We start from the raw sequence: 57,671 nt of genomic DNA, 5'->3' as shown, positions 1-57,671 counted from the left end.
AAAACAGTATGAGGATGTGAAGGGAAAAGGACTGAAGCTGGATATGTCCAGGGGTAAACCGGCAGCAGCACAGCTGGATTTGGCTATGGGTATGATGGATGTACTGAACAGCTCTGCAGATCTGAAGTGCGAGGCAGGGATTGACTGCAGAAACTATGGTGTTCTGGATGGAATTCCTGAGGCGAAAAGGCTTTTAGGTGCAATGTCTGAGGTAGATCCTGACAGCATTATTATCTATGGAAATTCCAGTTTGAATGTGATGTTTGATACAGTAGCCAGATCCATGACCCACGGAGTGTGCGGGAGTACTCCATGGTGTAAACTGGATAAAGTAAAGTTCCTATGTCCTGTACCCGGATATGACAGACATTTTGCTGTTACAGAATATTTTGGCATTGAGATGATCAATGTTCCGATGCTTTCCACAGGCCCTGATATGGATCTGGTAGAAAAACTGGTAAGTGAGGATGCGTCCATCAAGGGAATCTGGTGTGTGCCGAAATATTCCAATCCCCAGGGAATCACCTATTCCGATGAGACGGTCAGAAGATTTGCCAGATTAAAACCTGCGGCAAAGGACTTTAGAATCTACTGGGACAATGCGTACAGTATTCATCACCTCTATGAAGACGATCAGGATTTTCTTATAGAAATTCTGGGAGAGTGTGCCAAGGCCGGCAATCCCGATCTTGTATATAAATTTACCTCAACCTCCAAAGTGAGCTTTCCCGGTTCGGGGATCGCGGCAGTTGCTGCATCACCTGCCAACCTGGAGGACTTTAAGAGACATATGCAGTTCCAGACAATCGGCCATGACAAATTAAATGAACTCCGCCATGTGAGATTCTTCAAAGACTTAGACGGTCTGACCGCACACATGAAAAAGCATGCGGACATAATGAGACCAAAGTTTGAGGCAGTGATCAATGTCCTGGAAAAAGAACTTCAGGGCACCGGGATTGGAAGCTGGATCGCGCCTAAAGGGGGGTACTTTATTTCCTTTGATGCGATGGAGGGCTGCGCAAAAGCTATTGTAGCCAAGGCAAAGGAGGCAGGACTGGTGATGACTGGAGCAGGGGCAACCTTCCCCTACGGGAAAGATCCGAAGGACAGCAACATCCGTATCGCTCCCTCCTACCCCACACCAGAGGAACTTGCAGTAGCGGCCGATATCTTTGTTCTCAGCGTGAAGCTGGTAAGTATTGATAAAATATTGGAAAGCAAGTAAACAGATGAGCCTTCCCCCGGGGAGGGCTCATTTTCTGCAGGCGGGAAGTGTCGCTTTTGGTCGGCTGGAAATCCTTAAAATTCTGTGAAAAGGCTTTACCAAACAAATGGGTAATGTTACAATAGGACGGGAGTAGAAATAAGCAGAAAAACAGGGGAATTTATTATGAAAACTAAGAGAAAAGGAAAGAAAAAAGCTAAGGCCAGGAAGATTGTCCTGGGTATTCTTATCGCGTATGTAGCGGTGATTGCCGTCATTTATCTGGGGGCATCCTTCTATTATTCAAAGCATTTTTATTCCGGATCCAAGATTAATGGAATTAACTGTACCGGAAAAACTGTGGAGGAAGTAGAGGAGATTATTGCCGATGAAATTGGATCCTATACCTTAAAGGTCAGGGAGCGGGAAGATAAGACAGAGAATATAACCGCAACCCAGATTGACATGAAATATGTCAGCGACGGCAAGATCAAGGAATTGAAAGAGGAACAGAACCCATTTTTGTGGCCTATGTCTTTTACTAACCATAAAGCTTATACGATGTCAGCCACAACCACCTACGACGAAGAAAAGCTGGCGGCCGCCATTGACGGGCTGGATTGCTTTAAGGAAGAGAACATCACCCAGCCGCAGGATGCCAAGCTGGTGGAAGGGGAATCCGGCTATGAAATCAGTCCTGAGGTTCAGGGAAATGCGCTGGATCAGGACAAGGCTAAGCAGCTTTTGAAGGAAGCGATAGCCGGGGGAGAGACGGAGGTTTCTTTTGAAGATGCAGACTGCTATCTGAAGCCTTCCGTACTGAGCGATAACGAAGACCTGATCAAACAGAGGGATCAGATTAATACATATCTGCAGGTAACCATCACCTATGACTTTTCAGACCGTCAGGAGGTGGTTGACAAGGACGTAATTAAAACCTTTCTCACCACAGACGAGGAAGGGAATGTGGGGCTGGATTCGGAGAAAGTAAAACAGTATGTAAAGGAACTGGGATATGAGTACGATACGTTCGGCCTGAGCCGCGATTTTAAAACCTCTCTGGGGACTACGGTTCACCTGAAGGGAGGAGACTACGGATGGGTCATCAATAAAGACAAAGAGACAGCGGCGCTGATAGAGGCAATAGAGGCAGGGGAATCCCAGACCAGAGAGCCTATCTATCTCTATTCCGGAAAATGCAGGGACACCAACGACATCGGCGGTACTTACGTGGAGGTCAGCATACAGGATCAGCGGATGTGGTGTTACAAGGATGGCCAGCAGATTGTAGATACGCCTATTGTAACAGGAAGCGTTGCCAAGGGGTATGATACCCCCGCGGGGGGAGTATGGGCTATTGATGCCAAGAAACGGGATACATTCCTGAAGGGGCAGGGATATTCTTCCCCGGTAAGCTACTGGATGCCTTTTAACGGCGGCGTGGGAATCCATGATGCCAGCTGGAGAAGTGATTTCGGAGGAGAGATTTATAAATCCAGTGGTTCACACGGATGTGTAAATACACCTTTTGAGAATGCAAAGACCATATATAACAACGTTGAAATCGGGACACCGGTGGTTGTATATTAAATGCGAAGGGGCTTGCAGAGCGTCAGTATCTGGCGCTTTGGAAGCTCTTTTTTTGTTGGTTCGCCTATTTCGGAGAGGATGAAAGGGAAAATGCTCTCCTTCTTGCATATGGTGCTAAATCCCTTCATTTCATTGACAAAACGGGCATTATTGATTAGTATAATGAATAAGTAAAACGTCGTATTTATGTGAGGAGTGACTATTATGAACATTGTCGTACTGGCAGGGGGAATCAGCACCGAGCGGGAGATTTCCATTATATCCGGAACGAAGGTCTGCGAGGCCTTGAGAGAAAAAAAACACCGTGCAATATTAGTAGATGTCTCTTTCGGCAAAAAGGAAATGCCGTCTGATTTATTTCCTACAGAGTATGATCTGGACAGAGAGGTTGCTTATATCAATAGCTTCAACGGACAGGAAGAGAAAAGGAAAAAAGACAGAGAATTTTTCGGATCCCATGTATTGGAGATGTGCCGGCAGGCAGACATCGTATTTCTGGCTCTTCACGGGGAAAACGGCGAGAACGGAAAGGTGCAGGCCTGTTTTGACCTGATGGGAATTAAATATACAGGAACAGGCCCTCTGGGCAGCGGTATGGCCATGGACAAAGGAATTACTAAAAGTATCTTCCGATCGGCGGGAGTACCCACGCCCGGAGGTGTACTTCTGAAAAAGGACAATTACAGCAGGGATCCTGCGGATTACCAGATGGAGCTGCCTGTGGTGGTGAAGCCGTGCTGCGGTGGATCAAGCGTAGGGGTATGCATTGCCAAAAGCCGGGAAGAATACGAGAAAGCCCTGGAGGAGTCCTTTTCCTATGAGGAGGAAACTATTGTGGAGCAGTATATTCAGGGCAGAGAGTTCTCCGTAGGCGTTGTGGACGGGGAGGCCTATCCTATTATTGAGATAGCCCCAATTACAGGCTTCTATGACTATAAGAACAAATATCAGGCAGGTGCCGCCATTGAGACTTGTCCGGCTGAGATCCCGGCCGAGACAGCGGAGAAGATGCAGGAGGCAGCGGTGAAAGGCTACCAGGCCCTGTCTCTGGAAAGCTATGCCCGTCTTGATTTTATGATGAATGAGAAGGGCGAGTTCTTCTGCCTGGAGGCCAATACGCTGCCGGGAATGACACCTACCAGCCTGCTTCCTCAGGAAGCTGGAGCTTTGGGCATGGATTTTCCTGCTCTGTGCGAGAGGCTCATCCAGGTATCCCTGAAGAAATATGAATAGATGGAGAAACATATGAAAAATCTGACATTAGAACATATTGCCGCGGCCTGCCATGGAACTTACAGGGGACCGGAGGAGAAAAAGGCAGTGTGCGTGACCAGCATTATTACGGACAGCCGGAAAGCAGAGGAGGGCTGTCTGTTTGTCCCCATCAAAGGGGCAAGGGTAGATGCCCATGAATTTATTGAAAGGGTGATGGAGGCCGGTGCTTTGTGCACCCTTTCAGAACAGGATTTGGGAGAAAAGGGATATCCCTGGATTCAGGTAGATTCCTCCCTTCAGGCAGTGAAGGACATTGCCGCGTATTACCTGAGACAGCTTAAGATTCCGGTGGTGGGAATTACCGGCAGTGTGGGGAAGACCAGCACCAAAGAAATGATAGCTGCAGTTCTCGCTCAAAAATATAAGGTTTTGAAGACACAGGGGAATTTTAATAATGAGCTGGGACTGCCTCTGACGATTTTCCGCCTAAGGGAAGAACATGAGATTGCCGTTCTTGAGATGGGAATCAGTGATTTTGGTGAGATGCACCGTCTGGCAGGGATTGCCAGGCCAGAGACTTGTGTGATTACCAACATTGGATATTGTCATCTGGAATTTCTGAAGTCCAGGGATGGGGTATTAAAGGCTAAAACTGAGATTTTTGATTATCTGGAGGAGACTGGGCATATTATCCTGAATGGAGATGACGACAAGCTTTCCTCTGTGGGTGAAGTGAAAGGGGTGCAGCCTGAATTCTTCGGAATACAAAACCAATGGGGGCTTTTTGCGGATGAGATAGAAAGTCGGGGATTACAAGGCGTATCCTGCCGTATTCATATGGATGGTTCTTCTTTTCAGGTATTGATCCCGCTTCCGGGGCAGCATATGGTGTACAATGCACTGGCCGGCGCTGCAGTGGGGCGTGTATACGGCCTGACTGCGGAACAGATAAAAGCGGGGATCGAAAGTCTGCAGCCTCTCAGCGGAAGGTTCCATATAATAGATAAAAACGGTATCACGGTAATAGACGACTGTTACAATGCCAATCCAGTATCTATGAAAGCGTCCCTGGAGCTCCTCACCGATGCTTTGGGACGTAAAGTAGCTATCTTGGGCGATATGGGTGAACTTGGAGAGCAGGAAGCCAGGATGCACAGGGAAGTGGGGGCTTTTGCGGCCACGCTGGACCTTGATGTATGTGTATGTGTGGGAGCGCTTTCCAGAGGCATGGCAGAAGCGGCAAAATTGGGAGGCACTCATACGAAAGTGATCCATATGGAATCACTGGAGGAGCTTCTGGAAGGGTTGGACAAAATCATCCGGAAAGGGGATACGATACTTGTGAAGGCCTCTCACTTTATGAAGTTTGAAAGGGTGGTTGAAGCCCTTACCCGGGACAGATAGAGGCATTCTTACCGTGCGGCAGGAGTGCAGCCGCAAAGTACTTATAAATGGGAAGCGGTCATTGCAGTCTCAATAAATAATTTCATGGCTTCCGGGATATATTTATCCTTATGGTACACAATATGATTTACGTTCTGTAGGGAGAGCTCACCTGTTTCCAGGGGAATGAGCTCTCCTTTTTTTATCTCTTCTTTAACCAGAATATCCGGAAGAACAGTGATCCCAAGAGAGGCTTTGGCTGCCTGTATGAGCGCCTGAGAATTGACACTGGTCCAGGCTGGGGTGAGTGACAGACCGGCCAGTGTGAAGGCGCTGTCCAGGGTATCCCGGATGGCACTCCCCTTTTCCCGTACCAGCAGCCTTTCCCTCTGAAGAGCCTCCAGTGTGAGCATGGACCTGAGGGCGCAGGGGTGCCCGGGAGAACATAAAAACAACAGAGAATAGGAGGAAAAGGGCAGGCTTACCAGCTGGGAGTAGGGAATGGGCCCCTCGATCAGAGCCAGATCCAGCTCATTGTTCAGCAGCTTTTGGGTGACAGCCCCGGCCTGCTCTATGATAATCTGTTCCTGTATATGCTCTGCTGAGCTGCAAAAAGCGGCCATGATAGAGGGAAGCCAGAAGTTTCCTATAGTAATTGTAGAACCAATCCGAAGCGGCAGCGGCTGCTCAGCAGTGAGCGCATTCGATTTAAGCTCCTCGTACAATTCCAGCAGCCGGTTAACCTTTGACAGCATAATGTTGCCGGATGCATTCAGATAGATGCGCCTGGAAAGGCGATCGAAGAGAGGGGAACCAATCTCTGCTTCCAGTTCAAGAATAGCGTGGGAGACCGCCGGCTGGGTCATATACAGGCGGCGGGCCGCCCTGGTAAAGCTTCCTTCCTCGCAGACAATTTTGAATATGTATAAATGTCGAATGGTCATACTGTCTCCAATCCATTACTAATTATTTATGATATATAGAAAATTATATAATTTTACTAATGGATTGGCAAGAGATATAATAGGAATAAACGTGAGGTGCTGCCTCACTTCAGAAAGGGGAAACCAGATGATATATCAGGTACGGCGCTGTTTATGGCTGTTTTTTATACATATGTTTATCAGCGCATTTACATTTGGCGGGGGATATGTTGTGATTCCAATGATAAGAAAGTATTTTGTAGAGAAACATGCGTTATTTCAGGAGGAAGATCTGCTGGAGATGTCCGCAGTTGCACAGTCGGCCCCAGGGGCAATCGCCGTGAATCTGTCGGCACTGACCGGATACCGTGTGGCCGGCAGGATAGGGGCACTCATGAGCTGTGTGGGCTCTGTGGTACCTCCTTTGCTTATTCTGTCTCTGGTATCCATGGGATATGAGGCGGTGGCCGGCAACCGGATTCTGAGAGGGATCCTTGGAGGTATGGAAACAGGAGTGGCCGCATTAATCGTAGATCTGCTCATTGATATGTGGAGGGCTCTCTGGAGGGAAAAATACATGCTTCTTCCGATCCTGGCAGTGGGGACCTTTTTGGGGAGTTATGTGCTGCATCTGCCGGTGCTCCTTCTGCTGGGGCTTTCCAGTTTTCTCTGCGCGGCAAAGATGTGGGGACGGAGAGGGGGAGAGGTGTGTTAAAGACATTATTCACTGTATTTTTAGAGATTGGGGTGTGCAGCTATGGGGGAGGATATGCTGTAATTCCTCTGATCCAATCCCAGGTGGTAGAGGAGAGGCATTGGCTGACCGTAAGAGAGTTCACGGATATTATTACCATATCTCAGATGACTCCCGGCCCTTTGGCAGTCAATACATCTACCTTTGTGGGACTGCAGACGGGAGGAATCCCCGGAGCTGTACTGGCCACCGCAGGCTGTATTCTGGCAGGAGTTATCATCTCTCTTCTGCTCTATAGGTTTCTGGAGAAGAACCGGCAGTCTGTCTATATCAGAGAGGCGTTTCGGGGACTGAGGGCATCTTCCCTGGGTTTGATCCTATCAGCAGCGGTAACTATACTGGGCCTGGCGCTGTTTCAAAAAGGGAAGCCCGGCGGCGGACTTCCCTCTATGCTCCTGTTTGCAGGGTCTCTGCTGCTTCTGCGGCGGTTTCGGATCCATCCGATCCTGTTAATGCTGGGTGCCGGGGCCGCGGGGCTTTTATTTTTTTAAAATCAGACACCGTACTGCTTTTTGTTTTTCTCAAGCATCTCAGCAATGAGCTTTCTGCAGTATTCCCCGAGAAATTTCTTGTCTTCTTTGCTGAGCTGGCTGGGATAAATGGGATCTCCATATTCAATCACTACTTTTCTGGCCTTAATCCGGGGAAACTGATCCTCGAAGATTGCGGAGGTATTGTTCAGGGCAATGGGAATGATTGGACATCCTGATTTGGTTGCAATCTTAAAGCTCCCTTCATGAAAGGGGAGAAGCTCCAATTCGTCCTTACCCTTGTTTCTGGTCCCCTCCGGGAAGATGCAGACAGAGATCCCCTTTTTAACTTCGTCCACCCCTGCCAGGATAGTCTTTAGACCTTCTTTGATATTATCCCTGTCCAGGAAGAGACAGTGCAGGTACTTCATCCAGTTGCTGAGCAGAGGAATCTTGAGCATCTCTTTTTTGGCTACATATCCTGTGCGTCCAGGGCACTGAACATACGTAAGCAGAATATCGAAAAAGCTTCTGTGGTTCCCAATGTACAGCACCGGCTGGTCAGTGGGAACTTTTTCGTGGCCGATTACCGTAGCGTCAATACCGGCCACACGGATACACAGCCGGAAGACTCCCTGGACCAGTCTGAGGGAAGTCATATCCTTAACCCTGGGAAAGGCCAGACCGATAAGCCATTCAATAAAAAGAATGGGAATGGATAAAATCAGGAAACCTACAACAACTATACATACCACTAAAAAACGAATCATAATTTCCTCCAACTGGCGCCTGAGAGCGCCCAAAGCATTTCTATACCAAATGGTACATATCCATTATACGGAAAAAACAAAAACCTTGCAATGAGAAAAGAGAAGAATAAATTTGAACATTCCACATAAAATATTGGTAAGAATGGGAAAAAGGGCATCATTATGAAAAAATGGACAATAGGACTCCTGCTGGTCAGTATGATGGCAGTCTTTCTCGGAGGATGCAGTCTGACCAAGGTAAAAGCTGATGATGTAGTGAAACCAGAATATACGGTGATGAAAACAGATGACTTCCCGGAAGAGGTAGCAGACTTAATTGAAGAAAATAAAGAAAAGGAATTCCAGATGACATATCAGGACGGAGAATATCTCTACCTGCTGAAGGGATATGGAAAACAGGAAACAGGAGGATACAGCATTCAGATCGCGGATTTGTCTCTGTGGGATAACGCGATTCATCTGCAGACCACTCTGATCGGGCCTGACAGAGATCAGGAGATCAAGGAAGAGCCGTCGTATCCCACCATTGTGATCAAGATGGAATACCGGGAAGAGCCGGTGATATTCGAATAAATTATAGAAAAGAGGGCATATTTTGGAATTATTAACGAAACAGATGCAGATGCTGACAGTAAAATGCCAGGCAATCAGCCAGGTGACATTTGACGAGGATTTAAATGTTCCGGATGTAAAACCAGATGTGGGGCGGATGATCCAGAAAAAAGGGGAAGTACTGATTGAGGATGTTCAGATTTCTGAGGGAGCTGCCTATATTAAAGGAGAGCTGGTAATTTCCCTGCTCTATGTGGGGGACAGTGAAGAGAGAAGGATACATAGTCTCCAGGGCAGACTGCCTATCGGTGAGACGCTTCATCTGAACGGACTGGAAAACGGAGATAAGGTGCGCCTGAAGTGGGAGATCGAGGATCTGAGCCTGCAGCTCATCAATTCCAGAAAATTAAGTGTCAAGGCACTGGTAACATTTATGGCCGGTGTGGATGAGACGGGAGAGGTACGTCTTCCCATAGGGCTTGTGGAGGAGGATATCTCACAGAAAAAGCAGCCCATCAGTGTCATGGGTCTGGCGGTACATAAAAAGGATACCATGCGGATCAAAGAGGAAATTGCCCTGGCATCCAACAAGCCTAATATTTATGAACTTCTCTGGGACACAATCGAGGTGAGAGGCCTGGATATCCGTACAGAGGATGACAAGGTGACTGTAAAAGGGGAGCTCTTTTTATTTGCTCTGTACAGCGGCAATGATGACAATAATTCCCTGCAGTGGCTGGAGCACTCGGTTCCCTTTGCGCAGGAAGTGGAGTGTCTGGGCTGTGCCATGGATATGATCCCCAATATTGAGGTGAACGTCAGCCAGAGCGACCTGAAGGTGAAGCTGGACGGGGACGGGGAAGAGCGGATGATCGGGGTAGATGTGGTTCTTGAGCTTGAGATTAAGGTGTACGAGGAGGAAGAACTCTCTCTTCTTCTGGATGTCTATACACCTCTGAAAGAGTGCATTCCCATTCGGGAGACACAGACCCTGGAAAGTCTCCTTGTAAAGAACTTCTCAAAATGTAAGGTCAATGATCGGGTGAAGGTAGAAGAAGACCAGGGAAAAATTCTTCAGATCTGCCATAGCGACGGCATGGTAAAAGTGGATGATACCAGAATCGTAGAAAACGGCATACAGGTGGACGGGGTTGTACAGGTAAGAATTCTCTATATTGTAGGGGATGATGATATGCCGTTCTATTCTATGAATGCTATGATACCCTTCAGTCATGTGGTAGAGGCAAAAGGAATTGACCAAAACTGTGTCTATCATCTGCGGGCGGATCTGGAGCAGCTGTCCACAACCATGATTGACAGTGATGAGATAGAGGTCAAAATTGTAATGAATCTCAATGCACTTGTGGTGAGACAGAACCCCCAGGGTCTGATCTCAGGGATTGAGGAACAGGAACTGGATAAGGAAAAGCTTCACAATATGCCGGGCATTACGGGATACCTGGTGCAGCCCCAGGACACTCTCTGGGATATTGCCAAGGCGTTCTATACTACGATTGATACCATTATGGAATTGAATGAACTGGAGTCAGAAGAGATTAAGCCCTATGATACGCTGATTTTAATGAAGAAAGTGGAAAGCTGATCCAAGAAAGGGACGCTGCCTCATAGCCTGAAAAGGCTGTGGGCGGCGTCCTTTTTAGAGCCGTCCTGCCCTTTTATCCCAGGGACAACTAAAATGTTATCTTAATAAATGGTAATTAATCACAAATAATCAAATCAATAATTGTTAAAAAGTAATATTGACAGAAAAATGTACTCCCACTATAATGAAAGTAACATCACTGGTAATACCAGTTAAATGATATTACCAATAGAACGTATCCTACATATTAAGAAAGAGAGGTAAAAGAATGGACAAGTTAATTATCACCGCAACTGTAGACTCCAGTGCATCTTATCCGGATAATCCCTACTGCCCCAGGATGGGGGATGTAAAGACAACGGCCGAAGAATATAACCGTGCAGTGGATGCAGGAGCCAGTATCTGCCATGTTCATGGGGTTCATTTTCTGGAGGATGAGATTCAGCCGGACGGAAGACAGCTTTCCGCCATAGATTTTGATGGATGGCAGGAGCTGAAGGACCGCATAAAGGAACATGCGGATCCGGTAATTCAGTACGGAATTGCCAGTGCCCGGATGCCTGCGAAGGTGAAGCTTATGGATCAGAAACCAGATATGATGTCCTACTGCTTTAATGCTCATGATGAATGCTTCCAGCCGAATCCTGACAAGCCGCCCAAGTGCACCTATGCAGTACATCCTATCCAGGAGCTGCGGGAATTCCTCAATGCATGCAATGAAAAGGGAGTAAAGCCAGAGATTGAGTCTTTTACCACAGGAGCTTTTTACAACATCGAAGCATTGAGAAAGGAAGGTTTGTTTAAAGAAGATGAACCAATCTGGACTACGTTATTTATCGCATGGCCCGGCGGCGCGTGGACACCGCCTACCCCTAAATCTCTCATTAACTTTGTAGATCATCTGCCTGCCAATGCCAATTTTAACGTGAGTGTTATGAGCTATGATGTAAATAAAAATTGGGAGATGCTGACCCAGGCAATTCTCCTTGGCGGCCATGTGCGAGTGGGCTGGGAGGATAATCCTTATATTGCTCCCGGAGAATATGCAAAAACCAATGCCCAGCTGGTAGAGAAAATCGCTGCAATCTCCCGGAGCCTTGGCAGAGATGTGGCAAGTCCTGACGAAGCTAGAAAGATTATTTTTGGAAAATAAGCAGACATAAATAGGATGTCAGACATGCAGAAACTACTCGTGGTACTGTATGAAGGCATCCTATTGTGATTATAGGGAAATGCACGAAAGAGAGGAATGGCAATGAAAGCAATGGTCCTGGAAAGCATGGAAAAAGGCGCCCATCTGATCAATGTTGAGCTTCCGGAAATAACAGAAAACGATGAGGTGATTCTGCAGATAAAAGCCTGCGGGGTCTGCGCCACAGATATTAAGGTTATGAAAGGCGATATAGAAACGAATGGGGTTCCCCGCATTTTGGGACATGAGCCTATGGGGATAGTGGTAAAGAAAGGAAGTGCGGTACACAACGTAAAGATCGGAGACCGGGTAGTAACTGCCACATATGTTACCTGTAAAAGCTGTAAATACTGCCGTACCGGACGGGAGACTCTGTGCGAACATGTATCGGCAAGGATAGGGATCACTATGGACGGGGCATTTGCCGAATATATGAAGATTAAGTGTCAGAACCTGGTAAAGGTTCCGGACGGTGTACGGGACGAGGAAGCGGCAGTTATGCCCTGCGGTGCAGGGGTCCCATACCACGCGCTGGTTAAGCGGATCAAGCTGACTCCCATGGACCGGGTGATTGTTCTGGGAGTAGGGGGAGTGGGAATGCAGGCCCTTCAGCTTGCCGCCCTGTGCGGAGCAGAGACAGCAGCTGTTGATATAAACGAAGATAAGCTTGGGATGGCCAGGGATAACGGTGCGGCATATACGGTTAATTCCTCAGAGGAAGGGTATCTGGAAAAACTCCGGGCATGGGGGGAATGGAATGTGCTGTTTGATACCACCGGATATCCCCCGGCGATTACAGGCTGTGCCTCGATTCTGGTAAGCGGATCCAGGGTGGTCCTGGCGGGATATGGAAAGGACAAATCCCTGAGCATTCCGCTGGCAGATGTAGTGCTGAAGGAACTGGAGATCTATGGATCCAGAGGGGTCAGCATACAGGATATTGAAGAACTGATGTCTTTGGTGGAGAGAAAAAAACTGCAGCCTGTTACCCATATATATCCGATGCAAAAGATTGAGCAGGTATTTGAGGATCTGCAGAATAACAGGCTGACCGGACGTGCGGTGATCGTTCCGTAAAGGGCAGGGAAGGAAGGGAGAATATTGACAAACGAAAAGATACTGAAATTATACGAAATTATGGTAACCAGCCGTCTGCTGGACGAGTTCTGTGAAAACGAATTTGTGAAAAAAGGGGTCAATCTGCGCCATTACCACTCGGGGATCGGACAGGAGGCTCTGTCTGTGGCAGGGGCGTTTGTTCTGCGAAAGACAGATTACCTCTACTATACCCACCGGGGTGTGGGTTCTCTTCTGGCAAAGGGGGTATCCCTGGAGGCGGTAATGCGTGATATGTTTTTCAAGACAGGAGGAACCAATGACGGAAGCGGCAGTGTCATGCACACCTATGCGCCTGAGATAGGGGTTGTAGGGAGAAACGGGGTCTTTGGCTCCCGGTTTACCATTGCTGCCGGACTTGCCCTGGCTGCCAAGGAGAGAAAGACAAAAACAGTAGCTTTATGCTACTACGGGGAGGCGGCTGCCGCAAGAGGGATGTATTATGAGGCACTGAATATGGCGGTGCTGTGGAAGCTCCCTGTGATTTATCTGGCAGAGAACAACGGATTTTCTGTCAGCTCAAGGACAGAGGAAGTGTATGCGCCCGGGAACATGTCTGATATGTGGAGAGGTTTTGATATCCCGGTGATACGGTTTGACGGCAATGATATGTTTGCCGTGGCAGAGGCTGTGGAGAACGCTGTCAGCCGGGCGCGTGAGGGAAAAGGCCCCAGTGTACTGGAGGGAATCACCTACCGTATTTCTGAACATATACCTTTTGAGGATCACTATGCATACCGGGATGAGGCTGAGATAGAGGAATGGAAAGAAAAGGATCCCATCGGGAGGGCAAAAAAATCCTTAATCGGCATGGGGATCTGGAGCAGGGAGAAGGACGAAGCCCTGTGTGACACACTGAGGGGGCAGATCCGTGAACTCTATCAGAAGGTGGAAAAAGCACCTGTAACAGACCCCTCAGAAATATACCGGAAAGTATACTATAGGTGATCAGATAGGAGGTAAAACATGAGAGTAACACTGAGGGAAGGAATACGCAGAGTATTGTTTGAAGAAATGCAGAAAAACCAGGAAATGCTCATGATGGGAGAGGCTTTCTATTACACCGGCTCTCTGTTTTCAAAGGTAATCACGCCAAAGTTTCATCTTACCTATGGAAAGGAACGTATCCTGGAGTGCCCGGTGGCAGAGAACGGTATCATAGGCATTGCCTTTGGCGCGGCTCTGGCCGGCATGACAGTAGTTCCTGAAATCTGGGCGGCTGACTTTCTGCTGTGTGTGGGAAATGAGATTGTAAATGACATTCCTAAATGGAGATACCAGCACAGATACCGGGAACCTATCCATATGGTAATCCGGGCGCCTATGGGACTTTTTTCCGCTGGGGGAGGGGGGCCGGAGCACAGTCAATGTACGGAGGCCTGGCTTCATAATTCACCCGGGCTTACTATTGTCGCCCCCAGTACTGTGAGGGATGCCATGGGATTGCTGAGAGCTTCCTTAAAGTGCGGCGATCCGGTGATCTTCCTGGAACACAGGCAGGTATACGACGTGGAGGAAGAAGTGGAGGACACCTATTTTGAAACGGAACTAGGAAAAGGAAGGATTGTGCGGGAGGGAAAGGACCTTACCATTGTCGCCTGGGGAATGATGGCATTGCGGGCAGCCAGGGCAGCAGACATGCTGGAGACTGAGGGTATCCAGGCAGAGGTGATTGACCCCAGAACAATTAAGCCTATGGATTATCAGATGATTCTGGAGTCTGTGAAAAAGACAGGAAGACTGGTGGTAGCCGAAGAGTCTCCCAGAACCGGCAGCATTGCGGGAGAGATTATGACAAGGGTGGCAGAAGGCGGGGCAGGTACCCGGATGGCCCGTCTGACCATGCCGGATTTGCCATACCACTATATTCCCGAATATGAGGCTTCTACGGTACCCTCGGAGAACGAGATTGCTGCCAAAGCTAGGGAACTGCTGGGGATGGCGTAGGCTTCCCGGAGGAAGAAAGGAAGTGACAGTATGCCGGTTTTAGAAGTAAAAGGGTTGAAAAAGCATTTTGCTGGGGTGCAGGCTTTAAACGGTGTAGACTTCATTCTGAAAAAGGGGGAGGTCCATGCCCTGGTAGGGGAGAACGGCGCCGGAAAATCCACACTGATCAAATCTCTTACGGGAATCTACAGGCCGGACGGAGGGGAGATACTTTTGGACGGAAAGCCCTATGCCCCTCAGCATCCAAGAGAGGCCTTTGACCTGGGGATCAGTGTCATTCATCAGGAACTGAATCTGCTTCCTGAACTGGATGTGGCAGCCAATATTTTCATGGGAAATCTCCCCACAAAAAGGAATGGCCTGATCGACAAAAAGCGGATGTATGAGGAAGCAGGACATTATCTGGAACTGCTTGGGCTGGACTTTTCTCCCAGGACAAAGATAAAAAAATTAAGTATTTCTCAGGCTCAGATGGTAGAGATTGCAAAATCCCTGTCCCACAATGCAAAAATCATCTTTATGGACGAGCCCACCTCTTCCCTGAGTCCCACGGAACAGGAAAAGCTCTTTCAGGTGATCCGGGAGCTGAAGGAACGGGGAGTTTCTATCACCTATGTATCCCACCGCCTGGAGGAGATTATGGATATCTGTGACAGGGTTACCATTCTCCGGGACGGACAGCTGGTTACATCCATGGATATAAAGGACACGAATATGGATGAAATCATCACCCGCATGGTAGGAAGAGACTTGTCCAACCGCTATCCCAAGATGCAGATCACACCGGGAGAGACGCTTCTGGAGGTGAAGCATCTCTCCAAAAGCGGTGTACTTCACGACATTTCCTTTTCTGCCAGGGCCGGTGAAATTCTGGGAATATCCGGATTTGTGGGCGCAGGGAGAACGGAGCTGGTGAGGGCTGTGTTCGGCGCGGATCCGGTGGACAGCGGTGAGATATGGATTGAGGGCAAAAAAGTCCAGATCCGTAATGTCACAGATGCTGTCAACCACGGAATCGCGCTGCTGACGGAAGACCGGAAAAACCAGGGGCTGCTGCTGAATATGTCCATCAAAGACAATATCTCAGTCTCAGGACTAAACTGCATCAAAACAAAACCGAAATTTTTTAAGGGTCCGTTTGTGGATAAAAAAGCCGTTGCCGAGAACGCGAAGTATTATGTGGATGTCATCAAGATAAAGACCCCGTCTCTGAAGCAGCTTGTAAAAAATCTAAGCGGGGGGAACCAGCAGAAGGTGATATTGGGAAAATGGATGTCCGTGAATGCCAAAATTATTATATTTGATGAGCCCACCAGAGGGATTGATATCGGAGCCAAGGCAGAGATTTATATGCTGATGGAACAGCTGGCAAAGGCGGGGGCGGCCATTATTATGATATCCTCCGAACTGCCTGAGATTCTGAATATCAGTGACAGAATCCTGGTCATGAGGTATGGCCATATAACAGCCAGACTGACAGCTCGTGAGGCAACGGAGGAGCTTATCATTCATTACTGCGCAAAGGAGGTTAAAGATGAAAGCACAGCTTGAAAAAGAAAAAGCATGGGTAGGAAAGTATGTGAACAGATCCACGGTAAAGAACTTAAGTACTCTGTTTGCGCTGATTGCCATCTGGATATCCCTGAGTATTGTATCACCGTATTTTTTGACCATCAGCAATTTCAGCAATATGTTTCTCCAGTCGGCTAATATTATGATCCTGGCCATTGGAATGACACTGATTCTCATCTCCGGCCAGATCGACCTGTCTCTGGGTTCTATAGAAGCGTTTGCCGGTGCCGTCATAGCCGTATTAAGTGTCAAATACCAGCTGCCCATATTCGCGGCGCTGCTTATTGCCCTGTTGGTGGGAACCGTGTGCGGAATGGTAAATGGTTTCCTGGTATCCAGATTTAATTTTCCTGCATTTGTTGCAACCTTAAGCATGCAGGGCATTGCCAGGGGGCTTGCTCTGATTATCACAGGAGGAACCTCCGTTTATGGATTCCCCGGCCTGTTTAAATTCCTGGGCCAGGGGAAGATTGGGGCGATTCCGTTTCCGGTTATTATTTTCCTCATTCTGCTGGCCGTATTCGGAGTTGTTGTTAAATCCACAAAATTCGGCGTGAATCTGTTTGCTGTGGGAGGAAATGAGGAGGCGGCCGGCCTGTCTGGTATAAATGTGAAGAAAACAAAGATGCTGGTGTTCATAATATCAGGGACCTTAGCTGCACTGGCAGGTGTCATTGTTACCTCAAGGCTCAATTCCGGGCAGGCAACCATCGGTGAGGCAGATGTTATGGATACCATTGCCTCCGTAGTAATCGGGGGGACCTCCCTGAGCGGAGGCATAGGAAGCCTGAGAGGAACGGTTGTAGGTGTTATGATAACGATCTCCATTAGAAATGGACTGAATATCATCGGGGTATCTGCCTATTGGCAGCAGGTTTGTATCGGTCTTATCATCATTGCGGCGATTCTCATTGATCAGTTCAGCAAAAAAGAGCGTTAAAAGTTAGGAGGAGAAAGATGAAAAGAAAACAAAGGAAAGGAAACAGATGGATATCTATACTTTTGGCAGCTTTACTGGCAGTGAGTATGCTGCCCGGCTGCGCAAAGCAGAAGGCAGAGGAGACAGAGACCACAGAGACGAAGGAGGAAGGCAAGACAGCAGAGACTAAGCAGCCGGAGGATATTCGGCTGGGGATGATAGTGGGGGATCTAAGCAACCCCTTTTTTCTCACAGTCAAAGAGGCGGCTGAGAAGCGGGCCGGAGAACTGGGTGTCTCAATTACAGTCCTTGGCTCCAAAACCATTGAGGAAAATGTAAAGGCAGGGGAGGATATGATCCAGACGAAGGTGGATGTTATGGCAATCACGCCATTTGACGCCACGGGCAATATTCCTCTGGTGGAATCGGCCAATGCGGCGGGGATCCCTGTGTTTACCATTGACTCCACTGTGGACGGAGGAGAGGTTGTCTCCTATATTGGTACAGACAATGAGCTGGGAGGAGAACTGGCCGGGGAATGGATGGCAGACAAAATCAACGGAAAAGGAAAGATTGCCATTATAGAAGGGGGATCAGGCTCGTCTACTAATACTTACCGGCTGAAGGGATTCCGCAATGTCATCGATCAGTATCCGGAGATCGAGGTGGTGGCGTCTGTGGCGGCCAACTGGGCCAGGGACGAAGGGCTGAATGCCATGAGCGATATCATAGCCGGCAATCCGGACCTTGCGGCAGTAATGGCCATGAATGATGAGATGGCCCTGGGGGCCATGGAAGCGCTGAAGGCGGCCGGAAAGACGCAGGATGTTGTCCTGTGCGGGTATAATGGGGCGGCAGAGGCGATACAGAATATTTATAACGGCGATATGGCGGCAACCGTGGCCCAGTTCCCGGAGGAAATGGGGAGGATGTTTGTAGACGCTGCGTATGACATTGCAGCAAGAGGTGTATACCCGGATACGGATCACCTGAAGCCTCCTGTATATATGGTAGATACGGTGTCAGCCAACAAGGCAATGGCTGCTATCACGGATACGGACATGAAGTTAGATTATACCACGTCTGTGAAAGCAGATAAAAGATACCGTTTGGGGATGGTAGTGGGGGATTTGAGCAACCCGTTTTTCCTGTCCGTAAAGAACGGGGCCGAGGCAATGGCGGATATCATGGGGGTTGATATCACAGTTCTTGGCTCTAAGACCATTGAGGAAAATGTAAAGGCCTCGGAAGATATGATCCAGACAAAGGTAGATGCCATAGCAATCACACCCTTTGATGCATCAGGAAATATACCCGTAGTGGAGGCAGCCAATGAGGCGGGAATCCCCGTATTTACCATTGACTCTGATGTGGACGGCGGAGAGGTAGTGGCCTATATTGGAACTGACAATGTATTAGGCGGTGAGCTGGCAGGGGAATGGATGACAGAACAGATCGGCGGAAAAGGCAAAATTGCTATTATAGAGGGCGGTTCAGGGTCATCCACGAACACAGACCGGCTAAAAGGCTTCCACAGCGTAATTGATCAATATCCCGATATAGAAGTGGCGGCATCTGTGGCGGCTAATTGGGCCAGAGATGAGGGCCTGAACGCTATGAGTGATATCATAGCCGGTAATCCGGACTTGTCGGCAGTTATGGCTATGAATGACGAGATGGCCATCGGCGCCATGGAAGCGCTAAAGGCTGCCAACAAGACTGAGGATGTGCTTCTGTGCGGATACAATGGGGCGCTGGAGGCGATTCAGAACGTCTATAAGGGAGAGATGGCGGCAACTATTGTACAGTATCCGGAAGAGATGGGAAAGATGTTTGTTGAGAATGCGGTTCTGACGATACAGGGCACGCCCCCGGAAAACAGGCACATTAAGCCCCCCATACAGACAATGAGCACCGTGTATCTGGAGAAAATCTACGACTCTCTGCAGGAAAATTAGGAGGATGAATTATGGAGTATGCAAATCAGACACCGAGGATAGAAGCGGCTCAGGTGGCTCTGGGCAGGGAACCGGCGGATATGGTAATCACAGGGGGAACCCTGGTAAATGTGTATACCGGGGAATACTATCCTGCGGATATAGCCGTAAAAGGGACCCGTATCGCCTATGTGGGGGATGTGTCACATACAATTGGAGAAAATACGAAGAGAATTGACGCCGCGGGATGTTATCTGTGTCCGGGAATGATTGAGACTCACCAGCACGTGGGAGGCTCGCAGCTGACCATGACCGAGTTTGCCAAGGCGGTGCTTGCTCACGGCACTACAGGCATCATCACAGATTTTTATGAGATAGGCATTGCCAGAGGAAAGAAGGCTATACGCTTTTGTCTGGATGAGATGAAAAAGACACCCTTAAAACCCATTTATCAGGTGGCCTCGCAAATTTACGTACAGAACGGACCGTTTGGAAATTCCGGGCAGGTGTCGGCGGAAGATTTGTTTGAATTACTATCTTATCCTGAGTGCATAGGGATCAGTGAATGGCCCGTGAGCATGATGACAGAGAAGGATGAGGTGGTGCTTAAGCTTCTGGAGGAGACGCTGCGCCAGGGCAAAAGAAATCTGGGGCATGACAGTGAGACTCCTGAAAAGACGCTGCAGGCCTACTGCTGTCTTGGACATTCCTCCACTCATGAATGTGTGGAGTGCAGCGAGGCCGTAGACCGGGCCAGACTGGGGCTTGCCATTATGACCCGCCAGGGCACGGCGGCCAGGGACATTGACAATATGAGCAAAACCCTTGTGGAGAAAAAACTGGACTCCAGTAATTTTATGATCTGCACAGATGAAGAAGAGGTTGCGGAACTGTATTCCCTTGGGCACCTGGACTATAAGGTCAGAGGGATGATTGAGAGGGGCGTGGATCCCATGACTGCGGTTCAGATGGCGAGCATACGTGCAGCCAGATATGCGGGAGTTGACGATGACATGGGGGGAATCGCACCGGGCAGAATCGCTGATATTCTGATCGTTTTGGATCTCCCGCGGTTTGCCATTGGCACTGTGATTGCCAACGGAGAGATTGTGGCGGTCAACTACCGGTATACGGGAAGCATGCAGGCTCCGAAATATCCCGATTTTGCCTATCAAACGGTACAGCTTCCAAAGAAGGCTATGTGCGCCGGGGATTTTGCCGTTGACGCGCCCCGGGACGCAGGGACTGCAAAGGTGCATGTGATTGGCCAGAAAAATGGGCTGTTGGTTACGGAAGCAAGAACGGCAGTCCTTCCTGTGGAGAACGGGAAAGTTCTGACAGACAGAGCGCAGGATATCCTTAAGGTGGCGAAGGTTGACCGGTACCAGACTTCGCGGAAGTGGGGCGTGGGGTTTGTCCAGGGCTTTGGCCTTAAGGAGGGGGCAATGGGCAACACCTGGAATGGACAAAAGGAAGACATTTTTATCGTGGGTGCCTGTGAGCAGGATATGGCAGTGGTGGCCAACCGGCTCCAGGAGTTAGGCGGAGGCTTTGTGGCAGCCTGTCACGGAAAAGTGGTGGCAGAGGTAGCTCTCCCATTGTTCGGGCTGCTGTCTGAAAAACCCTTCGAGGAACTGGTAGGAGAAGTCCTCGGGTTTAACAAAGTAATCAGGGACATGGGTTGTACATTTGACGGTCCCATGACCCAGTTGGCTCTCATGGGTGTTCCTGTTGAGATTGGGACACTGAAAATGTCAGAATTCGGACTTGTGGATGTATGGGAAGGCAAACGAATTGATGTGGTTATAGAGTAAGCCAAGGAGTTCCGCTTCATCCGGGTATCCCTTGAAAGCGGGAGAATATTTCTTACCTGAAGGTGGCATACAGGAAGTGTGGGGACAGCTTGCACTTGCGGTGAAATATGGTAATATTGTCAGTGTAGCCATAATACAGCAAGCAGGAAGTCCGCTTGCATGCCGTTTTACGATAAAATAATAACAGTAGAGGAGAAAAGGAATATGGGGAGCCTGGATGGAAACCGAAAAGCAAATATTGTAGCAAACGAAATCATTGATTTAATTTTGAAATCAGATATGAAGCCGGGGGACAAGCTGCCTTCCGAGAGGGAACTGGCACAGCGGTTCGGCGTGGGGCGGCCATCTGTGAGAGAAGCGGTCAGCGCACTGGTGATTTCGGGAATTATCGACATTCACCAGGGAGACGGGCTGTACGTTTCCGATCTGGACGTTGATAAATTAATGATGCCCTTCCGTCTCTGCATGGATTTGGGAAAGTTTAATTATGAACAGCTTATGGAGATACGGGAATTATTTGAACCTGCCGCGGCTGAGATGGCGGCCCGGCTGATAACCGATGAGCAGATAGAGGAAGTGGAGGCCATTGTGCGCAATTCTAACCTGGAAAATCCGTACAGCTTTGCAGAGGATGACAGAAAATTGCACACCACAATATTCAAAGCCACGGGGAATTATTTGTTTTTACTTATTATGCAGATCGTGGACAATCTGGCGTCTCTGAGCAGAGAGGTAACGGGACGCTACTTAGAAGTGAGGAAGGTTGTCCATCAGGATCATATCAGAATCGTCCAGGCACTTAAGAAAAGGGATGAAAAAGCGGCCGGAGAGTATATGAAGCAGCACATTGAGCACATTAGAATGATTATGGATCTCAACGAGGATGTTTTTAAGTCGGAATTTTTGAAGGTAATCCAAAATATGGACAGTGTAGACTTAAAAGTGGATCCGTGAGTGTACCGAAAGCATAAGTGCCTGGCGGATTGGAAAGTCAGGTGAACACATGAAAGTTTTAGATTTTCATATTCATATATCCGAACATACACCGGTTGAGGAAGTTCTGTCCTTTCTGGACCGTCTGCAGATGGACAGAGGAGCCATACTGGCTACAGACCACGGTCCACAGGGAATCCGGCACGGGACAAACGTATCCTGGAGGAAGGCTGCGAATCTGGCAGGGGCGTCGGGCGGACGTCTGTACGCAGTGGGTTCCGTGCATCCGGACAGTGTCAAAGAGCCGGCTAAGGAGCTTGAGACAATGCTTGAATCGGGGGTGAAAGGCTGTAAGCTTTATCCCCACAGTGGGTTTTACCCGGATGACCGGCGGCTGGATGAAATGTATGCTTTGGCACAGGATAAGGAGGTTCCGGTGCTGATTCATACAGGGATAAAGGCTCATAGGTTTCAGCAGATGAAGTATAATGAACCCATCTATATTGATAACATAGCGGTACGGTTTCCCCGGCTGCACATTGTAATAATGCACGCCGGCTATCCATGGGTGGAGGAAGCGCTTCTTGTGGCAAAGATGAATGAGAATGTTATTATTGATCTCACCTTTTTAGATGTCCTGGAATATACCTTTGCCCCCGGCCTCACAGAGTCTGTAATCCGGCGCTGTATGCACAGCATAGGGGATCAGAAAATTGTCTGGGGTTCTGAGGGTGAGCGGCTCGGACTGAGCGCCTTTGAGGACAAGGGAGCTGACCGTGTGAAGGAGTATCTGAATAGAATAAAAAGCATGGACTTTATATCTGAGGGCAGCCTGGACAGGATTCTGTATGAAAATGCAGCCAGATTGCTGCATGTGTAGGAGGATAGGATATGAATTTTAGCGGAAAAGTTGTAGTAATCACAGGATCCGGAGTGGGGATTGGCAGGGCCGCGGCTGTCAGGTTTGCTGAGCTTGGAGCCAAGGTTGTGGTAAACGGGCGCACGGAGGCCCATGGCCGGGAGACCTGCGGGCGAATTATTGAGGCAGGGGGTGAGTGTACCTTTGTACAGGCAGATGTCTCTCAGGCTGGAGGGGCAGAAAAACTGATCCGCCAGGCGGTACAAATCTATGGAAGAGTGGATATACTGGTGAATAATGCCGGTGTGGTACTGCCCGGCAACGTGGAGACAGTCACAGAGAAAGATTGGGACACCTCTATGGCTGTCAATGCCAAGAGCTGTTACCTGGTGTCTAAGTATGCGGTAGATGTTATGCGGCAGAACGGAGGGGGAGTGATTGTTAACAACGCTTCCGCTGTGGCTGTAAAGGGAGTCAGAGACAGAGCCGCATATGCAGCTTCCAAGGGAGCTGTGGTAGCCCTTACCAGATCCATGGCAGCTGATTACATAAAGGAGAACATTCGCTGCAACTGCATCTGTCCGGGGACAACGGAAACCCCGTCTCTGGAGGAGCGGATCGCAGTGTTTGAGGATCCCAAGGCAGCCAGAGAGGATTTTATCGCCAGGCAGCCCATGGGCCGGTTAGGGAAAGATACGGAGATCGCAGAGGCAATCTTATTTGCCGCATGTGAGGAAGCCGCATTTGTTAATGGTGCAGTTATTATGGCAGATGGCGGAATGACAATTTAAAAAGAAATACTGAAAAAGGCCTTTGAGATACATGGCCTTTTTCTGAATTAACAATCATCCTACGTACTATGGTCAATATTGACTAATAAACGTCCCCAGGTTTAGAAAGAATGCATGAACTTTCCGGAATCCGACAAAATATGTTGTAAAACCTAATAAAATCGGGTAAGATAGATTGTATAAAAACGGATACAGTATACAAAGTACATGCGAAATACAAGGAGAGACACATGCGATTAAGAGCCTTGGCTAAGATAAATTTGGGGTTGGATGTAGTGCGACGCCGGGAGGATGGTTATCATGAAGTCCGTATGGTAATGCAGACCATTAATATGTACGATCAGCTGGACATAAAGCGGAAAAAAGCACCCGGGATTGTACTGACAACGAATCTGCCCTATATTCCCACAAATGAAAATAATCTTGTTTACAAAGCATCCAGGCTTCTTCTGGAGGAGTTCAATATTCATGACGGATTGGTGATCAATCTCAGGAAATTCATACCGGTGGCAGCAGGTATGGCCGGGGGAAGTTCAGACGCGGCAGCGGCAATGGTGGGGGTCAACCGTATATTCCGCTTGGGCTTGTCCCAGCAGGAGCTGATGGAGCGGGCAGTTGCCATAGGAGCAGACGTTCCCTACTGTATAATGAGAGGAACCGCCCTGGCGGAGGGGATTGGAGAGAGGTTATCGGTTCTGCCTCCCATGCCCAAATGCTACGTTTTAATTGGAAAGCCGGGGATCAGCGTTTCCACGAAGTTCGTATATGAAAATCTGCATGCTAACGACCTTGCCTGGCATGCGGACATAGACGGTCTGGTGAAGGGACTGCATAGGAAGGACTTAAGGAGCATTGCGGGAAAGATGGAGAATGTACTGGAGACAGTAACGATTCCAAACTATCCGGTGATTCAGGAGATTAAGAATCATATGAAGAGCCACGGCGCTCTAAACGCAATGATGAGCGGAAGCGGACCCACGGTCTTCGGACTGTTTGACAATGATAAGACAGCCAGAAATGCATGCCGGCAGCTGAAGAAGAGCAGACTGGCGAAACAGGTATTTCTGACGACCATTTTTAACAATGGAAATGGAGGAAACTACGCATGACAAATGATTTCCAGATGCATATGGACGAGTATCTGCCTTTGCGTGATGTCGTATTTAATACTCTCAGAGAGGCTATTCTCACAGGACAGCTGAAACCGGGAGAGCGTCTGATGGAGATATCCCTGGCCAACCGCCTGGGGGTCAGCAGAACCCCTATCCGGGAAGCGATCCGCAAGCTGGAACTGGAAGGACTTGTTATTATGATACCCCGGAAGGGGGCAAAAGTAGCCTCCATCACAGAGCGGGAACTCAATGATGTTCTGGAAGTACGGATGGGCCTGGAGGAGCTGGCAATCAAGCTGGCCTGCAGCCGAATGGGGAATGAGTCCATAGAAAAGCTGAAGGAAATCTCAGACAGGTTTGCCTCTCTGATGGAAACAGACGATCTGACGGCCCTTGCCCAGGCAGATGTAGAATTCCATGAGACCATATACAGCGGGACCAACAACCGCCGCCTGGTGCAGATCCTGAGTAATCTTCGGGAGCAGATGTACCGGTACCGGGTAGAGTATCTGAAGGATGCAAAGGCCAGGAGAACCCTGATTACAGAGCATGAAGCAATCTACCGGGCGGTTAAGGCCCGGGATGAGGAGGCGGCACTTATGGAGGTTAAAAAGCATATTGCGAACCAGCAGAAGGCCATTATCCGAAGTCTACATTTAAAAGAATAGAATAAAAAGGTAAATTTTGCACATGATAAGAGAGATACCCAGATACGGGTATTTCTCTTATTTTTTTACGAGGAGGCGGAAGATGTCAACAGTAAGTGATATTTCCATGCATATACAGGAAAATGAAGAATACATCCGCAGCCGGTGTGAGAACTGCGACGATATCATCATACGCCCTATGCTTCTGGGTGATGAAAAAAAGGTGCGCTGTCTGGTAGTATATATAGAAGTTGCTGTAAGCAATATGATGCTGGAAGAGTCTGTGATCGGTAAACTCATCAACCATATGTGGGAGATGCCCAGGGACCAGATTCTGGAGTTTGTAGAGGATAACGGGCTGGGAATCTCAGATGTAAAAACGTTGGATACCATGAAGGAGGCATTCGACGCTATGCTGGCCGGAAATGCCATATTTTTTCTGGACGGCTATCCCCATGCCATAAAGATTTCCAGCAAGGGCTATCCGGACAGAGGCGTCCAGGAGGCGGAAGCGGAGAAGGTACTGAGGGGATCGAACGAGGGATTCGGAGATGCGGTGAAAGCCAACTCAGCGCTGGTAAGAAAGCGTCTCAGGGACACCCGTATGAAAGTCAAGCAGACCAGTGTGGGAGTCAGATCCAATACAGTGGTGCAGCTTCTATACGTGGAGGACCTCATTGATCCCGGCCTCCTAAAGGAGATTGAACAACGCCTGGAGTCCTTTGAAATTGACGGGGTAACGGACAGCGGCATTATAGAACAGCTTACAGAAGAGGTCTGGTATTCTCCGTTTCCCCAGTTTCAGACAACAGAGCGCCCGGACAAGGCGGCTATGGAGCTGTTAAACGGACGTATACTTTTGCTGTGCGATAACTCACCTGTGGGACTGCTGCTCCCCACCACGTACAACAGTTTCCTTCAGGTAAGTGAGGACTGGTATAACCGATTTGCGCTGGTGAGCTTTCTGCGCATTCTCCGGTATCTTGCAGTGGTGCTGACCATGCTCCTCTCCGCCACGTACCTTGCCATGACAAACTTTCATACCCAGGTGCTTCCCACCAATCTGATGCTGGCATTTGCGGAGTCCAGACAGGGGGTGCCGTTTCCCAGCATGCTGGAGGTCATCCTTATGGAAGTGGCTTTTGAGATGATACGCGAGGCCGGGATACGGATGCCCGGACCACTGGGAGGTACCATAGGAATCGTCGGAGGCCTTATTATCGGACAGGCGGCTGTGGAGGCCAACCTGGTAAGCCCCATGGTAGTTGTTGTAGTGGCCATTACAGCCTTAAGTTCACTGGCCATTCCAAACGAGGAATTCTCTGCACCCTTCCGTTTGATTAAATATGGCATGATCGTCCTGGGGGGGACTCTGGGTGTCTATGGCATTGCCCTTGGACTCTATCTGGTAATCAGTCATCTGGCAGGGCTTACAACCTTTCATATTCCTTATCTTATGCCTTTTGTGGCCACTAAAAAGGAGAGATTCCGCGGGGAGAAGGACGGCATCCTGAGGGCACCTATCTGGTGGCTGCGCAGACGTCCTATTTACGCCAGACAAGAAGAAAAAATCAGACTTCGCAGAAGGGAGAACAAGTAAGATGTTCGCAGACAATCAGAAAATATCTCACCGCCAGCTTTTCAGGCAGCTGGTTATGAGCTTTTTGGGTATCTATCTTCTGTGCATTCCCGGATGGCAGTCCCTGGAGGGGCGCCGTGGAGTACTGTGTGTAGGGATCGGTCTTCTTTTCCTTTTCTTTTATATCATTTATCTGGTGCGTTTGAATCATTCCTATACCAATCTCGATAAGACATTCGGAAAGATCGGAGGGCGGATTATTGTTCTGGTATATCTCTCCTATCTGGTCTTTACCGGGATCTTTCTTCTCCGCATCATCGCAGCGGTGGTAGCGCGCTTTCTTGTGACAGGCGCCAATGCGGTGATGGTTATGGGGCTGGCAGTGGTCTTCTGCTATCTGGGCAGCGGCCAGGGCCTGGAGCGCCGGGGCCGGATGGCAGAGGCTGTCTTTCCCCTGGTGGTAGGGGCGCTGTTTCTTATGTTTTTTCTGGCCCTCAGCAAGGTAAATTTAGGATATCTGCAGCAGAGTGCTTCTGTCAGCTGGCCCCAGCTGGGCTGGGGAAGCTATGGGATCTTCTGTGCCTTTGCCCCTTTGATCCTGATTCCTTTTACTCTGGGGACGGTTCAGAAGCCGTCCAGCGCCCACGGGGTCATAATAGGAGCAGTGGGACTTTTGGGCGGAATTCTGTCCCTGACCTTTATCCTTCTGCAGGGGACCTTTGGTCTGCCCGGTCTGCTTTACAAATCCTTTCCCATGATAGATTTGATGTCAGGGGTTAATATACCCGGAGATTTTCTGGAGCGCGTGGATGTATTCTGGATCATATTTCTGATGTTCAGTGTACTATTTGCTCTGGGAAGTGTGTTTTTTTACCAGAATGAGCTCTTGTCCCGGGTACACTGGGAAAAGGGAAGGCTGTTTGCAGCGTTTCTGGTGCTGGCAGGGGGGCTTGTCTGTGCGCATATGGGCGTGTCGGCCAGATACTACGGCCAGATTCTGGAGAGGTATTACATCCCTGTGTTTCTGCTGATCAGCCTGATTGCCGGGCTGCGGCTGGGAAAGAACGAGAAAAAGGCAAAGTGGGGTAAGGCACTCATAGGGATTCTGGGACTCATCCTTTTGTTCTTTCTGAATGGATGCTGCGGTGTAGAGCCGGAAAACCGGGCTTTTCCCCTCATCGTGAGCATTGACTACACAGACGGGGAATATAAAGTAATCTACGGAATTCCGGATCTGTCTAATACCACAGGCCAGGGAAAGAAAGAGGAATCCGGCAGTCAGGAGCCGCGGGTTACTGTCTATACCGGGGCATCCATCAGGGAAATAGAAGAAGAGTTCGACAAAAGTCAGAAAAATTATCTGGACCTGGGGCACGTGAAGGCATTTATGCTGGGAGCCGGGCTGATGGAAAATAAGGAGGCATTTACGAAATGCCTTGCCTATCTGGAAAATAACCCGACAATTGCGGGCAGCATCAAAGTATTCCAAAGCAGCCAGGTGGAAGAGGCAATGTCCCTGAACGGAAATGAGATTGATTCTCTGGGGGAATACCTCATAGGAATACTGGAAAATAAGCCGAACCCAGACAGAAAGGCCCAGGTCACCATACAGAAATTCTACAATGCCTGGCATAACCAGGAGGAGTTCCCCAAGGTACCCAGAGTAAATGTGAGGGGAACCCAGGTGTACCTTGAATAGACCCAGGATAAATGGAAATACTCCTAATACAAAGTTATTAGGAGGTACATAAAATGAAAATCACGGCAAACCGTAAGAGATATATCATAGCAGCAGCCCTTACCCTGGGCGTTTTGGGAGGAATTCTGGCTGCTTCCTTTACCGCCCGGGCCCAGGAAGAAACGCCCCGTCAGATCCAGCAGGGGATTGCTAAAGAGATCATTCGGTTCCATGTCCTTGCCAACAGCGACAGTGAGGAGGATCAGGGACTGAAAATCAAGGTGAAAAACAGAGTAGTAGAGTATCTGCACGAGCTTTTAGGCGATGACACCACCCTGGAAGAGACCAGGGAAGCAATCGTTTCTCATATGGAGGAAATTCGGGACATCTCCAGGGAAGTGATCAGGAGAGAAGGGTATGCGTATCCAGTGACGGCCGGGCTTACAACGGCTTATTTCCCTGAAAAAACGTATGGGGACTGTACCTTTCCGCCGGGGGAATACGAGGCGCTTCAGATTAAAATTGGAGAGGCAGAGGGACATAACTGGTGGTGTGTTCTTTACCCCAGCCTGTGCTTTGTAGATGATACCCATGGAGTGGTCACAGAGGAGAAAAAAGAGGAATTGAAGAACGTTCTTACAGAAGAGGAATATGATACAATCACAGATACCCCGAGGATTAAAATTACATTTAAGTGGCTCCCCCACTGATAATTTCCGCTTGAATTCTCCCTTCAGTGAGAGTAGAATAGAACAATGTATAAAACCTTAGCCTGAGGCCAGGCTAATAAATGATGGAGAAAGAATATGAGCCAAAAGAACTACGCACCCATAGGAGTATTTGACTCAGGAGTAGGCGGGCTGACTGTGGCAAGGGAAATCATGCGGAATCTGCCCAATGAAAAAATTGTATATTTCGGTGATACCGCTAGAGTTCCCTATGGGAATAAATCAAGAGAAGCTGTCCTGCGCTATTCCCGCCAGATTATCCGTTTTCTGATGACCCAGGATGTAAAAGCTATTGTTGTGGCTTGCAATACAGCCAGCGCCATGGCTCTTGAGACCATAAGAGAAGAGATCGATATTCCTATAATCGGAGTGGTAAAGCCCGGGGCCAGAGTGGCGGCCCAGGTGACGCGGAACCATAAGATAGGAGTGATCGGGACCAGGGCTACGATTAACAGCTGCATCTATAAGGAGTTTATTCAACGGCAGAACCCTGAGATTGAGGTAATTGGAAAGGCCTGTCCGCTGCTGGTACCTTTGGTAGAGGAAGGATGGCTGAAGGACACCGTTACAGTGGAGGTGGCAAAGCGTTATCTGGAACCTCTTTTGATGCAGGATATCGATACCCTGATACTGGGATGTACCCACTATCCTTTGCTGCGATCTGTGATGCGGGAGCTGGTGGGAGAAAAAGTCACGCTGGTGAATCCGGCGTATGAAACTGCAAAGGACTTGCAGAGGCTACTGGAAGAGAGAGGTCTGGCAAGCCCCGGGAAGGAGGAAGCTGAATTCCCCTACCGCTTCTATGCCAGCGATTCTGTGCAGCAGTTTAAAGACTTTGCGAATTCCATACTTCCTTATGATGTGAGTATGACAAAGCAGATTACTATTGAGGAGTACTAAAGAATGACAAAGCAAGTATTGATTACAATCAAAGGGCTTCAGATGCCGGGAGGCGGGGAAGAGGATACGAATATAGAGCTGATTACAGCCGGAGATTATTATAAAAAGAACGGACATCATTTTATTATGTATAATGAGGTGACGGAAGGCTTTGAGGGCAGTACAAAGAACTATATAAAAGTGAAAGAAGATTCTGTGGAAGTAAGGAAAAAGGGAGTTGCCAATGCCCATATGGTGTTCCAGGAGAACAAGAAAAACCTTACATACTACTCTACCCCCTATGGGAGTATGGAGATGGGAATCTCCGCAACCCGGGTAAAAATTCAGGAAACCCGGGAAAATATAGATGTGAATGTAGACTACGCGCTGGAAATTAATGAACAGCATGTGGCAGACTGCAATATCTGCATTAATATTAAATCAAAAGAGGCTCAGGACTTTTCACTGAGATCATAAAAGGATTGCGGACAGAGCCGCAATCCTTTTTTTCATCCTATGGCCGGTTAGGAGCGTTTTCCAGTGGTGGCATCCATAGCCTTATTTCTCAGGCGCTGGAAGAAGCCTTTCTTTTTGGCCGGTGCTTCCAGAGGACCTCTGACACCCCGGACATCTGTAATGTAGATTCCGCTGATGGTAGCTTTGACTTCCTTTTTCAGAGGGATTACATCGAAGATCCTCTCATCGCAGACCAAAGTCATAATCTTGGGGCCCACTTTTGCCTTTACAATAGGAAGCTTGGATCTTCTCATAAGCTTGGGCGTCTGATCTATCACTGCCTGAGGGAGCCCCGAAGTTTTTAGGGGCATCCTTTTTTTATCTATAATCAGCATGGGGACGACTTGTTTCGCAGCCTCTATCTGCTCCTGCTGTGCTTCTTGCTTTTTCTGTGCTCTTTTTCCCAGGAAATATAATACGACAACGGCAACTGCAAGAATCGCCAAAATAATCAATAATACTTTCCAAAGTTCCATAATTAACCTCCTAAAGTGTATTGAATCCACTGCCCCGCAGTTTCATACGCAAATTTCATTTTAGCATTAATTCTAGAAAAAGGCAATTATTAATTTGCCAAAAAAAGGCGGAGGAAAGGGCGGGAAAGGGAGCTGTGAGGCATAAGTAGACAAAGGGTCCTAATAGATTAGAATAGTGGCAAGGAGGATATGGGAGGAATCTTTATGAAGGACCGTGGCGTTATTCTTACTGGGGTTTGTCTGCTTCTCCTATTGGCGGCAGTACACCGATACGATATCCAGGGTACTGAAGATGGCGAAAGAGAGACCGGCATAAGCCAGGCTGCTGCGCAGGCAGGCGGAAAAAAGGGGATAATGGAGGAGGCAAATCTGCTGGCAGCAGGCTATGACTACGACGGTGCGGTATCTCTGCTGAAAAAGGCCCCCGGCTATGCAGAATCAAAAGAAATGCAGGAGGCAGCTGCGAAGTACCTGGCCAGGAAAGAAGACTGCAGACCTGCGGACGTGGAGAAGATTCCTCATATTTTCTACCATTCTCTGATTGCAGATACTTCCAGGGCTTTTGACGGGGACAGCAGAGAAGGGGCCTACAATCAGGTGATGACAACTGTCAGTGAGTTTACTAAAATTATGGAACAGATGTATGAGCGGGGATACGTTTTGGTAAGGCTAAAAGACCTGGCAGGGGAAAAGACAGATGAAAATGGGAGAACCTATATGGCTTTGGAGGAGATCCTTCTCCCGGAGGGAAAGAAACCTTATGTGCTCTCTGTGGATGACCTCAGCTATTACCATTATATGGACGGGGATGGGTTTGCCAGTAAAATTGTTCTGGACGGGGACGGCCGGCCAAAGTGCCAGTATACCGCCGCAGACGGAACGGTTACCGTGGGGGATTATGATGTGGTTCCCCTGCTGGATTCTTTTTTGAGGGAGCATCCGGACGGTGCCTATAAAGGAGCCAGGGGAACCATTGCCCTTACCGGTTATAACGGCGTTTTAGGATACCGGACAGACACCGCATATGAGACAGGTGAAAATCTGGATGAGGATCAGAAGAAGTTTCTGGAGGCAAATCCGGATTTCGACTATGAAAATGAGGTTCAGAATGCGAGGGCGGTGGCAGAGGGGCTGAAGAAGGACGGCTGGGAGTTCGCCAGCCACACCTGGGGACATCTGAGAGCCTACAGCTGCAGCTATCAGCAGATGGTGGAGGATACAAGAAAGTGGAAGACAAGGGTAGCCCCTATTGTGGGGGACACGGATGTGATTATCTTCGCCTTTGGGGAGGATATCGGGGACTGGCACCCCTACACCCAGGAGAATGAAAAATACAGGTTTTTAAAAAGCCAGGGGTACCGTTATTTCTGCAATGTAGATTCCAATACCTCGTGGGTCCAGATTACCGATGAATATCTCCGGCAGGGGAGAAGGAATGTGGATGGCTACCGGATGTACTATGACATGACGGAAGGCACCAATAAGCTTTCTGACCTGTTTCAGGTGGAGGAAGTATTCGACCCGGCAAGGCCCGTTCCGGTGCCTCCTATGGGAGAATGAATGTGAAAAAATTATGAAATGGACGGGAAAGGCTTTCTTTTTAAGGCCATGTATGGTATAACACATGTGTGGCTTTAACTTGAAAAGCCTCTGTCTTGAAACAAGATAAGACTCCCCGCTTGCAGAAAGTACGCCAAGGCGTACTTGAAATTGTACAGATTTATACGATAACCGGGAGCCTAGAAAGGATGAAAATATGAAAAAAAGGGGTACATTAATCGCGCTGGCTCTGTGTACAGCGCTGGTGTTTACCGGATGCTCAGGCAGCAATTCCAAAGATGGCAAGGACAGCAAAAATACAGGAGAAAAAATTGACATATCTGATATGAAGGATTCCGACGACCTGGTAAAGGCGCTGGACCTTAAAGATTTGGGCAAATATATGACTCTGGGCCAGTACAAAGGACTGGAAGGCACTAAGATGGTGTATGAGATTACAGATGAAGATGTGGATGCCCAGGTAAACGGTACATTATCTCAAAACTCTGCTGTGGTGACAGACCGGCCGGTTCAGGACGGGGATATTGTCAATATTGACTACGTGGGAACGGTAGACGGCGTAGAGTTTGAAGGGGGAAAGGGACAGAACTATGACCTTACCATCGGATCCGGTGAATTTATCGACGGATTTGAGACAGGCCTTATAGGAGCAACCACAGGACAGGAGGTTGATGTCAATGTTACCTTCCCGGATCCTTATCAAAATAATACGGATCTGTCCGGTAAAGATGCAGTTTTTCATGTGACAGTGAATTCCATCTCAGCACCTCCGGAGCTTACGGATGAGTGGGTGGCGGCAAACACAGAATATAAAACAGTAGATGAATACAAGGCGTCTATCAGAAAAATGATTGAAGACAGCAATGACGATCAATCCATCTATTACCTTGCTACGTCTCTGTTCAGCCAGGTACAGGAGAACTCCGAGATCAAGGAATATCCGGAAGATCTGGTTAAGAAAGAAACTCAGAATTATAAAGATCAGATAGAATCTATGTATGCAGCGGCTGCTGGTATGACCATGGATGAGTTCATTGAGGCTCAGGGTTATACAGAAGAGACTTTTAACGAGCTGGCAGAGGAAAAGGGCAAAGAGCGTCTGCAGCAGAAGATGATCGTACAGGCTATTATGAATGCTGAGGATATAAGAATCACGCAGGAAGATTATGATAAGATGGTAGAAGACTATGCACAGAGATATGGATTTGAGAGCAAGGATACTATGATCCAAAGCTACGGGGAAGATATGGTAAAGGATACTATTCTCTGGAATAAGGTTGGAGATGTGCTGGTCGAGAACGGTAAGATTACGGATCAGACAGTTGATGAGGGGGAAGCAGACACCAGCGGCGCATCCCAGGGCGAAGCGGACGCCAGTGACGATGCCCAGCAGGAAGAGACAGCGGAATAAGCCAGAACACGAATCGGATCTTTAATAAACCCGGTGACAAACAGGCGTAAAGTAAGATAGCCCGTTTGTCCCGGGCTTTTTTATGAGAATATTTCCCATTTATTACCAAAACATAACATTAAATTACAATAAAGGTTCAAATTTCTTCATGAAAGGCGTTGTAAGAAAAAGAATTATCGATTATAATAAGCATGATATGCAAAATACTGGAAGTTAAGGAGTATGACAATGTCTGTTTTATTTATAGAATATCCAAAATGCAGTACCTGCCAGCGTGCAAAAAAATGGCTGGACAGTCGCGGGATTGAATATACGGATCGGCATATAAAAGAAGAAAATCCTACCAGCGGAGAGCTTGCAGAGTGGTACAGAAAAAGCGGACTGCCTTTGAAGCGCTTTTTTAACACCAGCGGAATGATTTATCGGGATATGGGACTGAAAGATAAGCTTCCTACGATGACGGAAGAGGAGCAGCTGGAGCTTTTGGGTACGGACGGTATGCTGGTAAAGCGGCCGCTGATTATAGGGGATGATTTTGTACTGACAGGTTTTAAGGAGAAGGAATGGGAAGACGCCTTGTGTAGCTGAGCAGAGGGAACAGTATGACTTATACGATTGCGGGAGTTGTTGGCTTTTTATTATTCGTATTATATGATATAAACAGTGTGCTGTGGAGAAGGAAAAGTCTCCACTGTGGCTTTTTTGCGGGGAATGTGCTTATTATAGGTGCAACCATAATGTTGATAAAAAGAGTATGGAATGAGGCGTTTGTGTCAATGGGTTCTGTCTTGTGGGGCCTGTTGGCACTGTTCTTTTTAGGGCTTCTCATTTATACTCTATTTTTTGCCCTGCCATTTGGGGATACGTATCAGACCATGGGCGGCAGACCCCAGGTCTGCAGCGCGGGGGTGTATGCCCTGTGCCGGCATCCGGGGGTTCTGTGGTTTTTCTTTTTTTATCTGTTTCTGGGTCTGTCTCTTCACTCCCTGCAGCTTATGGGAACAGGAATGGTGCTCAGCCTGTGCAACCTGGGCTACGTGATTCTGCAGGATATGTGGACGTTTCCCAGAAGTCTGGGCGGGTATGAGGAGTATAAAAAGAGCACTCCTTTTTTAATCCCTACGAAGGGGAGCATTATGGCTTGCCTTACTACATTGCGGCAAAGGGGGCGGAAGGAACATGAGGTTTGAAGAAAAGTTAAAAGAATTTCCAAAAGAAGCGATATGGAGCGAGTACTGTGGCTTTTTGGATCTTGATATCAAGGAGTATATGCAGATACAAAACCGGCTCTTATTAGAACAGATCCGTCTGTGGAGCAGATCTCCCCTGGGGCAAAGCTTTTTAAAGGGAAAATATCCGGGAACCATAGAAGAATTCCGCGCTATGGTGCCCCTTACTACATATGATGACTATGCAGATGTACTGCTGGCCAGAAGAAAGGAAATGCTGCCGGAGGAGCCGGTAATCTGGATTCAGACCACCTGGGAGGGGGGCAAACATCCCATAAAGGCAGCACCTTACACCCAGGGAATGCTGAAAACGTATCAGAACAATGTTCTGGCATGTCTGATTCTGTCCACAAGTAACCGGAAAGGGGAGTTTGACGTAAGTCCTGCGGACAATATCCTGTACGCCCTTGCCCCCCTGCCCTACCCTACCGGGCTGTTTCCGGTTGCCCTTGGGGACGAGATCGGCATTGGCTTTCTGCCTCCGGTCAAGGATGCCGTGGAGATGTCCTTTAAGGAGAGAAATGTAAAAGGGTTTCAGATGGGACTGAAGAAGGGAATTGAGTTTTTCTTCGGCATGGGAAGTGTGGCCTACTATGTAAGCCTGAGCGTTGCTGCCATGGGAAGCGGCGGCTCCTCCAAAGGACTGAAAAAACTGGCGGGGATCTCCCCGTCTATGCTTCTGCGCCTAGCTAAGGCAAAGAAAATATGCAAAGAGGAAAACCGGCAGCTGAAGCCTAAGGATTTGTTTCAGCTAAAAGGTTTTATGTGTGCAGGCACGGACAACCGGTGCTATAAAGATGACCTGGAAGACCTCTGGGGGATCCGCCCTATGGAGCTTTTTGCAGGGACAGAGCCCAGCTGCATTGGGACAGAGACCTGGACCAGGAATGGAATGTATTTTTTTCCGGACACTTGTTTCTATGAATTTATTCCGGAGGCAGAGATGGAGAAGAATATGGAAGACAGTACTTACCAGCCCCGTACGGTTCTGATGAATGAGGTACAGGAGGGCGAAAAGTATGAACTGGTACTTACCATCTTTAAGGGAGGGGCTTTTGCCAGATACCGGGTGGGAGATGTATACCGGTGTGTGGGGCTTACGAACAAAGAGGACGAGACAAAGATTCCCCGTTTTCAGTATGTGGACAGGGTATCCTCGATCATAGATATTGCGGGATTTACCAGAATCTCTGAGTATTCCATAACCCGGGCCATAGAGTTGTCCGGACTTCCGATCAAGGACTGGATCGCACAGAAAGAGTATAAAGATAACCGGAGACCTGTATTACATATGTATTTGGAGATGGAGGCCGGCTGTCTGGCCAACCACGCGGTAAGTCAGATGATCCTGAAAGAGCATCTGGGGATTTATTTTAAATATATTGACGAGGATTACCAGGATCTGAAAAAAATTCTGGGAATGGATCCTCTGGAAATTACTATATTAAAATGCGGCACGTTTGACCGCTGCAGACTGGAGACGGGGAAAAATATCCGGCATATGAGCCCTCCAGCCCGGGAAGTACAGGACCTGCTGCGGGCAGAGTATGACAAAGGAGGGATAGGACGTGTATAGCTATGCGAGTGTGCCGATTATTGCACTGTTTTGTTATTCCTTCCTTCTGGTGTCCTTCCTGGCTGCCAGAAAAAATAAGATTATTAATTCTTTTATTGGCCTCTTAGTTATTATGATTATGTGGACCGGTGGCTCCTTTTTTATGCGCATGGGGCTGTGGCCCTATGAAAAATTCTGGTTTCATGTATCTCTGATCGGGATGATGATGATGCCCGTGGGATTTTTGGGATTTATCCGGGAATTCATGGAGGTTAAAAGTAAGTACCGCAAAGGGTTCTGTTCTGTTCTTGTTCTGATCATCATGGCCGTGAATATAAAAACAGGAGTCTTTGTAGATGCACCGCAGATGAAGGAGATAGCCACGGGGCAGATAACCTATATTTATGATATTCACTGGCCGGTGGTTGTCCTCTTTCTTACAGAAGCGTTTATCCTTCTTGACTGTGCCGGGATGATTTATAAGAACGGGCGCCGCAATGCTGTGGTTAGGAAGAAACTCAATCCGATCCTGCTGGGGATTTTTATCCTTTTCCTGGGACATGTACTGCTTGTATTCCCGCTTTTTAAAGGATTTCCCATTGATCTGATGAGCGGAATTATCAATGCCTTTCTAATGTTTTATGCACTGTACAAAAAACGTTTGTTTAAGCTTACACTTTTGATTTCCAGAGGGAACTGCTATGCCCTGGCTATTGTTCTGGCTGTAGTAATCTTTTATAATCTGGTTCGGCCTTTGGAGGAACTGCTGAGCGGACTGTTTCACCTGGGAGATTCCCAGAGAGTTATGGCGATCGCTGTCCTGGTAATGCTGGTAACCATGGGCATGTATGCGATACTTAAAAAGTTTTTTGACGAACTGTTCGTGAAGGATGAACTGGTTCAGACGGAGAATCTCCGGGACTTTAGTTCGAAGGTATCCAAATCCCTGAATATCCAGGAAATTCTTACAGAATTGATTGAAATTATACAGAAAACAATTTCTGTGGAAAAGGTATATATCTGCATACAGGACGACCAGGGGGAATATAAGATGGTGCAGAGCACCAGTCCCCTCAACCGACGGGATTTTGTGCTGGCAAAGGATCATCCTGTAGTAGAATATCTGAAGAAATCAGACGGATGTCTGCTGATGAGGGAATTTAAACGGACGGTTGCCTATAAATCTATGTGGGAAGAGGAGAAGCATCAGCTGGCTGTCTGGAAAATAGAATGTTTTGTTGCCTTAAAGGATGAAGAGGATATCATTGGTATCGTCATGCTGTCCAATAAGCTGAAGCATGAGAGGTATACCTATAATGATATTAGCTTTCTTACCTCTGTAGATTCCGTAAGCTCTATTGCGGTTAAGAACTCAAGGCTCTACGAAAAGGCTTATGAGGAGGCCAGGAAGGATGAGCTCACCGGCCTGCTCAACCGGAAATGCTTTTACGAGGTTCTGGACGAGGCCTATGAAAGATTTAAAGACAGTTCCCTGGCGCTTATTATTCTGAATATAGATGATTTTAAGCTGTATAATCAGTTGTACGGGGACCAGGAGGGGGATATTGCCCTCCAGAAAGTGGCGGCCATTATACAGGCAAGCGCAGGGGAAAAAAGCTATGTGGCAAGATACAGCGGGAAGGAATTTGCCATTATTCTGCCCCAGTATGATCTCCACATGGCGAAAAAGCTGGCGGAAAACATTGCGGCACAGATCCGGGATATGAACCGGCACTCCAAAGAATATGCTCTGAAGGCTCTTACTGTAAGCTGTGGGATCTGCGGAATTCCATTTTCAGCCTCCAATCCTCACGAGCTGGTAAACAATGCGGATATGGCAGTCTATCATGTGAAGCGTTCAGGTAAAAATGCTGTTATGATTTATTCCGTGGGCCAGGATCAGAAGTTTGCTATGCAGGCGCCTGAACCGGCATATAAGAAGAGTGTGTACTCAGAATATGCATCTACCATCTATGCCCTTACAGCTGCCATTGATACCAAGGATCACTATACCTTCAGTCATTCCAAGAATGTGGCATACTATGCCAGCGAGCTGGCTAAGGCGTACGGCATGAATCAGGAATGTGTCAATATTGTGCACGAGGCGGGGCTTCTCCACGATATCGGAAAGATCGGTATTCCTGAGGATATTCTAAACAAACCGGGAAAGCTTACGGACGAGGAATACGAGGTTATGAAGGGACATGTGGAGCATTCCATCGGAATTATCCGTCACCTGCCCTCTCTGGATTACGTCATTCCCGCTGTTATCGGACATCATGAGCGATATGACGGAAGGGGATATCCCAGACGGATTGCGGGAGAGGATATACCTATTATGGCCCGGATGCTGTGTGTGGCGGATTCTTTTGACGCTATGATTTCCAAGAGAAGCTACAAGCCAAGTATGGAGGTGGACAAAGCGCTGGGTATTCTGGAGGAAGAGGCCGGTATGCAATTTGATCCGAAGCTGGTTCCTATTTTTATAGATTTGGTGAAGCGTCAGGTCATTGAAATTCAGCTGGACTGAAAAATCTTCTTTCTTCTTGACAGAAAAATAAAAATATGATACGTTATCCATTGTATGGATGATAGTTCCTGAATTAGAGCTTTCCATGCAAATATTTTTTGACCACTCGTTAAGAGTTAAGGCCATACGGACAGCCGGGTCAACTGCCGATTGGCAACTTTCGTTGCCTTATTGATTGAGTTAAAAGCTCAAATTTTATAAGTTGGTTACTCAAAACCAGTGCATAGCTGCACATCAACTTGTGAAACGGTCAATAAGAGTGGTAAAAGTAAAATGTTTGCTATATAGACTCTAATTCTCAACTGCATTTTGAATAAATAGGAACAGGGGGGCCTGCAGGCCATAGCCTCTGTTTTCAAATAAAACAAAATCAGAAAAGACGATGAAACGCAAGTGATGGGCGGTAGACTGCCTGTTGCCTGCGTTTTTTATTATATAGGAAACTTTGTTCCCTATGCAATAAAAACCCTCCGGGGGATCACACTGCGGCAGACCATCCAATTTGCGGACTCAGGACTGCATACAGGCGTCTATTGCACATAATTAGCTGAATAGAAAGGAGAGGAGGCCAATGAGTCTTTCACAGGAAAAGGCCCCTGTCTACCAGGCACTGGAGGAATTCAGGCGGATGAGAGTGGTCCCGTTCGATGTCCCCGGACACAAAAGAGGGCGGGGGAATAAAGAGTTAAGGGAATTTCTGGGAGAAAAGTGCGTCAGCCTGGATGTGAATTCCATGAAGCCTCTGGATAACCTGTGCCATCCCGTATCTGTCATCAGGGAGGCAGAGGAGCTGGCGGCAGAGGCCTTTGGAGCGTCGCACGCCTTTCTGATGGTGGGGGGCACTACCTCCGCGGTACAGAGTATGGTGCTGACTGCCTGTAAACGGGGGGATAAGATCATTCTTCCGAGAAATGTCCACAGGAGTGTGATTAATGCTTTGGTTCTCTGTGGAGCAGTGCCTGTGTATGTCAACCCCGATGTGGATCATCAGCTTGGGATTGCCCTGGGGATGAAGGTGTCCCAGGTAGAACAGGCGATTACGGAGAATCCCGATGCAGTGGCTGTTCTTGTAAATAATCCTACCTATTACGGGATCTGTTCGGATATAAAGTCCATTATTGCCCTTGCGCATGCCCATGGAATGATGGTGCTGGCGGATGAGGCCCACGGCACCCACTTTTATTTTGGGGAAAATCTGCCGGCGGCAGCTATGAAGGCCGGTGCGGATATGGCGGCGGTGAGTATGCATAAGTCTGGGGGAAGCCTTACTCAGAGTTCTCTTCTGCTTACAGGACCAGAGGTGAATCCGGGATATGTAAGCCAGATAATTAATCTGACGCAGACTACCAGCGGGTCCTATCTGCTTTTGTCCAGCCTGGATATCTCCAGAAGAAATCTGGCGCTCCACGGAAGAGAGACGTTCCGGCAGGTGGTGGAGCTGGCAGAATATGCAAGAGCGGAGATCAATGCCATAGGCGGTTATTATGCCTACTCCCGGGAGCTGGTGAATGGGGACAGCATCTATGATTTTGATGTGACAAAGCTTTCTGTCTATACCCTGGAGATCGGTTTGGCGGGGATTGAAGTCTATGATCTGCTCCGTGATGAATATGATATCCAGATAGAATTCGGGGATATCGGCAATATACTGGCCTACCTGTCTATCGGGGACCGCAGACAGGATATTGAGCGCCTGGCCAGTGCCCTGGCAGAGATTAAGCGGCTGTATCAGAAGAGCAGGAACGGTATGATGAGCCAGGAATACATAAGTCCCCAGGTGGTGGTAACGCCTCAGGACGCCTTTTATGCCAGGAAAGAATCTCTGCCGCTGAAAGAGACGGCGGGAAGAGTGTGCAGTGAATTTGTTATGTGCTATCCCCCGGGAATTCCTATTCTGGCTCCGGGAGAGAGGATTACGGATAAGATACTGGACTATATTGTGTATGCAAGAGAAAAGGGCTGCTCCATGACCGGGCCCGAGGATGAGAAGATAGAAGCACTGAATGTATTGCTATAGAGACCTGTTTTTGAGAGGACGCAAAAGGTCCGCAGGGGACGGGGATTTTAGGAAAATATAGAAGATAAGGAGAGGTGGAAAATGGAATTATGGTTTTCAGAGCGTCATACCCAGAATGTGAAGTTTTCCATTCGTGTAGAGAGACAGCTTTACAGCGGACAAAGTGAATTTCAGCGGATTGATGTATTTGACTCCAGGGAGTTTGGACGGTTTCTGACCCTGGACGGTTATCTTATGCTGACAGAGAAGGACGAATTTATATATCATGAAATGATGACCCATGTGCCTATGGCAGTGCATCCCGATCCCAGGAAGATCCTGGTAATCGGAGGAGGAGACGGGGGCGTAATCCGGGAACTGACCAGGTATGAAAAGATAGAGCGGATTGATATGGTGGAGATCGACCCTCTTGTGGTAGAGGTATCCAAAAAATATCTGCCACAGACGGCCTGCCGGCTGGACGATCCCAGGGTACATATCTATTATGAGGACGGCCTGCGTTTTATACGTTCTGTGCACGAGGAATATGACCTCATTATTGTGGACTGTTCAGATCCCGGGGGGCCTGGGGAAGGGCTGTTCACCAAGGAGTTTTACGGGAGCTGCTATAAGGCTTTGAAAGACGACGGGATTATGGTGAATCAGCATGAGAGCCCCTTCTATGAGGAGGATGCCATGACTATGCAGAGAGTACACAAGCGCATTGTGGAGAGCTTTCCCATCAGCCGGGTCTATCAGGTGCATGTGCCCACTTTTCCGGCGGGGCATTGGCTGTTTGGGTTTGCCTCTAAAAAATACCATCCGGTCCGGGACCTGGATGCTGTCAAATGGAATATGCTTGGGCTTTCCACCCGGTATTATACGACACAGCTCCACGCAGGGGCTTTTGCCCTCCCATATTATGTAGAGGAGATGCTGAAGCATGTTGAATAAGAATATAGAAGTATTTATCGGCTGTGAGGCGGAATATGAGGAGGCAGGGATTGTGCTGTACGGGGCACCCTATGATTCCACGACTTCTTACCGGCCAGGGGCCCGGTTTGGAAGCAAGGCTATGAGAAGCGAATCCTTCGGCCTGGAGACTTACAGTCCCTATCAGGACAAAGATTTGACAGAACTGAAAGTTTTTGACAGCGGTGATCTGGAGCTGTGTTTTGGAGATTCCTCCCTTGCTCTGGAAGACATAGAGAGACGGGCTGAGGAGATTCTGGAGGACGGGAAGCTGCCTGTGCTTTTGGGCGGAGAACATCTGGTGACTCTTGGAGCTGTCAGGGCAGTGTTCAAACGGTACCCGGATCTCCATATGATTCACTTTGATGCCCACGCGGACCTGAGGGAGGATTACCTGGGCGCAAGACTGTCCCATGCTTGTGTACTCAGGCGCTGCTGGGAACTTCTGGGGGACAAAAGAATCCACCAGTTTGGAATACGCTCAGGGGATCGGGAAGAGTTTCGCTGGGGAGCCAGGGGCCATGTGTATACCAGAAAATTCGATTTTCAGGGACTTGCGGAGACGGTAGAGAAACTAAAAGGTAAGCCTGTGTATTTCACCCTGGATCTGGATGTGCTGGATCCCAGTGTATTTCCCGGAACGGGGACACCGGAGGCCGGGGGCGTAACCTTTGACCAGCTGAGGGACGCAGTGGAGCTGGTTTGCAGGGGCACGCAAATTGCAGGGTGCGATATGGTGGAGCTTTGCCCGGGGTATGACCCCAGCGGAATTTCAACGGCAGCAGCCTGCAAGGTACTGCGGGAGGTGCTTCTTGCACTGAAACCACAGAGACAGGTTATTACATAGAAAAGGAGAATATAAGTATGGGAAAAGCGTTGATTATTGGCTGCGGCGGTGTTGCATCTGCAGCCATCCATAAATGCTGTCAGAACAGCGAAGTATTTACAGAAATCTGCATTGCCAGCAGAACAAAAGCAAAATGTGATGCACTGAAGGAAAAGCTGGAGGGAACTACAAGCACAAAGATTACAACCGCACAGGTAGATGCGGACCATGTGGACGAGCTTACGGCACTGATCGAAAAGGAAAAGCCGGATGTTGTGCTGAATCTGGCGCTGCCCTATCAGGATCTCACCATTATGGAGGCCTGCCTGGCTACCAAAACACACTATATAGATACAGCAAACTATGAGCCAGAGGATACGGCCAAGTTTGAATATAAATGGCAGTGGGCCTACAAAGAGAGGTTTGAGAAAGCGGGAATCACTGCCCTTTTAGGAAGCGGGTTCGACCCTGGAGTGACTGGTGTTTTTTCTGCATATGCCCAGAAGCACTATTTTGATGAGATTCATTATATTGACATACTGGACTGCAATGCAGGGGATCACGGATATCCCTTTGCCACAAACTTTAACCCGGAAATAAATATCAGGGAGGTATCAGCCAAGGGAAGCTATTGGGAGAACGGAAGCTGGGTTGAGACGGAACCTATGGAAATTAAGAAGGTCTATCATTTTCCGGAAATCGGGGAGAAGGATATGTACCTGCTCCACCATGAAGAGCTGGAATCCCTGGCGCTGAATATCAAAGGTATTAAGAGAATCCGATTTTTTATGACCTTCGGGCAGAGCTATCTGACCCATCTTAAGTGCCTGGAGAATGTGGGGATGACATCCATTGAACCCATTGAATTCGAAGGAAAGCAGATTGTGCCTCTCCAGTTTTTGAAGGCTGTGCTCCCGGATCCCTCGTCTCTGGGACCAAGAACCAAAGGAAAGACGAATATTGGCTGTATTTTCCGGGGAATAAAGGATGGAAAAGAAAGGAATCTTTATATCTACAATGTATGTGACCACCAGGAATGCTACAGGGAGGTAGGATCCCAGGCAGTGGCATATACCACAGGGGTTCCGGCTATGATAGGCGCCATGATGGTAATGACGGGCAAATGGCAGAAGCCGGGGGTATTCAACGTGGAAGAATTCGATCCGGATCCCTTTATGGAGGCTCTGAACCGGTGGGGGCTGCCGTGGAAGACAGAGGAGCAGCCGGAGCTGGTAGACTGATATGCGCTGGGAACAATTGCCTACTCCCTGCTATGTAGTGGATATATCCCGGCTAAAGGAGAATCTGGAAATACTCAAAGGAGTGGCAGACCGCACCGGATGCGAGATTCTTCTGGCACAGAAAGCATTCTCCATGTATTCCCTGTATCCTCTCATAGGGGAGTACTTAAGCGGCTGTACTGCCAGCGGACTCTATGAGGCCAGGCTGGGGGCTGAGGAGATGGGAAAAGAGAACCATATCTACTCCCCCGCCTACAGGGCCGAAGAGTTTCCCGAAATCTGCGAGATCTGCAGCCATATCATCTTTAATTCCTTTTCACAGCTGGAGAAATACGGCCCTGTGGCCATAGAACGGGGAAGAAGCGTGGGACTGCGGATTAATCCCCAGTACTCCACCCAGGAAGCACATGCCATCTACGATCCCTGTGCACCAGGTTCCCGCCTGGGAGTAACTCTGGAAAACTTCAGGCCAGATCTTTTGGGAAACGTAGAAGGCCTTCATTTTCACACCCTGTGCGAGCAGGATGCCTATGATTTGGACGCCACCCTGGATGTAATTGAGGAAGCGTTTGGCCCCTATATGGAAAGAATGAAATGGGTTAACTTCGGGGGCGGACACCACATCACAAGGCCGGGTTATCACATAGAAGTGCTGGAAAAATGCATCCGGCGGATACAGAACCGTTACCAGGTACAGGTATATCTGGAGCCGGGGGAGGCCATTGCCCTGGATGCGGGCTATCTGATCACCGAAGTACTGGAGATTGTAAAAAACGGTACTGACACCGCCATTCTGGACACATCCGCCGCCTGCCATATGCCGGATGTCCTGGAAATGCCCTATCGGCCTCCGCTAAGAGAGAGCGGAGAACCCGGGGAAAAATCCTATACCTGCCGCCTGGCCGGACCCACCTGCCTGGCCGGAGATATCATAGGCGACTATTCCTTTGACCACAGGCTCACCCCGGGGGAACGGCTGGTGTTCGAAGACATGGCAATCTACTCTATGGTAAAAAACAATACCTTCAACGGCATGAAACTGCCGGGGATTGCAATGCTGGAAGAAGACGGGGAGTGCAGGTTAGTAAAAGAATTTGGCTACGAAGACTTTAAAATGCGGCTGTAAAGGTATAAAAGGGGACGTGTACTTTCTAAAAAGAACACGTCCCCTTTTGGGGATAGGCCTGTCCCTAACTGCCATAAAATGTATAAAAACCCTGATTTGAGCAGATAGTATAACAGAATTGGCAAATAGAAGGGAGTTTTTGTTATGCTGCTGATTAACGGTAGAGTTTTAACTATGGCAGGAAAGGTTTGGGAGAATGGTTATGTCCGTACAGAGGGAAAGGTGATCGCAGACATAGGAAGTATGGATACCATATGTGTCAATGACAGTGAGGAGGTAATTGATGCCTGCGGCGGATGGATTATGCCAGGCCTGATTGACGCCCATACTCACATGGGGATTACGGAGGAGCGCAAGGGAACCATAGGAGATGACTGCAATGAAATTACAGATCCCATTACTCCTCACCTCAGGGGATTGGATGCGGTGAATCCTATGGACTGTGCCTTCCACGATGCTATTATGGCAGGAATCACTTCAGTTATGGCAGGACCGGGAAGTGCGAATGTAGTGGGCGGTCAGTTTGTATTTATGAAGACTCACGGACGGTGTATTGATGAGATGTGTGTACTGGAGCCGGCTGCCATGAAAGTGGCATTCGGGGAAAATCCAAAGACAAATTATGGAGATCAGGGCCAGTCCCCTGCTACCAGGATGGCGATTGCAGCCATGCTCCGGGAGGAGTTGTTTCGGGCAAAGCAGTACTGGGAAAAGAAGAAAAAGGGAAAACTCTCAGAGAAGGATTTCCGCATGGAGGCCTGGATACCGGTTCTGGAGAAGAAGATACCCATGAAGGCCCATGCACACAGGGCGGATGATATACTGACAGCAATCCGCATAGCCAGGGAATTTGATGTGGATATAACTCTGGATCACTGCACCGAGGGACACCTGATTGCCGAGGAAGTGGCAGCGTCTGGATTCCCCGCCATCGTGGGAACAGATCTTACCTCCCGTTCAAAGATAGAAGTGGAAAATATGAGCTTTAAAACCTGCGGGGTTTTGGAGAAGGCAGGGGTGATGGTTGCCGTCACAACCGATCATCCGGTAGCGATCATCCGGTACCTGCCCCTGTGCGCAGGGATGGCTGTGCAGCAGGGCATGTCTCTGGAGGGCGGTCTGAAGGCACTGACCATTCATCCCGCCAAAATCTGCCGGGCAGCGGATCGGGTAGGCAGCCTGGAAGTGGGAAAAGATGCGGACATTGCCGTATTTACAGGAAATCCCATGGAAGTGTTTACGGAGACCATCTGTACAGTGATCGACGGGGAGGCAGTCTATCGCCGGGAGTAAACGTAATTTTAAATGGTAATCTTTTCGGAAATTGGCGAAGTCTTACAGCAGGGCTTCGCCTTTTTGTCAATGCATGCTATACTATACCAAAGTCAAAAAACTTGGAAAATCTATGCCCGGGGAGAAATGTGCATCCTGCGTATGAGTACACTACGCGGGCATCGATGTAGAAGCCGGAACAGACAATGATAGAAATTTTTGGAGAAGACTATGAAGCAAAACGGAAAACCAGACAGGACCTTGCTGGAGAATCAGGACTACAATTTCATAAAAACCGACAAACATTTAGGAAAACATGTGATCCTTCTGGGACTTGCAGGCAGTTATTCCTACGGTACCAACAATGAGAGCAGCGATATCGATATCCGGGGAATAGCCCTGAATCAAAAGTCTGATCTCATCGGTATGACAAACTTTGAGCAGTATGTGGATCAGAAAACAGATACGACTATTTACTCTTTTCGGAAAATAATCACCTTGCTTTTGAACTGCAATCCCAATACCATAGAGCTTCTGGGACTAAATCCAGAGCATTACCTGTATCTGAACCAAATCGGAGAAGAGCTTCTCGCAAACCGCAGCCTGTTTCTGTCAAAACGGGCAGTACATTCCTTCGGAGGCTATGCGGATGCCCAGCTCAGACGCCTCCAGAATGCGCTGGCCAGGGATTCCTATCCCCAGCGGGAGAAAGAACTTCATATCTTTCATTCTGTGAGAAACGCGATGTACGAGTTCCAGAACCGGTACAGCAGCTTTGAAAACGGGAGCCTGAAGCTTTATGTGGATGTATCCGGGAATCCTCAGCTGGAGACGGAGATATTTGTTGACGCGAATCTTAGACACTATCCTTTAAGAGATTATAAAAACATCTGGGCAGAGATGAATAATATTGTGAGAGACTATGATAAAATAGGCAAAAGAAACAAGAAAAAAGACGACAATCACCTGAATAAACATGCCATGCACCTGATCCGCCTCTTTTTGATGGCCATTGATATTCTGGAGAAGGGGGAGATTCATACGTACCGGGAAAAGGAGCATAACTTACTATTATCCATCCGAAACGGGGAGTTCCAGAAAGCGGACGGCACCTTCCGTTCAGAATTCTATGAGATGCTGACAGGCTATGAAAAAGCTCTGGAACGGGCAGCCCGGGAAACCGCCCTTCCGGATGAACCGGACAGGGAAGCTGTGGAGGCGTTTGTTATGCGGGTGAATCGAAAAGTAGTGACAGATGAAATATAAACGGAGGACAGATATGACAGAAAGAGAAAAGATGCTGGCAGGAGAAATATATGACTGCGGAGATACGGAGCTGTTGAAGCAATGGCACAAAGCGAAAAACCTCATTCGTGAGTATAACCAGACGGGTTCAGAGTGTTTGGAGGAAAAGGACAGGATTTTGTGTGAATTATTAGGGGCACGGGGGGAAAACCTCTGGATTACTCCGCCATTCTATGCAGATTACGGGTGTAATATATCCTTCGGCAATAACTGCGAGGTCAATATGAACTGTACGTTCCTGGATGATAACAAAATTATCATAGGCAACAATGCTCTTATTGCACCTAATGTTCAAATCTATACCGCATATCATCCCGCAAATGCCCGGGAGCGGTTTGGGGAGCTAAGTGAAAGCGGCGGGTTTGCATTCTGTAAGACCCAATCGGCACCGGTAATTATCGGGGATAATGTGTGGATTGGCGGCGGGGCGATTATCCTGCCGGGCGTGACCATTGGAAATAACGTTGTGATAGGCGCGGGAAGTATTGTGACAAGGGAGATACCTTCGGACAAGATTGCATATGGAAATCCCTGCAGAGTAATCAGGGATAATCTATAAACGCAGCATCAGCCCTATAGTTCTAAAAAGTATAGGGAAAATATTCCCCTGCAACGGCTGCTTTTTCAGGATTTTTTATCCGGGAAGAAGGGGAACCTGAAAGAGCCATTCTACTGACATATACGGATTCTCTCCTGCATACATTGTAAAAACAAGTTTTCCGGAGGACTTCCGTGAAAGAATATATTGAAGAACGTGCGGTGGACATCGCCAATTACATTATAGACTGTAATGCGACGGTGCGTCAGACTGCGAAGAAATTTGGGGTTTCAAAATCAACGGTACATAAAGATGTAACCGAACGCTTATTGCAGATCAATCCTACGCTTGCCAGAAAAGCAAGAAAAGTTCTGGATGTAAATAAGCAGGAGCGTCATATCCGTGGCGGAATGGCCACCAGAGAAAAATATTTGCATAAAGCCCCCTGATTGTCTTGCTGCACATAAGAATCTGCCTATCATGAATCAAACTGCCGCAGCCATATTCCGTCAGAATGGCTGCGGCAGAATGCTTATAGCTTGTGGCACTGTTCAACATTAAGGACAAAGATGGTGGCCCCTCCCACGTCAACCGGAATCGAGGGAATCGCGGCATAATTATAGCCGTTGGAGCTTTCCGGATATGGGGTAGGATAAGAAATCTGCTTCCTTTTTCCGCATTCCTCAGAAAAAATATCAAGCACCTGCTGTATCTGATCGTCCTGTACAACTGTAAAAAGAGTTGCATTTCTCTTACGGAGAAAACCTCCGGTAGTAGAAACCTTGGTAACGGCAAAGCCGGCCTGGTTCAGGGCATACATAACATTATTCACATCACTGGCACATACCACAGCATAAATCATTTTCATAGGACATCTCTCCTCTCCTGCCAATGGTTTCAAAAAGCTAACTTTCCGTACTATTATAAAACTTGACTCTCCCTTCCGTCAACGGTTAAGTTTTTATAAAGAAAACCAGGAAAAATATTCCCTCCGCCCTATTGTAAGGCAAAGGGGATAGCAGTATAATGTGAGGGAAATGTTAAAAATGCGTTAAGATAAACATTTTTGAGGAGAGAGAAATGAATTATATGTTTAGCAACAAGGATCTGAGGAGGCTAATCCTTCCTCTGATCGTGGAACAGTTCCTCCAGTCCTTCGTAGGACTGGCCGATTCTATTATGGTAGCCAGCGTGGGTGAGGCTGCCGTATCCGGCGTATCTCTGGTAGATACGGTCATGATTCTGTTAATTAATATATTTGCTGCCCTTGCGACCGGCGGAGCTGTTGTAGCCGGACAGTTTATAGGCAAAAAGAAACAGGACATGGGCTGCCAGGCAACCAACCAGCTGATTTTATTTACGGCATCCTTTTCCCTGGTGATTATGGCCTTGGGTTATCTGTGCAGAGGATTTATCCTTCACGGTGTCTTCGGAAAAATCGAAGCTGAGGTTATGTACGATGCCAATATCTATCTATTGATTGTATTTGCTTCTATTCCTTTCATTGCCCTGTATAACGCAGGCGCTGCCATCTTCCGCGCCATGGGAAATTCCAAAATGTCCATGCAGCTGTCCATGATTATGAATGCAATTAATCTGGGCGGGAATGCTATTCTTATCTACGGACTGCACAGAGGTGTGGAAGGAGTTGCCATCCCTACTCTTGCGTCCAGGGTCATTGCCTGTATCCTGATGATGATTATGCTGGTGGATCCCAGGAGAACCCTTCATATTGTAAGACCCTTCCGCATTCATATAGACAGAATGCTGCTGAAAAAGATTCTCTACATTGGTATCCCCAACGGCCTGGAAAACAGTATGTTTCAGCTGGGCAAGATTCTGGTGCTGAGTATCGTGGCAGGCTTCGGAACGTCGTCTATTGCCGCTAATGCAGTGTCCAACAATATCGCTATGTTTGCCATCCTGCCGGGCATGTCTGTGGGATTTGCGCTGCTTACCGTAATCTCTCAATGCGTGGGTGCCGGGGATTACCAGCAGGCAAAATATTACACCCGGAAGCTGATGAAGATCACCTATCTGGCCCTGATTGCCATTAATATACTGCTGATGCTGATCCTGCCTCTGATTATCCGCATCTACGGCCTGTCCCATGAGGCCAGCACCTATGCCTATAAAATCCTGATTTACCATTCGATCTGTGTGGTAACTATATGGCCCCTATCCTTCACTCTGCCCAATACACTGAGGGCTTCTAACGACGTAAAATACACTATGGTTCTGGCCATTATTTCTATGTGGGTCTTTCGGATTGGCTTCAGCTACATTCTGGGAGTGAACCTGAAGATGGGAGTATTCGGAGTGTGGGTGGCTATGACCATAGACTGGCTGTTCCGGTCCATTGCCTTTGTATGGCGGTATCTCAGAGGAAAGTGGCAATTGCAGAAAATATAAAATTTACCATTGTCAAGGAGGGAGAGCTCCTATATAATGAGGTACAGATCCATCGGACGGATACAGTATGATGGAAAACAAACACACAGGAGGAATTATTTTGAAGAGAGAGACAGTCATAGTTCTGGACTTTGGCGGGCAGTATAATCAGCTTATTGCCAGACGGGTGCGTGAATGCAACGTATACTGCGAGATATTTTCTTATAAAACAGATATAGAAAAAATAAAAGAAATCCAGCCGAAAGGTATTATATTTACTGGCGGACCCAACAGCGTATATCTGGAGGACTCCCCTACCTACACCCAGGAGATCTTCCAGCTGGGAATCCCTGTTCTGGGCATCTGCTACGGCGCTCAGCTGATGATGCACCTGCTGGGAGGAGAAGTGGGAACCGCCCCGGTGAGAGAATATGGGAAAATTGAGGTTACGGTAGATCCTTCAGCAAAGCTTTTCAGGGAAGTATCCGAAAAGACGATCTGCTGGATGAGCCACAACGATTATATCGCAAAGGCAGCTCCCGGATTTGACATCATTGCCCATACGTCAGACTGTCCGGTGGCAGCCGTGCAGAACACAGAAAAGAATCTGTACGCGGTTCAGTTCCACCCCGAGGTGCTCCACACCCAGGAAGGCAAAAAGATGCTTTCTAATTTTGTTTACCAGGTATGTGAATGCTCCGGCGACTGGAGAATGGATTCCTTCGTGGAAGAAAGCATCCAGGCAATCCGCCAAAAAGTAGGAAAAGGCAAAGTGCTCTGTGCTCTCTCCGGAGGCGTGGACTCCTCTGTGGCAGCAGTTATGCTGTCAAAAGCAGTGGGGAATCAGCTCACCTGTGTATTTGTGGACCACGGACTGCTCCGCAAGAACGAGGGAGACGAAGTAGAAGCTGTGTTCGGCCCTGAGGGAGCGTATAATCTGAACTTTATCCGCGTAAATGCCCAGGAGCGCTTTTATGAGAGATTAAAAGGCGTGGAAGAGCCGGAGAGTAAACGGAAGATTATTGGGGAAGAGTTCATCCGTGTGTTCGAAGAGGAAGCAAAGAAAATCGGTGCCGTGGACTTCCTGGTCCAGGGAACCATTTATCCCGATGTTGTGGAGAGCGGCGTAGGCGGAGAGTCTACGGTGATTAAATCCCATCACAATGTGGGAGGACTTCCTGACTATGTAGATTTCAAGGAGATTATAGAGCCCCTTCGGGACCTGTTTAAAGACGAAGTGCGAAAAGCCGGCCTTGAGCTTGGAATTCCGGAATATCTGGTATTCCGCCAGCCGTTCCCCGGCCCGGGACTGGGGATCCGAATCATTGGAGAAGTAACAGCCGAGAAAGTAAAAATGGTTCAGGACGCGGATGCCATCTGGCGGGAAGAGATTGCAAATGCCGGGCTGGACAAGAAGATTGGACAATATTTTGCCGCGATTACAAATATGCGGTCGGTAGGGGTCATGGGGGATGAGAGAACCTACGACTATGCAGTGGCCCTGCGGGCAGTTACAACAACAGACTTTATGACAGCAGAGAGCGCGGAGATTCCCTGGGAAGTGATTGGGAAGGCAACCAGCAGGATTGTGAATGAAGTGAAGCATATTAATAGGGTGCTTTATGACTGTACGGGGAAGCCGCCGGCGACGATTGAGTTTGAATAATAAAAATTAGATATGGATTATTTAAATGGCAGGCTGTCTATATGATGATCTGCCATTTTTGTAATAAAATTGAAGTTCGTTATTAGCGTAGTGTGTTATCTCATCATTTATTAATAGGATAGTGTATGATATACTTACTTGTATCAAAGGGATAAAGGCATGCGAGCAATCATGAATTCAATCTATGAAATAAATGTGGTGTTAAAGCTGGTGGTATTTTATGTTATAAACAATATGAAAATATGGAAGGAAAATCAATGGAGGGTAAAAAAGGATATTTATATGATTTAGAAAAACTTATTACTGTGCGTCTGATGCAGGAAGATACGGAAACCGTATATTCTCTTTTGAAAACGGAGAGAGATCCCATATTTGCTATGGGGATATTACCGTATTACGCAATGTTTGTTCAATCTTGTCAGGAGTATATGGGAGAAATTTTCTTAGAAGAAGTATATGCGAAAAAGATTAAAAACACTCGGAATTTTCTCAAAGCATATGGAGATGGCTTTGGAAAATCAAAAAAGCGGGTTGAGTCAATAGATGAAAATCAAAATGAACAGTATAGAGAGCGATTAAACTTTGACTTTATGAAGAATTGGAATATCCATATGAATCTAGGAACATACTGGACAGAGGATAAGCATATCATTGGAAATACGCAAATGATTGCAGATTTTTTAGAGGTTAGAGATGTGTTTAATACTGAAAATAAAGAAATATATCGGAAGTTGGGAGAGCAAATAGGGTCTTTCGTTGTTTCTCTAAAAGAAGGCTTTCCGCAAAGTATTTGTCTACCAGAGATAAATCGTCCTAATACAGGCAAAGAAATTAAATATTTTTATGATTTGAATACAAATAATGTAGATAAGCTGTTTCGTAATAATTCACAAAAATCGCTAAATCTATTTTTTCTGAACATAACCTGTAATCTTAACTTTATTAAATATGTTTTGAGGCCATTATTAGACGTTGATAATAAGTGGTTATTTCGAGTAGAATACATTGTGACATATTATGCATATCGCTCAATTCAACGTTTAAAAAATTACTGTGAGAATAACACAGATTTATGTATTGGTTTAGAAGAATTTACAGATATGTTAGAATCGGGGCGTGGTTTATTTCAATCAAAATTTCGCAATTGTATGATGCACTATGGGATTGAAAATCAAGGAGTTATATCTATAGAATATATAGAAAAGCCATTCTACGGAATCGTTGAAACTTGCTATAATGGAAAAGATTATAATTATTTTTTGGAAGAACTAAGAAATATATCGGAGAAAATTCTTATGGTATTAGAGGACAGGTTTGATGCGGAAGGGATAACATTAGAGCATTTATAAAAATGGTTGATATATGAGATAATAAATAGATAATGGAATTAGTAAAATCATGGAAGAAGTCATATGTAACAAGCTTGCAGTAAAGGAGTGATAATTTGTGACACTACTGGTGGCACAAATAAGTTGGACAAATCACCTGCTTATTATGCCCGGATGTAAAACTGGAGCAGTGGTATATTAGTCAAACAGTGGATTCAGAGATAAATAAGATGAGTATTACAAGTAGAAACTGCAACTGCAGGAGGCCCCCTAGGATGCTTGAAAAAGATAACCAATTCAACATATTTCCTTCACACATTGGATTAAGAAAATATATTCAGTATTATAACATCGTGTTTCCGGAAAAGGATACGTTCCTGCCTCAATACACGCTTATGCCTAATGCATGCGGAACATTGTCCCTTGCGTTCGACGGAAACGGAGTCAAAGCTGAACTATGGGGCGCATCCCTGACACCTATTCCGCTGGGCAGAGAGCCAAACCGCTATCATATCCTGCTGCTTATTCAGCTTTCTCCATATGGATTGTATCAGATGATCCGTCAAAGCCAAGCTGAGTTTGCGGATAAACGCCTTTCACTGGCAGACATTGACTATGAACTTTACAAATTACTGCATCAGGCATTTGTGGTGTCGGAAACCACAGGCGGTCTAGTAAATGCTTGTGAGAAAATATTATACCAGCGCATGGAAAAGCAGGCTGTTTCGGACGCTTTGCTGTTTGCAGCTGCATACATTTCTGGTAGACACGGACAGACACAAGTGCAGGAAGTGGCCCGGCAGTCCGGTTACAGTGAGCGGCATTTAAACCGTTTATTTCTCACACAAATAGGAATGAATGTGAAAAACTATGCACGCTTAATCCGCTTTAACTATGTGCTAAAGCAGATTCAAACATCGCCCTGCTTTTTTGCTGCTTTGTCCCAGCAGGCCGGTTATTTCGATCAGGCCCATTTTGATAAAGACTTTAAGGCCATCAGTGGTGTTACTCCTCAACAGTATTTGGAAACTATGTCGGATTTTTACTATGACGGGACGGAAATCTATCCTATAATTTCCTTGTAGGAGGAATAAAAACATGAAATATCAAGGTTGTCTTTTGGCGGTCAGGGATATCTCCGCCTCTAAAAACTTTTATGAAAACGTGCTTCATCAAAATGCAGTCATGGATATAGGCGGGCATGTAGCTTTTGAAGGCTTTTCTCTGCAGCAGGGGTATGCTGATATTGTTGGCATTGCTGCTGACTGTGTAAAGGAACAGTCACATAACTTCCAGGTGTATTTTGAAGTGGAGGATTTAGATCAGGCATATGCTGAGCTAAAACACTTGCCCAGCCTGCAGTGGGTACACGAAATCAGGGAATATCCATGGGGACAGCGCGACATCCGGGTGTATGACCCGGACAAGCATATTGTGGAGATTGCAGAGGATATGACTACGGTTATCAAACGCTTTTTTGCTCAGGGCATGTCGTCGGAGGAAGTTGCCAAACGTACGATGTACCCGGTCGAATTCGTAAAGCAGTATGCGTTGTAATCAGATGTATGGAACAAGGCGGCTTTAGCAAGAAAGCCGCCGCTATTTTACTCAGAATAAGGGAGGCCGCCTATGAACTGGGAGCCGTGGACTGGCTGTTACAAAATAAGTGACGGCTGTACAAACTGTTATTTTTATGGGCCGTATGCAAAGCGCTGTGGACAGAATACGATTCTAAAAACAGATAAATTCGACTGGCCCATCAGGAGAAATAAAAAAGGCGAATACAATATTAAAGGGGATAAGATTCTGGCTACCTGCTTTGCCACCGACTTTTTTCTTCCCGAAGCGGATGAATGGAGGGGAGCGGTCTGGGCTATGATCCGGGAACGGACGGACATTGATTTTTTGATTCTGACAAAGCGGATTGACCGTTTTCCTGTATCCCTTCCCGCCGACTGGGGCGAAGGCTATGACAACGTGAATATTGGCTGCACGGTAGAAAATCAGGCGCTGGCCGATTACCGGCTTCCTCTGTTTTTATCTTATCCCATAAAGCGGAGGTTCATCGCCTGCGCTCCGCTTTTGGAGGCAATCGACTTGACCCCTTATCTTCATGGGGTGGATCATGTTACTGTGGGGGGCGAAACGGGGCGGGAAGCGCGTGAGTGTGATTATGAGTGGGTGCTGCAGATCCGGAAGCAATGTGTCAAGGCGGGCGTGACCTTTTGGTTTAAAAATACAGGATCACTTTTCCGGCATGACGGTATTGTAGAAAAAATTAACCCATATAAGCAGACCGGCATGGCAAAAGGACTTGGTATCGATATTTCGGACGGGAAACGGTTGTTTTAATCATAAAATTAAAGATAATTTTGCTCCAATAGATATGCCTTTTTTATGTATTATAAGGACGAGAACTATAATTTGTGTTAGGAGGGCAGATATATGTTTAGGATAAGACATATGGAACAGACTGATTTAGAAATATTCAAAAAATGGCTGTATACACCCCACGTTGCCAAGTGGTATCATGAGCCACTGGATTGGATCAACGAGGTTGAGAAGCAGGACAGGGAGTTTTGCTGGATACACCACTTTATTGTGGAGTATGAAGGAAAACCTATCGGTTTTTGCCAGTATTATGCATGCAAGGACAGCGATGAATCTTGGGAAGGCTACACAGCGATGGGCGGTTCCTACAGCATTGACTACATGATTGGGGAATCCGCTTGCCTCCGAAGAGGCTTTGGCAAAAGAATCGTGGCAGACTTAACAGACAGGATCGCCCTTCACCCTGACGCTGAAAGGATTGTGGTACAGCCAGAGCCGGAGAATAAGGCTTCCTGCGGTCTGCTGCTGTCCTGCGGCTTTATGCTCGACAAGGAAAAGGAGATTTATGTGAAACCCTTGCGTTGATTAACAGGCAAGGCCAGGGCGGGCAGATACGTTCGGCAAACTGGAATTTGCAGCTGATATTATTACATTATCGGAGGAATTAATATATGCAAAACTTTTTCAATGCGTTGACAAGTGAAGGTAAAAACGTGGAGCTGCCCGAAGAATTTAACTATTTCGGGAAGCTTATCGGCAGTTGGAAAATCGATTACATTGATAATAGCAATTCTCATTCGATAAAAGGTGAGTGGCATTTTTCATGGATTCTAGACGGAATGGCAATTCAGGATGTTATTCTCCTGCCCGATTATGAATACGGAACGACGCTCCGCGTTTATAACCCCGGGACGTATGCTTGGGATATTGCGTATTGTTATACAGGGAAAATTATGCGCTTTGAAGCGAGAAAACAAGACGATATCATAGTCCTTACGAACATTGAGAATGAAAGACGAAAATGGGTGTTTGTCAAAATCGAGGATAATAATTTTCATTGGCAGGATGTGATGGTAAAGGATGACGGTGAATGGCAGATTAATTTTGACATATATGCCCAGCGCATATGATAAGCATTGTGTATGCTGCGCAAATTGCAGTCGGCGGACTCCAACGGACGGTTTTGCGGAGCAAAACGGACGCGATGCGGAGCGAGCGGACTAACCTATTAT

The 57,671-nt window shown here is 47.6% G+C and carries 53 protein-coding genes (1 of these 53 running past the window's edge); 49 read left to right on the top strand and 4 right to left on the bottom strand.

Translation table 11 applies throughout. The annotated features are described in order from the left end of the window. The 4 genes from GKG41_RS02900 to murF all read left to right on the top strand — a co-directional run. On the top strand, positions 1-1,228 hold the 3' portion of the coding sequence (locus tag GKG41_RS02900; RefSeq protein ID WP_154256981.1) for an aminotransferase. The gene continues 59 nt to the left of window position 1, outside the view; 1,228 of the gene's 1,287 nt are visible here — the last part of the coding sequence; the start codon falls outside the window, past its left edge; it ends in the stop codon at positions 1,226-1,228. A 165-nt stretch (positions 1,229-1,393) separates the two neighbouring features. Further along, entirely contained in the window at positions 1,394-2,797 is a 1,404-nt protein-coding gene (locus GKG41_RS02895; RefSeq protein ID WP_154256980.1) for a L,D-transpeptidase family protein, read from the top strand. Positions 2,798-3,001: 204 nt separating this feature from the next. Beyond that, positions 3,002-4,030, top strand: a complete 1,029-nt coding sequence (locus GKG41_RS02890; protein WP_154256979.1) for a D-alanine--D-alanine ligase — start codon at positions 3,002-3,004, stop codon at positions 4,028-4,030. 12 nt (positions 4,031-4,042) lie between these two features. Next, positions 4,043-5,416 carry a UDP-N-acetylmuramoyl-tripeptide--D-alanyl-D-alanine ligase gene (gene murF, locus GKG41_RS02885; protein WP_154256978.1) on the top strand — a complete coding sequence of 458 codons (1,374 nt, stop codon included), beginning with the start codon at positions 4,043-4,045 and terminating at the stop codon, positions 5,414-5,416. Between the two features lie 41 nt (positions 5,417-5,457). Here murF and GKG41_RS02880 read toward each other — a convergent pair whose 3' ends face one another. Then, positions 5,458-6,339, bottom strand: coding sequence for a LysR family transcriptional regulator (locus GKG41_RS02880; RefSeq protein ID WP_154256977.1), 882 nt, complete (start codon positions 6,337-6,339; stop codon positions 5,458-5,460). 127 nt (positions 6,340-6,466) lie between these two features. Here GKG41_RS02880 and GKG41_RS02875 point away from each other — a divergent pair, with 127 nt between their 5' ends. Then, positions 6,467-7,033: a chromate transporter gene (locus GKG41_RS02875; RefSeq protein WP_154256976.1), complete on the top strand. Its 567-nt coding sequence runs from the start codon at positions 6,467-6,469 to the stop codon at positions 7,031-7,033. Further along, positions 7,027-7,563: a chromate transporter gene (locus GKG41_RS02870; protein WP_256280839.1), complete on the top strand. Its 537-nt coding sequence runs from the start codon at positions 7,027-7,029 to the stop codon at positions 7,561-7,563. The genes GKG41_RS02875 and GKG41_RS02870 overlap by 7 nt, the downstream gene beginning before the upstream one ends. 2 nt (positions 7,564-7,565) lie before the next feature. On the opposite strand, the gene GKG41_RS02865 is transcribed toward GKG41_RS02870, so the two are convergent. Beyond that, a complete protein-coding gene (locus GKG41_RS02865) occupies positions 7,566-8,312 on the bottom strand; it encodes a lysophospholipid acyltransferase family protein (RefSeq protein ID WP_154256975.1) in 747 nt (248 codons plus the stop codon). Positions 8,313-8,474: 162 nt separating this feature from the next. Here GKG41_RS02865 and GKG41_RS02860 point away from each other — a divergent pair, with 162 nt between their 5' ends. The 20 genes from GKG41_RS02860 (at position 8,475) to GKG41_RS02765 (ending at position 30,647) form a co-directional block, all read left to right on the top strand. Continuing rightward, positions 8,475-8,885, top strand: coding sequence for a protease complex subunit PrcB family protein (locus tag GKG41_RS02860; RefSeq protein WP_154256974.1), 411 nt, complete (start codon positions 8,475-8,477; stop codon positions 8,883-8,885). Between the two features lie 22 nt (positions 8,886-8,907). Then, complete coding sequence (locus GKG41_RS02855) at positions 8,908-10,467, top strand: SPOCS domain-containing protein (protein WP_154256973.1); 1,560 nt, start codon at positions 8,908-8,910, stop codon at positions 10,465-10,467. A gap of 268 nt (positions 10,468-10,735) precedes the next feature. Further along, complete coding sequence (locus tag GKG41_RS02850) at positions 10,736-11,620, top strand: 3-keto-5-aminohexanoate cleavage protein (protein ID WP_154256972.1); 885 nt, start codon at positions 10,736-10,738, stop codon at positions 11,618-11,620. 102 nt (positions 11,621-11,722) lie between these two features. Further along, positions 11,723-12,736 carry an alcohol dehydrogenase catalytic domain-containing protein gene (locus tag GKG41_RS02845; RefSeq protein WP_173015648.1) on the top strand — a complete coding sequence of 338 codons (1,014 nt, stop codon included), beginning with the start codon at positions 11,723-11,725 and terminating at the stop codon, positions 12,734-12,736. A gap of 24 nt (positions 12,737-12,760) precedes the next feature. Then, positions 12,761-13,723, top strand: a complete 963-nt coding sequence (locus tag GKG41_RS02840; protein WP_154256970.1) for a thiamine pyrophosphate-dependent dehydrogenase E1 component subunit alpha — start codon at positions 12,761-12,763, stop codon at positions 13,721-13,723. An 18-nt stretch (positions 13,724-13,741) separates the two neighbouring features. Further along, positions 13,742-14,722, top strand: coding sequence for a transketolase C-terminal domain-containing protein (locus GKG41_RS02835; protein WP_154256969.1), 981 nt, complete (start codon positions 13,742-13,744; stop codon positions 14,720-14,722). 30 nt (positions 14,723-14,752) lie between these two features. Next, positions 14,753-16,273 (top strand): sugar ABC transporter ATP-binding protein, encoded by a 1,521-nt coding sequence (locus GKG41_RS02830; protein WP_154256968.1) that lies wholly within the window; start codon positions 14,753-14,755, stop codon positions 16,271-16,273. Then, complete coding sequence (locus tag GKG41_RS02825) at positions 16,257-17,234, top strand: ABC transporter permease (protein ID WP_154256967.1); 978 nt, start codon at positions 16,257-16,259, stop codon at positions 17,232-17,234. Before GKG41_RS02830 ends, GKG41_RS02825 begins: the two co-directional genes overlap by 17 nt. Before the next feature lie 17 nt (positions 17,235-17,251). Continuing rightward, entirely contained in the window at positions 17,252-19,171 is a 1,920-nt protein-coding gene (locus GKG41_RS02820; protein WP_154256966.1) for a sugar ABC transporter substrate-binding protein, read from the top strand. A gap of 11 nt (positions 19,172-19,182) precedes the next feature. Continuing rightward, positions 19,183-20,964: an adenine deaminase C-terminal domain-containing protein gene (locus tag GKG41_RS02815; RefSeq protein WP_154256965.1), complete on the top strand. Its 1,782-nt coding sequence runs from the start codon at positions 19,183-19,185 to the stop codon at positions 20,962-20,964. A gap of 159 nt (positions 20,965-21,123) precedes the next feature. Beyond that, entirely contained in the window at positions 21,124-21,918 is a 795-nt protein-coding gene (locus tag GKG41_RS02810; RefSeq protein ID WP_154256964.1) for a FadR/GntR family transcriptional regulator, read from the top strand. 49 nt (positions 21,919-21,967) lie between these two features. After that, positions 21,968-22,777, top strand: a complete 810-nt coding sequence (locus tag GKG41_RS02805; protein ID WP_154256963.1) for an amidohydrolase family protein — start codon at positions 21,968-21,970, stop codon at positions 22,775-22,777. Between the two features lie 11 nt (positions 22,778-22,788). Further along, positions 22,789-23,547, top strand: coding sequence for a glucose 1-dehydrogenase (locus GKG41_RS02800; protein WP_154256962.1), 759 nt, complete (start codon positions 22,789-22,791; stop codon positions 23,545-23,547). Between the two features lie 179 nt (positions 23,548-23,726). After that, a complete protein-coding gene (gene ispE / locus GKG41_RS02795; RefSeq protein WP_319018597.1) occupies positions 23,727-24,656 on the top strand; it encodes a 4-(cytidine 5'-diphospho)-2-C-methyl-D-erythritol kinase in 930 nt (309 codons plus the stop codon). After that, the gene (locus GKG41_RS02790) at positions 24,653-25,327 is read left to right on the top strand and encodes a GntR family transcriptional regulator (protein ID WP_154256960.1); all 675 of its coding nucleotides are present in this window, start codon (positions 24,653-24,655) and stop codon (positions 25,325-25,327) included. Before ispE ends, GKG41_RS02790 begins: the two co-directional genes overlap by 4 nt. Before the next feature lie 82 nt (positions 25,328-25,409). Beyond that, on the top strand, positions 25,410-26,906 hold the full coding sequence (locus tag GKG41_RS02785) for a spore germination protein (protein WP_154256959.1): 1,497 nt from the start codon (positions 25,410-25,412) through the stop codon (positions 26,904-26,906). Between the two features lies 1 nt (position 26,907). Further along, positions 26,908-28,584 carry a GerAB/ArcD/ProY family transporter gene (locus GKG41_RS02780; protein WP_154256958.1) on the top strand — a complete coding sequence of 559 codons (1,677 nt, stop codon included), beginning with the start codon at positions 26,908-26,910 and terminating at the stop codon, positions 28,582-28,584. 53 nt (positions 28,585-28,637) lie between these two features. Continuing rightward, positions 28,638-29,273, top strand: coding sequence for a stage II sporulation protein R (spoIIR, locus tag GKG41_RS02775; RefSeq protein ID WP_154256957.1), 636 nt, complete (start codon positions 28,638-28,640; stop codon positions 29,271-29,273). 96 nt (positions 29,274-29,369) lie between these two features. Next, entirely contained in the window at positions 29,370-30,191 is an 822-nt protein-coding gene (murI, locus tag GKG41_RS02770) for a glutamate racemase (protein ID WP_154256956.1), read from the top strand. A 3-nt stretch (positions 30,192-30,194) separates the two neighbouring features. Then, positions 30,195-30,647 (top strand): DUF1934 domain-containing protein, encoded by a 453-nt coding sequence (locus GKG41_RS02765; protein WP_154256955.1) that lies wholly within the window; start codon positions 30,195-30,197, stop codon positions 30,645-30,647. A 47-nt stretch (positions 30,648-30,694) separates the two neighbouring features. Here the strand turns inward: GKG41_RS02765 and GKG41_RS02760 are convergent, their stop codons facing one another. Then, positions 30,695-31,162, bottom strand: a complete 468-nt coding sequence (locus GKG41_RS02760; protein ID WP_154256954.1) for a hypothetical protein — start codon at positions 31,160-31,162, stop codon at positions 30,695-30,697. A 204-nt stretch (positions 31,163-31,366) separates the two neighbouring features. Here GKG41_RS02760 and GKG41_RS02755 point away from each other — a divergent pair, with 204 nt between their 5' ends. From GKG41_RS02755 to spoIIID, 15 genes are all read left to right on the top strand, one after another. Continuing rightward, the gene (locus tag GKG41_RS02755) at positions 31,367-32,722 is read left to right on the top strand and encodes a polysaccharide deacetylase (RefSeq protein ID WP_154256953.1); all 1,356 of its coding nucleotides are present in this window, start codon (positions 31,367-31,369) and stop codon (positions 32,720-32,722) included. A gap of 196 nt (positions 32,723-32,918) precedes the next feature. Next, complete coding sequence (tig, locus tag GKG41_RS02750) at positions 32,919-34,133, top strand: trigger factor (RefSeq protein ID WP_154256952.1); 1,215 nt, start codon at positions 32,919-32,921, stop codon at positions 34,131-34,133. Positions 34,134-34,361: 228 nt separating this feature from the next. Next, positions 34,362-34,721, top strand: coding sequence for an arsenate reductase family protein (locus GKG41_RS02745; RefSeq protein WP_154256951.1), 360 nt, complete (start codon positions 34,362-34,364; stop codon positions 34,719-34,721). Positions 34,722-34,870: 149 nt separating this feature from the next. Further along, entirely contained in the window at positions 34,871-35,323 is a 453-nt protein-coding gene (locus GKG41_RS02740) for a hypothetical protein (protein WP_243140999.1), read from the top strand. After that, positions 35,313-36,938, top strand: coding sequence for a GH3 auxin-responsive promoter family protein (locus tag GKG41_RS02735; RefSeq protein ID WP_154256949.1), 1,626 nt, complete (start codon positions 35,313-35,315; stop codon positions 36,936-36,938). Before GKG41_RS02740 ends, GKG41_RS02735 begins: the two co-directional genes overlap by 11 nt. After that, positions 36,931-39,447: an HD domain-containing phosphohydrolase gene (locus GKG41_RS02730; protein WP_347563344.1), complete on the top strand. Its 2,517-nt coding sequence runs from the start codon at positions 36,931-36,933 to the stop codon at positions 39,445-39,447. The genes GKG41_RS02735 and GKG41_RS02730 overlap by 8 nt, the downstream gene beginning before the upstream one ends. A 571-nt stretch (positions 39,448-40,018) precedes the next feature. Then, entirely contained in the window at positions 40,019-41,464 is a 1,446-nt protein-coding gene (locus tag GKG41_RS02725; RefSeq protein ID WP_154256948.1) for an aminotransferase class I/II-fold pyridoxal phosphate-dependent enzyme, read from the top strand. A gap of 81 nt (positions 41,465-41,545) precedes the next feature. After that, on the top strand, positions 41,546-42,397 hold the full coding sequence (speE, locus tag GKG41_RS02720; protein WP_154256947.1) for a polyamine aminopropyltransferase: 852 nt from the start codon (positions 41,546-41,548) through the stop codon (positions 42,395-42,397). Beyond that, complete coding sequence (gene speB / locus GKG41_RS02715; protein WP_154256946.1) at positions 42,387-43,262, top strand: agmatinase; 876 nt, start codon at positions 42,387-42,389, stop codon at positions 43,260-43,262. Before speE ends, speB begins: the two co-directional genes overlap by 11 nt. A 17-nt stretch (positions 43,263-43,279) precedes the next feature. Next, positions 43,280-44,482 carry a saccharopine dehydrogenase family protein gene (locus tag GKG41_RS02710; protein ID WP_154256945.1) on the top strand — a complete coding sequence of 401 codons (1,203 nt, stop codon included), beginning with the start codon at positions 43,280-43,282 and terminating at the stop codon, positions 44,480-44,482. Position 44,483: 1 nt separating this feature from the next. Beyond that, positions 44,484-45,608: a carboxynorspermidine decarboxylase gene (gene nspC, locus GKG41_RS02705; RefSeq protein WP_154256944.1), complete on the top strand. Its 1,125-nt coding sequence runs from the start codon at positions 44,484-44,486 to the stop codon at positions 45,606-45,608. A gap of 144 nt (positions 45,609-45,752) precedes the next feature. Further along, entirely contained in the window at positions 45,753-46,901 is a 1,149-nt protein-coding gene (locus GKG41_RS02700; protein WP_154256943.1) for an amidohydrolase, read from the top strand. Between the two features lie 210 nt (positions 46,902-47,111). Beyond that, positions 47,112-48,146, top strand: coding sequence for a nucleotidyltransferase domain-containing protein (locus GKG41_RS02695; protein WP_154256942.1), 1,035 nt, complete (start codon positions 47,112-47,114; stop codon positions 48,144-48,146). Positions 48,147-48,159: 13 nt separating this feature from the next. Beyond that, the gene (locus tag GKG41_RS02690; RefSeq protein ID WP_154256941.1) at positions 48,160-48,744 is read left to right on the top strand and encodes a sugar O-acetyltransferase; all 585 of its coding nucleotides are present in this window, start codon (positions 48,160-48,162) and stop codon (positions 48,742-48,744) included. A gap of 173 nt (positions 48,745-48,917) precedes the next feature. Then, positions 48,918-49,172, top strand: a complete 255-nt coding sequence (spoIIID, locus tag GKG41_RS02685; protein ID WP_072854829.1) for a sporulation transcriptional regulator SpoIIID — start codon at positions 48,918-48,920, stop codon at positions 49,170-49,172. A gap of 83 nt (positions 49,173-49,255) precedes the next feature. On the opposite strand, the gene GKG41_RS02680 is transcribed toward spoIIID, so the two are convergent. Beyond that, positions 49,256-49,591: a cyclic-di-AMP receptor gene (locus tag GKG41_RS02680; protein ID WP_072854828.1), complete on the bottom strand. Its 336-nt coding sequence runs from the start codon at positions 49,589-49,591 to the stop codon at positions 49,256-49,258. A 212-nt stretch (positions 49,592-49,803) separates the two neighbouring features. On the opposite strand from GKG41_RS02680, the gene GKG41_RS02675 reads away from it, so the two are divergent. The 8 genes from GKG41_RS02675 to GKG41_RS02640 all read left to right on the top strand — a co-directional run bounded on the left by GKG41_RS02675 (position 49,804) and on the right by GKG41_RS02640 (position 57,569). Further along, entirely contained in the window at positions 49,804-51,135 is a 1,332-nt protein-coding gene (locus tag GKG41_RS02675) for an MATE family efflux transporter (protein ID WP_154256940.1), read from the top strand. 100 nt (positions 51,136-51,235) lie between these two features. Next, entirely contained in the window at positions 51,236-52,780 is a 1,545-nt protein-coding gene (gene guaA / locus GKG41_RS02670) for a glutamine-hydrolyzing GMP synthase (protein WP_154256939.1), read from the top strand. A gap of 257 nt (positions 52,781-53,037) precedes the next feature. Next, on the top strand, positions 53,038-54,129 hold the full coding sequence (locus tag GKG41_RS02665) for a hypothetical protein (RefSeq protein WP_154256938.1): 1,092 nt from the start codon (positions 53,038-53,040) through the stop codon (positions 54,127-54,129). Positions 54,130-54,383: 254 nt separating this feature from the next. Further along, positions 54,384-55,193, top strand: coding sequence for a helix-turn-helix transcriptional regulator (locus GKG41_RS02660; RefSeq protein WP_154256937.1), 810 nt, complete (start codon positions 54,384-54,386; stop codon positions 55,191-55,193). 13 nt (positions 55,194-55,206) lie between these two features. Continuing rightward, a complete protein-coding gene (locus tag GKG41_RS02655; protein WP_154256936.1) occupies positions 55,207-55,665 on the top strand; it encodes a VOC family protein in 459 nt (152 codons plus the stop codon). A gap of 72 nt (positions 55,666-55,737) precedes the next feature. After that, positions 55,738-56,460: a DUF5131 family protein gene (locus GKG41_RS02650; protein ID WP_154256935.1), complete on the top strand. Its 723-nt coding sequence runs from the start codon at positions 55,738-55,740 to the stop codon at positions 56,458-56,460. Between the two features lie 93 nt (positions 56,461-56,553). Beyond that, positions 56,554-57,024 carry a GNAT family N-acetyltransferase gene (locus tag GKG41_RS02645; RefSeq protein ID WP_154256934.1) on the top strand — a complete coding sequence of 157 codons (471 nt, stop codon included), beginning with the start codon at positions 56,554-56,556 and terminating at the stop codon, positions 57,022-57,024. Positions 57,025-57,110: 86 nt separating this feature from the next. Next, positions 57,111-57,569: a hypothetical protein gene (locus GKG41_RS02640; RefSeq protein WP_154256933.1), complete on the top strand. Its 459-nt coding sequence runs from the start codon at positions 57,111-57,113 to the stop codon at positions 57,567-57,569. Positions 57,570-57,671: the final 102 nt, after the last annotated feature.

The sequence above is a fragment of the Lactonifactor sp. BIOML-A5 genome (assembly GCF_009677585.1).
Lineage (GTDB): Bacteria > Bacillota > Clostridia > Lachnospirales > Lachnospiraceae > Lactonifactor.
The sequence above is the reverse complement of the archived record's forward strand: the minus strand, read 5'-3'. Positions and strand labels throughout refer to the sequence as shown.

Bases quoted from the DNA above. Each gene is read 5' to 3' on its own strand.
- GKG41_RS02895 (WP_154256980.1), top strand. From the start codon at position 1,394: ATGAAAACTAAGAGAAAAGGAAAGAAAAAAGCTAAGGCCAGGAAGATT.
- GKG41_RS02890 (WP_154256979.1), top strand. From the start codon at position 3,002: ATGAACATTGTCGTACTGGCAGGGGGAATCAGCACCGAGCGGGAGATT.
- murF (WP_154256978.1), top strand. From the start codon at position 4,043: ATGAAAAATCTGACATTAGAACATATTGCCGCGGCCTGCCATGGAACT.
- GKG41_RS02880 (WP_154256977.1), bottom strand. From the start codon at position 6,339: ATGACCATTCGACATTTATACATATTCAAAATTGTCTGCGAGGAAGGA.
- GKG41_RS02875 (WP_154256976.1), top strand. From the start codon at position 6,467: ATGATATATCAGGTACGGCGCTGTTTATGGCTGTTTTTTATACATATG.
- GKG41_RS02865 (WP_154256975.1), bottom strand. From the start codon at position 8,312: ATGATTCGTTTTTTAGTGGTATGTATAGTTGTTGTAGGTTTCCTGATT.
- GKG41_RS02860 (WP_154256974.1), top strand. From the start codon at position 8,475: ATGAAAAAATGGACAATAGGACTCCTGCTGGTCAGTATGATGGCAGTC.
- GKG41_RS02850 (WP_154256972.1), top strand. From the start codon at position 10,736: ATGGACAAGTTAATTATCACCGCAACTGTAGACTCCAGTGCATCTTAT.
- GKG41_RS02845 (WP_173015648.1), top strand. From the start codon at position 11,723: ATGAAAGCAATGGTCCTGGAAAGCATGGAAAAAGGCGCCCATCTGATC.
- GKG41_RS02835 (WP_154256969.1), top strand. From the start codon at position 13,742: ATGAGAGTAACACTGAGGGAAGGAATACGCAGAGTATTGTTTGAAGAA.
- GKG41_RS02830 (WP_154256968.1), top strand. From the start codon at position 14,753: ATGCCGGTTTTAGAAGTAAAAGGGTTGAAAAAGCATTTTGCTGGGGTG.
- GKG41_RS02825 (WP_154256967.1), top strand. From the start codon at position 16,257: ATGAAAGCACAGCTTGAAAAAGAAAAAGCATGGGTAGGAAAGTATGTG.
- GKG41_RS02820 (WP_154256966.1), top strand. From the start codon at position 17,252: ATGAAAAGAAAACAAAGGAAAGGAAACAGATGGATATCTATACTTTTG.
- GKG41_RS02815 (WP_154256965.1), top strand. From the start codon at position 19,183: ATGGAGTATGCAAATCAGACACCGAGGATAGAAGCGGCTCAGGTGGCT.
- GKG41_RS02810 (WP_154256964.1), top strand. From the start codon at position 21,124: ATGCCGTTTTACGATAAAATAATAACAGTAGAGGAGAAAAGGAATATG.
- GKG41_RS02805 (WP_154256963.1), top strand. From the start codon at position 21,968: ATGAAAGTTTTAGATTTTCATATTCATATATCCGAACATACACCGGTT.
- GKG41_RS02800 (WP_154256962.1), top strand. From the start codon at position 22,789: ATGAATTTTAGCGGAAAAGTTGTAGTAATCACAGGATCCGGAGTGGGG.
- GKG41_RS02790 (WP_154256960.1), top strand. From the start codon at position 24,653: ATGACAAATGATTTCCAGATGCATATGGACGAGTATCTGCCTTTGCGT.
- GKG41_RS02785 (WP_154256959.1), top strand. From the start codon at position 25,410: ATGTCAACAGTAAGTGATATTTCCATGCATATACAGGAAAATGAAGAA.
- GKG41_RS02780 (WP_154256958.1), top strand. From the start codon at position 26,908: ATGTTCGCAGACAATCAGAAAATATCTCACCGCCAGCTTTTCAGGCAG.
- spoIIR (WP_154256957.1), top strand. From the start codon at position 28,638: ATGAAAATCACGGCAAACCGTAAGAGATATATCATAGCAGCAGCCCTT.
- murI (WP_154256956.1), top strand. From the start codon at position 29,370: ATGAGCCAAAAGAACTACGCACCCATAGGAGTATTTGACTCAGGAGTA.
- GKG41_RS02765 (WP_154256955.1), top strand. From the start codon at position 30,195: ATGACAAAGCAAGTATTGATTACAATCAAAGGGCTTCAGATGCCGGGA.
- GKG41_RS02760 (WP_154256954.1), bottom strand. From the start codon at position 31,162: ATGGAACTTTGGAAAGTATTATTGATTATTTTGGCGATTCTTGCAGTT.
- GKG41_RS02755 (WP_154256953.1), top strand. From the start codon at position 31,367: ATGAAGGACCGTGGCGTTATTCTTACTGGGGTTTGTCTGCTTCTCCTA.
- tig (WP_154256952.1), top strand. From the start codon at position 32,919: ATGAAAAAAAGGGGTACATTAATCGCGCTGGCTCTGTGTACAGCGCTG.
- GKG41_RS02745 (WP_154256951.1), top strand. From the start codon at position 34,362: ATGTCTGTTTTATTTATAGAATATCCAAAATGCAGTACCTGCCAGCGT.
- GKG41_RS02740 (WP_243140999.1), top strand. From the start codon at position 34,871: ATGTTGATAAAAAGAGTATGGAATGAGGCGTTTGTGTCAATGGGTTCT.
- GKG41_RS02735 (WP_154256949.1), top strand. From the start codon at position 35,313: ATGAGGTTTGAAGAAAAGTTAAAAGAATTTCCAAAAGAAGCGATATGG.
- GKG41_RS02725 (WP_154256948.1), top strand. From the start codon at position 40,019: ATGAGTCTTTCACAGGAAAAGGCCCCTGTCTACCAGGCACTGGAGGAA.
- speE (WP_154256947.1), top strand. From the start codon at position 41,546: ATGGAATTATGGTTTTCAGAGCGTCATACCCAGAATGTGAAGTTTTCC.
- speB (WP_154256946.1), top strand. From the start codon at position 42,387: ATGTTGAATAAGAATATAGAAGTATTTATCGGCTGTGAGGCGGAATAT.
- GKG41_RS02710 (WP_154256945.1), top strand. From the start codon at position 43,280: ATGGGAAAAGCGTTGATTATTGGCTGCGGCGGTGTTGCATCTGCAGCC.
- nspC (WP_154256944.1), top strand. From the start codon at position 44,484: ATGCGCTGGGAACAATTGCCTACTCCCTGCTATGTAGTGGATATATCC.
- GKG41_RS02700 (WP_154256943.1), top strand. From the start codon at position 45,753: ATGCTGCTGATTAACGGTAGAGTTTTAACTATGGCAGGAAAGGTTTGG.
- GKG41_RS02695 (WP_154256942.1), top strand. From the start codon at position 47,112: ATGAAGCAAAACGGAAAACCAGACAGGACCTTGCTGGAGAATCAGGAC.
- GKG41_RS02690 (WP_154256941.1), top strand. From the start codon at position 48,160: ATGACAGAAAGAGAAAAGATGCTGGCAGGAGAAATATATGACTGCGGA.
- GKG41_RS02680 (WP_072854828.1), bottom strand. From the start codon at position 49,591: ATGAAAATGATTTATGCTGTGGTATGTGCCAGTGATGTGAATAATGTT.
- GKG41_RS02675 (WP_154256940.1), top strand. From the start codon at position 49,804: ATGAATTATATGTTTAGCAACAAGGATCTGAGGAGGCTAATCCTTCCT.
- GKG41_RS02665 (WP_154256938.1), top strand. From the start codon at position 53,038: ATGGAGGGTAAAAAAGGATATTTATATGATTTAGAAAAACTTATTACT.
- GKG41_RS02660 (WP_154256937.1), top strand. From the start codon at position 54,384: ATGCTTGAAAAAGATAACCAATTCAACATATTTCCTTCACACATTGGA.
- GKG41_RS02655 (WP_154256936.1), top strand. From the start codon at position 55,207: ATGAAATATCAAGGTTGTCTTTTGGCGGTCAGGGATATCTCCGCCTCT.
- GKG41_RS02650 (WP_154256935.1), top strand. From the start codon at position 55,738: ATGAACTGGGAGCCGTGGACTGGCTGTTACAAAATAAGTGACGGCTGT.
- GKG41_RS02645 (WP_154256934.1), top strand. From the start codon at position 56,554: ATGTTTAGGATAAGACATATGGAACAGACTGATTTAGAAATATTCAAA.
- GKG41_RS02640 (WP_154256933.1), top strand. From the start codon at position 57,111: ATGCAAAACTTTTTCAATGCGTTGACAAGTGAAGGTAAAAACGTGGAG.